46 protein-coding genes and 2 pseudogenes (2 of these 48 running past the window's edge) are annotated in these 57,198 nt (G+C 71.8%); 17 read left to right on the top strand and 31 right to left on the bottom strand.

Annotated elements, in window-relative coordinates; genetic code table 11:
• On the top strand, positions 1 to 1,912 hold the 3' portion of the coding sequence (locus ACWC9T_RS02995) for a peptidoglycan binding domain-containing protein (RefSeq protein ID WP_449819280.1). 473 nt of this gene lie to the left of the window's left edge; only the last 1,912 of its 2,385 coding nucleotides appear in the window; its start codon lies off the left edge, out of view; the stop codon is at positions 1,910 to 1,912.
• A gap of 136 nt (positions 1,913 to 2,048) precedes the next feature.
• Positions 2,049 to 3,767, top strand: a complete 1,719-nt coding sequence (locus tag ACWC9T_RS02990) for an ABC transporter family substrate-binding protein (protein ID WP_449819279.1) — start codon at positions 2,049 to 2,051, stop codon at positions 3,765 to 3,767.
• 31 nt (positions 3,768 to 3,798) lie between these two features.
• Here the strand turns inward: ACWC9T_RS02990 and ACWC9T_RS02985 are convergent, their stop codons facing one another.
• The 19 genes from ACWC9T_RS02985 to ACWC9T_RS02895 all read right to left on the bottom strand — a co-directional run bounded on the left by ACWC9T_RS02985 (position 3,799) and on the right by ACWC9T_RS02895 (position 30,344).
• Positions 3,799 to 4,848 (bottom strand): ABC transporter ATP-binding protein, encoded by a 1,050-nt coding sequence (locus ACWC9T_RS02985; protein ID WP_449819278.1) that lies wholly within the window; start codon positions 4,846 to 4,848, stop codon positions 3,799 to 3,801.
• A gap of 154 nt (positions 4,849 to 5,002) precedes the next feature.
• Entirely contained in the window at positions 5,003 to 6,205 is a 1,203-nt protein-coding gene (locus tag ACWC9T_RS02980; protein WP_449819277.1) for an ABC transporter ATP-binding protein, read from the bottom strand.
• Positions 6,195 to 7,247, bottom strand: a complete 1,053-nt coding sequence (locus ACWC9T_RS02975) for an ABC transporter ATP-binding protein (protein ID WP_449819276.1) — start codon at positions 7,245 to 7,247, stop codon at positions 6,195 to 6,197. Before ACWC9T_RS02975 ends, ACWC9T_RS02980 begins: the two co-directional genes overlap by 11 nt.
• A 16-nt stretch (positions 7,248 to 7,263) precedes the next feature.
• On the bottom strand, positions 7,264 to 8,178 hold the full coding sequence (locus tag ACWC9T_RS02970) for an ABC transporter permease (protein ID WP_449819348.1): 915 nt from the start codon (positions 8,176 to 8,178) through the stop codon (positions 7,264 to 7,266).
• A 76-nt stretch (positions 8,179 to 8,254) separates the two neighbouring features.
• Entirely contained in the window at positions 8,255 to 9,181 is a 927-nt protein-coding gene (locus ACWC9T_RS02965; protein ID WP_449819275.1) for an ABC transporter permease, read from the bottom strand.
• A 100-nt stretch (positions 9,182 to 9,281) separates the two neighbouring features.
• Positions 9,282 to 10,904, bottom strand: a complete 1,623-nt coding sequence (locus tag ACWC9T_RS02960) for a peptide ABC transporter substrate-binding protein (RefSeq protein WP_449819274.1) — start codon at positions 10,902 to 10,904, stop codon at positions 9,282 to 9,284.
• 202 nt (positions 10,905 to 11,106) lie between these two features.
• The gene (locus ACWC9T_RS02955) at positions 11,107 to 12,123 is read right to left on the bottom strand and encodes an ABC transporter ATP-binding protein (protein WP_449819273.1); all 1,017 of its coding nucleotides are present in this window, start codon (positions 12,121 to 12,123) and stop codon (positions 11,107 to 11,109) included.
• Positions 12,116 to 13,165 (bottom strand): ABC transporter ATP-binding protein, encoded by a 1,050-nt coding sequence (locus tag ACWC9T_RS02950; protein WP_449819272.1) that lies wholly within the window; start codon positions 13,163 to 13,165, stop codon positions 12,116 to 12,118. The genes ACWC9T_RS02955 and ACWC9T_RS02950 overlap by 8 nt, the downstream gene beginning before the upstream one ends.
• 19 nt (positions 13,166 to 13,184) lie before the next feature.
• Positions 13,185 to 14,129 (bottom strand): ABC transporter permease, encoded by a 945-nt coding sequence (locus ACWC9T_RS02945; protein WP_449819271.1) that lies wholly within the window; start codon positions 14,127 to 14,129, stop codon positions 13,185 to 13,187.
• Positions 14,122 to 15,048, bottom strand: coding sequence for an ABC transporter permease (locus ACWC9T_RS02940; RefSeq protein ID WP_449819270.1), 927 nt, complete (start codon positions 15,046 to 15,048; stop codon positions 14,122 to 14,124). The genes ACWC9T_RS02945 and ACWC9T_RS02940 overlap by 8 nt, the downstream gene beginning before the upstream one ends.
• A 141-nt stretch (positions 15,049 to 15,189) precedes the next feature.
• Complete coding sequence (locus tag ACWC9T_RS02935; RefSeq protein WP_449819269.1) at positions 15,190 to 16,833, bottom strand: peptide ABC transporter substrate-binding protein; 1,644 nt, start codon at positions 16,831 to 16,833, stop codon at positions 15,190 to 15,192.
• 431 nt (positions 16,834 to 17,264) lie between these two features.
• Positions 17,265 to 19,169 carry a translational GTPase TypA gene (gene typA, locus ACWC9T_RS02930; RefSeq protein WP_449819268.1) on the bottom strand — a complete coding sequence of 635 codons (1,905 nt, stop codon included), beginning with the start codon at positions 19,167 to 19,169 and terminating at the stop codon, positions 17,265 to 17,267.
• Positions 19,170 to 19,442: 273 nt separating this feature from the next.
• On the bottom strand, positions 19,443 to 21,278 hold the full coding sequence (locus ACWC9T_RS02925; RefSeq protein WP_449819267.1) for an ABC transporter family substrate-binding protein: 1,836 nt from the start codon (positions 21,276 to 21,278) through the stop codon (positions 19,443 to 19,445).
• A gap of 93 nt (positions 21,279 to 21,371) precedes the next feature.
• Positions 21,372 to 23,987, bottom strand: a complete 2,616-nt coding sequence (locus tag ACWC9T_RS02920; protein WP_449819266.1) for a SpoIIE family protein phosphatase — start codon at positions 23,985 to 23,987, stop codon at positions 21,372 to 21,374.
• Between the two features lie 270 nt (positions 23,988 to 24,257).
• A complete protein-coding gene (locus ACWC9T_RS02915; RefSeq protein WP_449819265.1) occupies positions 24,258 to 27,005 on the bottom strand; it encodes a SpoIIE family protein phosphatase in 2,748 nt (915 codons plus the stop codon).
• 139 nt (positions 27,006 to 27,144) lie between these two features.
• Positions 27,145 to 27,585, bottom strand: coding sequence for an NUDIX domain-containing protein (locus tag ACWC9T_RS02910; protein ID WP_449819264.1), 441 nt, complete (start codon positions 27,583 to 27,585; stop codon positions 27,145 to 27,147).
• A 9-nt stretch (positions 27,586 to 27,594) separates the two neighbouring features.
• Positions 27,595 to 27,759, bottom strand: a complete 165-nt coding sequence (locus ACWC9T_RS02905) for a hypothetical protein (protein ID WP_449819263.1) — start codon at positions 27,757 to 27,759, stop codon at positions 27,595 to 27,597.
• Positions 27,760 to 27,901: 142 nt separating this feature from the next.
• Positions 27,902 to 29,356 (bottom strand): DUF4190 domain-containing protein, encoded by a 1,455-nt coding sequence (locus ACWC9T_RS02900; protein ID WP_449819262.1) that lies wholly within the window; start codon positions 29,354 to 29,356, stop codon positions 27,902 to 27,904.
• A gap of 169 nt (positions 29,357 to 29,525) precedes the next feature.
• Positions 29,526 to 30,344: a methyltransferase domain-containing protein gene (locus ACWC9T_RS02895; RefSeq protein ID WP_449819261.1), complete on the bottom strand. Its 819-nt coding sequence runs from the start codon at positions 30,342 to 30,344 to the stop codon at positions 29,526 to 29,528.
• Between the two features lie 174 nt (positions 30,345 to 30,518).
• Between ACWC9T_RS02895 and ACWC9T_RS02890 the strand changes: the two are divergent.
• A pseudogene (locus ACWC9T_RS02890) lies at positions 30,519 to 31,666 on the top strand (dihydrofolate reductase family protein).
• A 75-nt stretch (positions 31,667 to 31,741) separates the two neighbouring features.
• A complete protein-coding gene (locus ACWC9T_RS02885) occupies positions 31,742 to 32,407 on the top strand; it encodes an HAD-IA family hydrolase (protein ID WP_449819260.1) in 666 nt (221 codons plus the stop codon).
• A 110-nt stretch (positions 32,408 to 32,517) separates the two neighbouring features.
• Here ACWC9T_RS02885 and ychF read toward each other — a convergent pair whose 3' ends face one another.
• On the bottom strand, positions 32,518 to 33,591 hold the full coding sequence (gene ychF, locus ACWC9T_RS02880; RefSeq protein ID WP_396246862.1) for a redox-regulated ATPase YchF: 1,074 nt from the start codon (positions 33,589 to 33,591) through the stop codon (positions 32,518 to 32,520).
• Positions 33,592 to 33,675: 84 nt separating this feature from the next.
• A pseudogene (locus tag ACWC9T_RS02875) lies at positions 33,676 to 34,080 on the bottom strand (glyoxalase).
• A 137-nt stretch (positions 34,081 to 34,217) separates the two neighbouring features.
• Between ACWC9T_RS02875 and ACWC9T_RS02870 the strand changes: the two are divergent.
• Complete coding sequence (locus ACWC9T_RS02870) at positions 34,218 to 34,844, top strand: DUF6542 domain-containing protein (RefSeq protein ID WP_449819259.1); 627 nt, start codon at positions 34,218 to 34,220, stop codon at positions 34,842 to 34,844.
• Positions 34,845 to 34,880: 36 nt separating this feature from the next.
• Here the strand turns inward: ACWC9T_RS02870 and ppgK are convergent, their stop codons facing one another.
• Both ppgK and ACWC9T_RS02860 read right to left on the bottom strand, forming a co-directional pair.
• Entirely contained in the window at positions 34,881 to 35,627 is a 747-nt protein-coding gene (gene ppgK, locus ACWC9T_RS02865) for a polyphosphate--glucose phosphotransferase (protein WP_449819258.1), read from the bottom strand.
• 133 nt (positions 35,628 to 35,760) lie between these two features.
• Positions 35,761 to 36,735, bottom strand: a complete 975-nt coding sequence (locus tag ACWC9T_RS02860) for a 4-hydroxy-3-methylbut-2-enyl diphosphate reductase (protein ID WP_449819257.1) — start codon at positions 36,733 to 36,735, stop codon at positions 35,761 to 35,763.
• A 160-nt stretch (positions 36,736 to 36,895) separates the two neighbouring features.
• Between ACWC9T_RS02860 and xseA the strand changes: the two genes are divergently transcribed.
• Entirely contained in the window at positions 36,896 to 38,158 is a 1,263-nt protein-coding gene (xseA, locus tag ACWC9T_RS02855; RefSeq protein WP_449819256.1) for an exodeoxyribonuclease VII large subunit, read from the top strand.
• Here the strand turns inward: xseA and ACWC9T_RS02850 are convergent.
• Positions 38,149 to 38,640 carry a GNAT family N-acetyltransferase gene (locus ACWC9T_RS02850; protein WP_449819255.1) on the bottom strand — a complete coding sequence of 164 codons (492 nt, stop codon included), beginning with the start codon at positions 38,638 to 38,640 and terminating at the stop codon, positions 38,149 to 38,151. The genes xseA and ACWC9T_RS02850 overlap by 10 nt on opposite strands.
• A 102-nt stretch (positions 38,641 to 38,742) precedes the next feature.
• On the opposite strand from ACWC9T_RS02850, the gene ACWC9T_RS02845 reads away from it, so the two are divergent.
• Complete coding sequence (locus ACWC9T_RS02845; RefSeq protein WP_449819254.1) at positions 38,743 to 39,000, top strand: exodeoxyribonuclease VII small subunit; 258 nt, start codon at positions 38,743 to 38,745, stop codon at positions 38,998 to 39,000.
• Positions 39,001 to 39,109: 109 nt separating this feature from the next.
• Entirely contained in the window at positions 39,110 to 39,712 is a 603-nt protein-coding gene (locus tag ACWC9T_RS02840; protein WP_449819253.1) for a malonic semialdehyde reductase, read from the top strand.
• Positions 39,713 to 39,787: 75 nt separating this feature from the next.
• Here the strand turns inward: ACWC9T_RS02840 and ACWC9T_RS02835 are convergent, their stop codons facing one another.
• Positions 39,788 to 40,324, bottom strand: a complete 537-nt coding sequence (locus tag ACWC9T_RS02835; protein WP_449819252.1) for a DUF4245 domain-containing protein — start codon at positions 40,322 to 40,324, stop codon at positions 39,788 to 39,790.
• A 215-nt stretch (positions 40,325 to 40,539) separates the two neighbouring features.
• Here ACWC9T_RS02835 and glpX point away from each other — a divergent pair, with 215 nt between their 5' ends.
• Entirely contained in the window at positions 40,540 to 41,580 is a 1,041-nt protein-coding gene (gene glpX / locus ACWC9T_RS02830; RefSeq protein ID WP_033347645.1) for a class II fructose-bisphosphatase, read from the top strand.
• 117 nt (positions 41,581 to 41,697) lie between these two features.
• On the opposite strand, the gene ACWC9T_RS02825 is transcribed toward glpX, so the two are convergent.
• Together ACWC9T_RS02825 and ACWC9T_RS02820 are read right to left on the bottom strand one after the other, a co-directional pair.
• Entirely contained in the window at positions 41,698 to 42,033 is a 336-nt protein-coding gene (locus tag ACWC9T_RS02825) for a WhiB family transcriptional regulator (protein ID WP_449819347.1), read from the bottom strand.
• Between the two features lie 371 nt (positions 42,034 to 42,404).
• Positions 42,405 to 43,172 (bottom strand): DUF1707 domain-containing protein, encoded by a 768-nt coding sequence (locus ACWC9T_RS02820; RefSeq protein ID WP_449819251.1) that lies wholly within the window; start codon positions 43,170 to 43,172, stop codon positions 42,405 to 42,407.
• Positions 43,173 to 43,318: 146 nt separating this feature from the next.
• Between ACWC9T_RS02820 and ACWC9T_RS02815 the strand changes: the two genes are divergently transcribed.
• The 3 genes from ACWC9T_RS02815 to ACWC9T_RS02805 all read left to right on the top strand — a co-directional run bounded on the left by ACWC9T_RS02815 (position 43,319) and on the right by ACWC9T_RS02805 (position 45,656).
• A complete protein-coding gene (locus ACWC9T_RS02815) occupies positions 43,319 to 44,986 on the top strand; it encodes a fumarate hydratase (RefSeq protein ID WP_449819250.1) in 1,668 nt (555 codons plus the stop codon).
• A gap of 140 nt (positions 44,987 to 45,126) precedes the next feature.
• Entirely contained in the window at positions 45,127 to 45,399 is a 273-nt protein-coding gene (locus ACWC9T_RS02810) for a type II toxin-antitoxin system Phd/YefM family antitoxin (protein WP_355671070.1), read from the top strand.
• The gene (locus ACWC9T_RS02805; protein ID WP_449819249.1) at positions 45,396 to 45,656 is read left to right on the top strand and encodes a Txe/YoeB family addiction module toxin; all 261 of its coding nucleotides are present in this window, start codon (positions 45,396 to 45,398) and stop codon (positions 45,654 to 45,656) included. Before ACWC9T_RS02810 ends, ACWC9T_RS02805 begins: the two co-directional genes overlap by 4 nt.
• 63 nt (positions 45,657 to 45,719) lie before the next feature.
• Here ACWC9T_RS02805 and ACWC9T_RS02800 read toward each other — a convergent pair whose 3' ends face one another.
• On the bottom strand, positions 45,720 to 46,478 hold the full coding sequence (locus ACWC9T_RS02800) for a GntR family transcriptional regulator (RefSeq protein WP_449819248.1): 759 nt from the start codon (positions 46,476 to 46,478) through the stop codon (positions 45,720 to 45,722).
• Between the two features lie 137 nt (positions 46,479 to 46,615).
• Between ACWC9T_RS02800 and ACWC9T_RS02795 the strand changes: the two genes are divergently transcribed.
• The gene (locus ACWC9T_RS02795; RefSeq protein WP_449819247.1) at positions 46,616 to 46,819 is read left to right on the top strand and encodes a hypothetical protein; all 204 of its coding nucleotides are present in this window, start codon (positions 46,616 to 46,618) and stop codon (positions 46,817 to 46,819) included.
• 254 nt (positions 46,820 to 47,073) lie between these two features.
• On the opposite strand, the gene ACWC9T_RS02790 is transcribed toward ACWC9T_RS02795, so the two are convergent.
• Complete coding sequence (locus ACWC9T_RS02790) at positions 47,074 to 47,358, bottom strand: hypothetical protein (RefSeq protein WP_449819246.1); 285 nt, start codon at positions 47,356 to 47,358, stop codon at positions 47,074 to 47,076.
• A gap of 214 nt (positions 47,359 to 47,572) precedes the next feature.
• Here ACWC9T_RS02790 and ACWC9T_RS02785 point away from each other — a divergent pair, with 214 nt between their 5' ends.
• The 3 genes from ACWC9T_RS02785 to ACWC9T_RS02775 all read left to right on the top strand — a co-directional run bounded on the left by ACWC9T_RS02785 (position 47,573) and on the right by ACWC9T_RS02775 (position 53,706).
• Positions 47,573 to 50,548 (top strand): BTAD domain-containing putative transcriptional regulator, encoded by a 2,976-nt coding sequence (locus ACWC9T_RS02785; RefSeq protein WP_449819245.1) that lies wholly within the window; start codon positions 47,573 to 47,575, stop codon positions 50,546 to 50,548.
• Positions 50,549 to 51,029: 481 nt separating this feature from the next.
• Positions 51,030 to 51,794 carry a class I SAM-dependent methyltransferase gene (locus ACWC9T_RS02780; RefSeq protein WP_449819244.1) on the top strand — a complete coding sequence of 255 codons (765 nt, stop codon included), beginning with the start codon at positions 51,030 to 51,032 and terminating at the stop codon, positions 51,792 to 51,794.
• Between the two features lie 70 nt (positions 51,795 to 51,864).
• Positions 51,865 to 53,706 carry an ATP-binding SpoIIE family protein phosphatase gene (locus tag ACWC9T_RS02775; protein ID WP_449819243.1) on the top strand — a complete coding sequence of 614 codons (1,842 nt, stop codon included), beginning with the start codon at positions 51,865 to 51,867 and terminating at the stop codon, positions 53,704 to 53,706.
• Positions 53,707 to 53,803: 97 nt separating this feature from the next.
• On the opposite strand, the gene ACWC9T_RS02770 is transcribed toward ACWC9T_RS02775, so the two are convergent.
• Positions 53,804 to 55,990, bottom strand: coding sequence for an MMPL family transporter (locus ACWC9T_RS02770; protein WP_449819242.1), 2,187 nt, complete (start codon positions 55,988 to 55,990; stop codon positions 53,804 to 53,806).
• Between the two features lie 152 nt (positions 55,991 to 56,142).
• On the opposite strand from ACWC9T_RS02770, the gene ACWC9T_RS02765 reads away from it, so the two are divergent.
• Entirely contained in the window at positions 56,143 to 56,778 is a 636-nt protein-coding gene (locus tag ACWC9T_RS02765; RefSeq protein WP_449819241.1) for a TetR/AcrR family transcriptional regulator, read from the top strand.
• A gap of 22 nt (positions 56,779 to 56,800) precedes the next feature.
• On the opposite strand, the gene ACWC9T_RS02760 is transcribed toward ACWC9T_RS02765, so the two are convergent.
• Positions 56,801 to 57,198: the 3' portion of a LysR substrate-binding domain-containing protein gene (locus tag ACWC9T_RS02760; protein ID WP_449819346.1), read on the bottom strand. Its footprint extends 523 nt past the window's final position; 398 of the gene's 921 nt are visible here — the last part of the coding sequence; its start codon lies beyond the right edge, outside the window; its stop codon occupies positions 56,801 to 56,803.

The following is a 57,198-nucleotide window of genomic DNA, read 5'->3' as shown; positions in this document are numbered from 1 at the left end:
GAAGGCCGCCGAGCCCGCCCCGGCCACCGTACCGGCCGGCGCCCCGAGCGCGCCGGAGGCCGCGGTCGCGCCCGGCTCCGTCGCCGAGGCCCGCCCGCAGGGCGCCCCGAACGGCGCCCGGCCGGCCGCGGCCGGCGCCGAGGCCCGTCCGAACGGCCGCCCGGTGCCCGTCCCGGGCAAGTCGCCGAACCAGGCCGCTCCCGCGCCCGCTTCGCCGTACGGCGTCGAGGGTCCGGCCGAGGAGCCCGGCGTGTACGAGGCCGCCGCCCCGTTCGCACCGGCCGCCGACCCGTTCGCCCCGACCGGCCCCGACGCCGGTGCGCGCGGCCCGCGCGGCGGCCGCCGCCAGCAGCAGGCCCCGCGGCCGAACGCCGCCCAGCAGGGCGCGCCCCAGTCGAACCAGCCGAACCAGCCGAACGGCCCCCGGCCGAACCGGCGGCAGCAGAACGGCCCGCAGGGCACGCCGGGGCTGAACGGCCACCCGCAGGGCCCGGCCGCCGAGCCCGGCCCGGAGGACACCTCCGTGGACGGCTTCGCGCCGATCCGGGAGAACACCCCGCCGTCGGCCGCCATACCCGGCCTGCCCCGGAACGGCGCCCCGCGCGGTGCCGACGCCCGTCCGCAGCCGGGCCTGTTCGCCTCGGCCCCGACCGGCGCCGACCCGTTCGCCACCCAGCGTCCGGCCACCCCCGGCCAGGACCCCTTCGGCGCCCCGGCGGCCCCCGGCGGGCTCTTCCCGGGCGCGCCGCAGCCCGCCGGGGGCGGTCCCCGGCAGGCCGGCCTCGGCGCGGAGGCCACCGAGGTCACCCCGCTGCCGACCCCGGGCCCCGAGGCGGCCCGGCCCGCTCCGGGCGGTCCCGCCGGTCCCGTCCCGCCCGGTCCCGCCGCGCAGTCCGCCCCCGCGCCCGCCCCGGCCAAGACCGAGCCGGCCGCCCCCGCCAAGGGCAAGGCCAAGGGCGGCGGCGCCAAGAAGCTGGTCAAGCTCGGCGTCTACGCGATCGGCGGTGTGCTCTTCCTCGGCGCCGCCGCGTACGGCACCGGCCTGATGCTCAACCAGTCGGACGTCCCCAAGGGCACCGTGGTACTCGGCACCGACATCGGCGGCAACAGCCGCGACCAGGCGATCCACGCGCTGGACGACTCGGTCGGCAAGGCCGGGCAGCAGCCGCTCAAGCTGAAGATCGGCGACCAGGCCGTCGACCTCGACCCGACGGTCGCCGGACTGAGCTTCGACACCACGGCCACCGTGGACGGCCTCGCCGCGCACAGCTACAACCCGGTCGACGTCATCAAGTCGCTCCAGGGCGGCAGCAAGGCGGTCGCACCCGAGGTCCGGGTCGACCGGGCCAAGCTCAAGGCCGCGCTGGACTCGCTGGCGGCCGGCTCGGGCCAGGGTCTGCAGGAGGGCTACGTCAAGTTCGCCGACAACGGCGACCCGGTCGTGGTCCCCGGCAAGGCCGGCCAGGCGGTGGACTCCAACGCCGCCCTGGACGTGGTCGAGCAGGCCTACCGCGACCGCGCCGCCGGCAAGCCCGACCAGCCGATCGCACTCGCCGTCACGGCCGCCCAGCCCAAGGTGTCCACCCAGGCCCTGCAGGCCGCCGCGGACAGCCTCGGCAAGCAGGTCACCAACGGCAAGATCCACATCGTGGCCGGCACCAAGCCCTGGGACTTCGGCGGCAAGACCGCCGCCAAGGCGCTCACGCTGGTCCCGGACGCCTCCGGCAAGATCGTGCCCAAGTGGGACCTCGACGCGCTGAACTCCCAGCTGAACGGCGTGTTCGACAAGGTGAAGGTCAAGAAGAACGGCCAGTCCGGCACGGTCACCCCGCAGGACGTCGCGGACGCCGTCACCTCGCTGTTCGACAAGACCGGCGACAAGGACCGCACCTTCAAGTTCCCCGCCGCCTGACGGACCGGACACGAACGAGGGGCGGGCCCGCTGCCGCGATGACGGCAGGCGGTCCCCGCCCCTCGACAACTCCCCCTCCCGGTCAGCAAGATGTGACGCCACACCTTCCGTCACAGCAACCCCGGGAGCCACGCCGATGGGCCGCCGCCTCCAGCACCACCGGACGGCGCTGCTCGCCGGTCTCACCGCCCTGACCCTCTCGCTCGCGCTCTGCTCCTGCTCGTCCGGGCAGGACGGCGCCGCCGCGGACGCGATGCCGAGCGCCGCCGGCGTGCCCAAGCTCACCTCGATCGACATCAACCAGCACGACCGCTCCCAGCTGCGCCAGGGCGGCACCCTGAACCTGGCGATCACCCAGTTCTCCCACCAGTGGTCGCCGATCCACACCGACGGCAGCGAGTCCTCGACCATCGCCGTCACCAAGCCGCTGCTGCCGACCTTCTTCCGCTCGGACGCGGCCGGAACCCAGACAGTCAACCCGGCCTACCTGCAGGACGCGCACGCCGACATCAAGGACGGCCGGCAGGTGGTCACCTGGACCCTCAACCCGAAGGCCCACTGGTCCGACGGCACCCCGATCACCTGGCGCGACATCGAGGCGAACTGGCGCGCGCTGAACGGCAAGGACCCGGCCTACCGGCCGTCCAGCAGCACCGGCTTCGAGCTGGTCTCCTCGGTCGAGCGGGGCAAGGACGACTTCCAGGCCGTGATGACCTTCGACCGACCGTTCTCCGAGTGGCAGTCGATGTTCAACGGCGCTGCCAACGCCCCGCTGCTGCCGGCCGCCAAGGTCGCCACCCCGGAACTGTTCAACTCGGCCTACCTGGACGCGATCCCGCTCACCGCCGGCCCGTTCAAGGTCGAGACGCTGGACCGTGCCGCGCAGACCGTCACCCTGGTCGCCGACCCCACCTGGTGGGGCGACAAGCCGATGCTGGACCGAATCGTCTTCCACGCCATGATGCCGGACGCGATGGGCGCCGCCTTCGCCAAGGGCGAGATCGACCTCTTCAACAACGGCCCCGACCTGGCCGGTTACCAGGTCATCAAGAACACCAAGGGCGCGGCCGTCCGCCGGGCCGGCGGGCCGGACTTCCGGCAGATCACCCTGAACGCCCGCACCCCGGCGCTCAGCGACCCGTCCGTCCGCCAGGCCGTGTTCCAGGCGATCAACCGGGACGCGCTGATCCGCTCCGACCTCAACGGCCTGGACTGGCCCGGCGTCCCGCTCAACAACCACCTGCTGGCCGCCAACCAGAACGGCTACCGGGACAACTCCCTCGGCCTGTCCCGCTTCGACCCCGCCGAGGCCGCCCGCAAGCTGGACGCGGCCGGCTGGAAGCTGGACGGCGACGTCCGCAAGAAGGACGGCCATGAGCTGAACCTGCGGATGATCGTCCCGGCCGGGGTCGCGGTGGCCCAGAACGAGGCGACCGGCGTCGCCAAGATGCTCAAGGACGTCGGGATCAAGGTCACCACGGTGACCGCCGCCGCCAACGAGTTCTTCGACAAGTACATCAACCACAACGACTTCGACCTGGCCGCCTACGCCCTGCTCGGCACCCCGTTCCCGGCCAGCGGCAGCCGGGCCGGCTTCGCCCAGAACGGCGGCGCCAACCACGTCGGCGCCGGCAGCCCGGCCGCGGACGCCGCCCTCGACCGGGCCGCCGCCGCGCCCGACGCCGCGACCGCCTCCGAGGCGATCAACCAGGCCGACGGCGAGTTGTGGAAGGTGGCCGGCGTCCTGCCGCTCTACCAGCGCCCGCAGCTGTACGGCGCCCGCGCCGACCTGGCCAACATCGGCGCGCAGGGACTGTCCGACATCGTCTGGGAGAACGTCGGCTTCACCAAGTAGGACCGCCTGGCGCCGAGTCGGCCGGCAACAGTCAGCCGTGCAGCGTCTCCCGCCAGTAGTGGCAGGCGCTGCGCCGGCCCGACAGCTCGGCGCCCTCCTCGTCCACCACCGGTACCAGCGGCGGGAGTTCGGTCAGGCAGCGGTCCTGCACCCGGTCACAGCGCGGGTTGAAGGCGCAGCCCTGCGGGATCCGCAGCAGGCTGGGCGGCAGGCCCTTGATGGCGTGCAGGTTCTGGCCCTTCTGGTCCAGCCGCGGAATGGAGTCCAGCAGTCCCCTGGTGTACGGGTGGGCCGGGCGCGCGTACAACTCGCGGACCGGGGCGGTCTCGACGATCCGGCCCGCGTACATCACGGCGATCTTGTCGGCCACGTCGGCGACCACGCCGAGGTCGTGGGTGATCAGGATCAGGCCCATGTTGAACTCGGCCTGGAGGTCGGCCAGCAGGTCCATCACCTGGGCCTGCACGGTCACGTCCAGCGCGGTGGTCGGCTCGTCCGCGATGATCAGGTCCGGCTCCAGCGAGAGCGCCATCGCGATCATGATGCGCTGGCGCATGCCGCCGGAGAACTGGTGCGGGAAGTCGCCGACCCGCTGCCGGGCGGCGGGGATGCGCACCCGGTCCATCAGCTCGACGGCCTTCTCCCGGGCCTCCTTGCGGGAGAGCCCCTGGTGCACCCGGAACATCTCACCGAGCTGGTAGCCCACGCTGAGCACCGGGTTGAGGGCGGACAGCGCGTCCTGGAAGATCATCGCGATCCGCTGGCCCCGAACGGCCCGCCGGGCCTTGGGGTGCATGGTCAGCAGGTCCTCGCCGCGGAACAGGATCCGCCCCGAGGTGATCTTCCCTGGTGGCACGTCCAGGATGCCCATGATCGCCTGCGCGGTCACCGACTTGCCGGAGCCGGACTCGCCCAGCACCGCCAGCGTCTCCCCCGCCGACACCGAGTAGCTCACCCCGTTGACGGCCCTGGCCACACCGTCCTGGGTGTGGAACTCGACGTGCAGGTCCTCGACCTCCAGCAACGGGGTCCCGGGTGCCAGGCTCGCCCGACCGCCGCCGACCACCTCCACCGCGTCCATGTGAGCAGCCCTCCTCAGCGCAGCAGCGACCATCGACAGGCGCCTAGCAACTATCAATGACCGACGCGCACTTGGGGAGAGCGCTGCAGATCTCGGTTCCATCACGGCACAGGGCGCGCCCTCGTTCCGAGGACGCGCCCCGAGGACGACCGGGTCAGCTGCCGCCCGGCCCGTCCTCCCGCTCGGCGGCGCCCTGCCCGACCTCGCGCTCCGCCGCACTCTGCCCGATCTCGCGCTCCGCCGCACTCTGCCCGATCTCGCGCTCCGCCGCACTCTGCCCGATCTCGCGCTCCGCCGCGAAGTGACAAGCCGAGTCGTGGAACGCCGCGCCCTTCAGCCAGCTCGGCGCGGCGAGCAGCGGGATCTCCACCGCGCAGCGCTCCTGCGCCTTCCAGCACCGGGTGCGGAACCGGCACCCCGACGGCGGGTTGGCCGGCGAGGGCACGTCCCCGGTGAGCACGATCCGGTCCCGGGACTCGCGCGCCGTCGGGTCCGGCACCGGTACGGCGGACAGCAGCGCCTGGGTGTACGGGTGGGTCGCGTGGTCGTAGATCTCCGCGTCGCTGCCGATCTCGACCATCTTCCCCAGGTACATCACCCCCACCCGGTCCGAGATGTGCCGGACGATGGAGAGGTCGTGCGCGATGAACATGTACGACAGGTTGAACTCGCCCTGCAGCTGCTCCAGCAGGTTGATCACCTGCGCCTGCACCGACACGTCCAGCGCCGAGACCGGCTCGTCGCAGATGATGATCTCCGGCTTGAGCGCCAACCCCCGTGCGATGCCGATGCGCTGGCGCTGGCCACCGGAGAACTGGTGCGGATACCGGTTGATGTACTCCGGGTTGAGCCCGACCACGTCCAGCAGGTCCTGGACGGCCTTGCGGCGGTCGCCCTTCGGCGACACCTCCGGGTGGATCTCGAACGGCTCACCGATGATGTCGCCGACCGTCATCCGCGGGTTCAGCGAGGTGTACGGGTCCTGGAACACCATCTGGATGTTGCGCCGGACGGCCTTCAGCGCGGAGCCGGACAGCCGCGAGATCTCTTCCCCCTTGTACCGGACCGAGCCGCCGGTGGCCGGCTCCAGGTTCATCAGCACCTTGGCCAGCGTGGACTTCCCGCAGCCGGACTCGCCGACGATGCCGAGCGTCTCGCCCTGCATCAGGTCGAAGCTGACCCCGTCCACCGCTTTGACCGCGCCGACCTGCTTCTTGAACAGCACGCCCTTGGTGAGCGGGAAGTGCTTGACCAACTCCCGCACTTCGAGGATCGGCTCGCCGCGCGGTACCTCCTGGTTGAACGCGGCCTCCTCCGGCACCACCGCGCTCAGTGCGCTGGCCCCGTTACCGGTCATGGAGGGTCTCCTTCCAGAAGAAGCAGGCGCTGCCGCGCCCCTCCAGCGGCGTGCCGTCCTCCTCGGTGACCTGGAAGAGCTCCGGCACCTCGGCCCGGCAGATGTCCTGCGCCCGGGGGCAGCGCGGGTTGAACGCGCAGCCTGCGGGGATCCGCAGCAGGTTGGGCGGCAGGCCCTTGATGGCGTAGAGCTCCTGGCCCTTCTGGTCCAGCCGCGGGATGGAGTCCAGCAGTCCCCTGGTGTACGGGTGCGCGGGCCGGGCGTAGAGCTCGTGCACCGGGGCGGTCTCGACGATCCGGCCGGCGTACATCACGGCGATCTTGTCCGCGACGTCGGCGACCACGCCGAGGTCGTGGGTGATCAGGATGAGCCCCATGTGGAACTCGGCCTGGAGGTCGGCCAGCAGGTCCATCACCTGGGCCTGCACGGTCACGTCCAGCGCGGTGGTCGGCTCGTCCGCGATGATCAGGTCCGGCTCCAGGGCCAGCGCCATCGCGATCATGATGCGCTGACGCATGCCGCCGGAGAACTGGTGCGGGTAGTCGTTCACCCGTTGCTTGGCCGCCGGGATGCGCACCCGGTCCATCAGCGCGACGGCCTTCGCCTTGGCGTCCGCGCGGGAGACGCCCCTGTGGGCCCGGAACATCTCGCCGAGCTGGAAACCCACGCTGAGCACCGGGTTGAGGGCGGACAGCGCGTCCTGGAAGATCATCGCGATCTTCCGGCCGCGGATCCTCCGCCGCTCGTCCGTGCCCATCTTCAGCATGTCCTGGCCGCGGAAGCGGATCTCGCCGCGCGGGATCCGGGCCGGCGGCATGTCCAGGATGCCCATGACCGCCTGCGCCGTCACCGACTTGCCGGAGCCGGATTCGCCCAGCACCGCCAGTGTCTCCCCCGCCCGGACGCTGTAGTTGACCCCGTTGACGGCCCGGGCCACGCCGTCCCGGGTGACGAACTCGACGTGCAGGTCCCGTACGTCGAGCAGCGGCCCCTCGTACGGCGCCTCCCGCTCGCGCTTGGCGGTGTCCACAGCTGGAGTCACGATGCGCTCCCCTCGCTCAGCGAAGCTTCGGGTCGAGGGCGTCGCGCACCGCGTCGCCCATCATGATGAAGGCCAGCACGGTGACGGAGAGCGCCGCGGCCGGGAAGAACAGCACGTACGGGGCCGTCCGGATCACCTTCTGGGCGGAGGAGATGTCGATGCCCCAGGAGATGGTCGGGTCCTGCAGGCCGATGCCGAGGAAGCTCAGCGTCGCCTCGGTGGCGATGTAGCCGCCGAGGGCGATGGTCGCCACGACGATCACCGGGGCGATCGCGTTCGGCAGGATGTGCCGGAACATCAGCCGGCCGGTCCCGGCGCCGAGCGCCCGGCCGGCCACCACGTAGTCGGACTGCTTGACGGTCAGCACCGCGCCGCGCATGACGCGGGCGATCTGGGTCCAGCCGAGCACGCCCAGCGCGATGACCACGCTCCACACCGTGCGGGTGGAGAAGGCGTTCAGCAGCACCAGGGCGCCGAGCAGCAGCGGGATGCCGAAGAAGATGTCGATGATCCGGGAGATCACCGCGTCCACGCCGCCGCCGAAGTACCCGGCAACCATGCCTGTCAGCCCGCCGAGCACGGTGACTGCGGCGGTCACGAAGATGCCGACGGTGATCGAGGCGCGGGCTCCGTAGATGACCCGGGCGAAGATGGACCGGCCCTGGGCGTCGTAGCCGAACCAGCCGGCCCCGAACACGTCGCCCCAGTCCGGCCGACGCAGGTAGTCGTGCACCAGGTCGGCCTTGCGCGGGTCGGCGTCGGTGAAGGCGTACGGGAAGATCGCCATCACCACCAGCAGCAGGATCAGCACCGCCGAGACCAGGAAGATCGGCCGTCGGCGTAGGTCCCGCCAGGCGTCGCCCCAGAGGCTGCGGGCCTCCTCCCGCTTCCGCACGTCGCGTTCGACTAAGGTCTCCTGCTCGACCGCCATGCCCTGTTCGCCGGCGTAGTCGAGGCGCGCGACGCCGGGCTTGGGGTGCGGTTCGTACGAGTCCTCGTCGTGGATGTCAGGCATAGCGGATCCTCGGGTCCAGGACCGCGTAGAGCAGGTCGACGAGGAGGCTGGCGACCAGGTAGACGATCACCAGGACGGTCACGATGCCGACCACGGTGGGGCCTTCCTTCGTGTTGATCGCCCGGTACAGGACGTTGCCGATGCCCTGCACATTGAAGATGCCCTCGGTGACGATCGCGCCGCCCATCAGCGCGCCCAGGTCGGTGCCGAGGAAGGTGACCACCGGGATCAGCGAGTTGCGCAGCAGGTGCCGGAAGACGATGGTGCGCCGGGGCAGGCCCTTGGCAACCGCCGTGCGCATGTAGTCGGCCCGCAGGTTCTCACCGATCGAGGTCCGGGTGAGCCGGGCCACGTACGCGAGCGAGAGCGACCCCAGCACGACGGCCGGCAGGACGAGTTGGGATAGGTCGTAGCTGTTCTGCACGGTCGGTGTGACCCAGCCGAGGTTGGTGGCGAAGATCGTCTGCGCGATGTACGCGAGCACGAAGACCGGGATCGAGATCACCACCAGGGTGAGGACCAGCACCAGGGTGTCCTGGATGCTGCCGCGCCGCAGCCCGGAGACCAGGCCGAGGGCGAGGCCGAGGATCATCTCGAAGACGAAGGCCAGCAGCGCGAGCCGGATGGTGACCGGGAAGGCGCCGACCATGATGTCGGAGACCGGGCGGCCGGTGAAGCTGGTGCCGAAGTCGCCCTGGAACAGGTTCCCCATGTAGTGCAGGTACTGCTTCCAGAGCGGCTGGTCCAGGAAGTACTTGTGCTTGATGCTGGCCACCACGGCCGGGTCGGCCGCCTTCTCGCCGAACAGCGCGACCACCGGGTCGCCCGGCAGCGTGTAGACCATCACGAAGATCAGCAGCGTGGTGCCGAAGAACACCGGGATCATCTGCAGCACCCGCCGCAGCACGTAACTGCCCATCCGAGCCTCCTTCCAGGGCGTGGCCGACCGGAGCCGGTCGGCCAAGAGGACCAGGCCCCGCCCTCCGTGCGGGGAGGGCGGGGCCGGCGCGTGGGACTGGTCAGCCCTTGACCTCGACCTGGGTCCAGGCCGGGTTGCCGAAGGAGTCGAACTTCACGTTCTGCACCTTGTTCGAGTAGCCCGAGTTGGTGCGGTAGTACCAGAGCGGGATGGCAGGCATGCCGCTCGGCAGCACGGCCTCGGCCTTCTGGTAGCCGGTCACCGTGTCGGCGACGCTTGCGGCCTCGTCGGCCTTGGTCGCCGCGTCGTCGAACTGCGGGTTGCTGTAGCCGAAGTCGTTGGAGGCCGCACCGGTGCGGTAAACGTCGGACAGGAAGTTGGCGTTCAGCGGGTAGTCCTGCACCCAGCCGGTGCGGAAGGCGCCGTCGAGCTGGTGTGCGGTGATCGCCGCGCGCGCGGTCTTGAAGTCGGGCTTCGGGTCGCCCAGGCAGTCCACGCCGGTGCTCTGCCGGATCGAGTTGCAGACCGCGTCGACCCACTCCTTGTGGCCGCCGTCCGCGTTGTAGGTGATCAGCAGCTTGTTGCCGGGGACGCCGCCGCCCTCCTGGATCAGCGCCTTGGCCTTGGCCGGGTCGAACTTGCAGAAGTCGCCGCAGGCGCCGTCCTTGTAGCCCTCGACGCCCTCGGCGACCCAGGCGGTGGCGGGCTTGCGGGAGCCCTGCAGCACGGTCTTGGTGATGACGTCGCGGTCGATCGCCATCGACAGGCCCTGGCGCACCTTGGCCTTGTCCGGCGAGGACCAGTCGGCCTGGTAGAGCGTGAAGCCGATGTTCTGGATCGCGCCCTGCGGGGCGTCGATCGCCCGGTCGCCGAGGTCGTTCTTGTACGTCGCCAGCGCGGACGGCGGCACCTGGTCCATCACGTCCAGGTTGCCGGACTGCAGGTCCGCGTAGGCGGCCTCGGACGTGGTGTACATCTTGAAGACGATGCCGCCGTTCTTCGGCTTGTCCACGCCCTGGTAGCCCGGGAAGGACTTGGTGACCACCTCGGTGTTGTGCGTCCAACTGACGAACTGGTACGGGCCGTTGCCCACCGGCTTCTGCCCGTACCCGGCCGGGTCCTTGAAGAAGCCGTCCGGCAGCGGCGAGAAGGCGATGTAGCCGAGCTTGTACTCGAAGTACGAGACCTTGTTCTTCAGCTTCACGGTGAAGTGCAGGTCGTCCGTGACGGTCAGGCCGGACATCTTGTCCGCGGTCGGCTTCCCGGTCTTGGGGTGGACGTCCTGGTAGCCCTCGATGTCGGAGAACCAGGAGCTGTTGATCTGGGCGTTGGCCGGGTTGGCGGACCAGTTCCAGGAGTCCACGAAGTTCTTGGCGTGCACCGGGGTGCCGTCGTGGAACTTCCAGCCGTCCTTCAACGTGATGGTGTACGTCTGCGAGTCGCTGGTGTCGATCTTGTCCGCGACCTGCATCCGGATCTTGGCGGTGCTGGGGTCGTAGTCCACCAGCCCCTTGAAGAGGTTCTCGATGATGCGACCACCGCCGACCTCGTTCGCGTTGGCGGGCTGCAGCGGGTTCTGCGGCTCACTGCTCTGGTAGCTGAAGGTCTTGGTGGCGTTCGACGAACTGCCACCACCTCCGCCGCCGCCGCTGCACCCGGTGGCCACCAGGACCACGGACGTCGCAGCGGCGAGGACCAGGCGAGCACGGGCGGCTACGGGCATGGCGGTCCCTCCTCATGGGTGTGTGTCGCATCACACCCCATGAGAAGCGCGCCCCGGCGACGGCGCGAGCCGGGTGCACCCGGACGAGTGCCGTAACCCCTGCGGAGTTGACGCAGGCCGGATTGACGCAGCGCCGGATTGACCGAACGCCGGAAGGGCCCGCGGCCGAAGCCGCGGGCCCTTCCTGGGACGCCGGGGGAGGTCAGGCCTCGGCCGACTCCCGGACCTCGGCGAAGTGGCAGGCCGACTCGTGCGCGGCCGGGCCCTCCAGCGTGGTCGGGATCGCCAGCAGCGGGACCTCCTCCGCGCAGCGGTCCTCCGCCTTCCAGCAGCGGGTGCGGAAGCGGCAGCCGGACGGCGGGTTGGCCGGCGAGGGGATGTCGCCGCTGAGGATGATCCGGTCCCGCGACTCGCGCGCCGCCGGGTCCGGCACCGGCACCGCGGACAGCAGCGCCTGGGTGTACGGGTGGGTGGCGTTGTCGTAGATCTGCTCGTCGGTGCCGATCTCGACCATCTTGCCCAGGTACATCACGCCGACGCGGTCGGAGATGTGCCGGACGATGGAGAGGTCGTGCGCGATGAACATGTACGACAGGCCGAACTCGCCCTGCAGCTGCTCCAGCAGGTTGATCACCTGCGCCTGGACGGACACGTCCAGGGCGGAGACCGGCTCGTCACAGATGATGATCTCGGGCTTGAGCGCGAGGCCGCGGGCGATGCCGATGCGCTGGCGCTGACCGCCGGAGAACTGGTGCGGGTACCGGTTGATGTACTCCGGGTTCAGACCCACGACGTCCAGCAGGTCCTGAACGGCCTTGCGGCGGTCGCCCTTCGGCGCCACCTCCGGGTGGATCTCGAAGGGCTCCCCGATGATGTCGCCGACCGTCATGCGCGGGTTCAGCGAGGTGTACGGGTCCTGGAACACCATCTGGATGTTCCGACGGACGGCCTTGAGGGCCGAGCCGGTCAGCTTGGAGATGTCCTCGCCCTTGAACAGCACCTGGCCGGAGGTGGCCCGCTCCAGGTTCATCAGCACCTTGGCCAGCGTGGACTTGCCACAGCCGGACTCGCCGACGATGCCGAGCGTCTCACCCTTCTTCAGCTCGAAGGAGATGCCGTCGACCGCCTTGACCGCGCCGACCTGCTTCTTGAAGAGGACGCCCTGGGTCAGCGGGTAGTGCTTGACCAGGTCCTTGACCTCCAGGATGTTCTCAGCCATGGAGGGTCTCCTTCCAAAGGTGGCACGCGCTGCGGCGGCCGGTGAGCTCCTCGCCGTCCTTGCCGGTCACCTGGTGCAGCGCCGGGATCTCCGTGCGGCACAGGTCGGTGGCGACGTCGCAGCGGGGGTTGAACGCGCAGCCGGCCGGAACCTTCAGCAGGTTCGGGGGCAGGCCCTTGATCGCGTACAGCTCCTGGCCCTTCTGGTCCAGGCGCGGGATCGAGCGGAGCAGGCCCCTGGTGTACGGGTGCGCCGGCTTGGAGTACAGGTCGTGCACCGGGGCGGTCTCGACGATCCGGCCCGCGTACATCACGGCGATCTTGTCCGCGACGTCGGCGACCACGCCGAGGTCGTGGGTGATCAGGATCAGACCCATGTTGTACTCGGCCTGCAGCTCCGCCAGCAGGTCCATCACCTGGGCCTGGACGGTCACGTCCAGGGCGGTGGTGGGCTCGTCGGCGATGATCAGGTCGGGCTGCAGCGACAGCGCCATGGCGATCATGATGCGCTGGCGCATACCGCCGGAGAACTGGTGCGGGTAGTCGTTCACGCGCTGCTTGGCAGCGGGAATGCGCACCCGGTCCATCAGCTCGATGGCCTTGGCCTTCGCCTCGGCCTTGGATGCGCCCTGGTGCACCCGGAACATCTCGCCGAGCTGGTAGCCGACGCTGAGCACCGGGTTGAGGGCGGACAGCGCGTCCTGGAAGATCATCGCGATCTTCCGGCCGCGGATCTTCCGCCGCTCCTCGTTGCTCATCTTGAGCATGTCCTGGCCGCGGTACAGGATCTCGCCCTGGGTCACCTTGCCCGGGGGCATGTCCAGGATGCCCATGATGGTCTGCGCCGTCACGGACTTGCCGGAGCCGGACTCGCCGAGCACGGCGAGGGTCTCGCCGGCCGCGACGGAGTAGTTGACGCCGTTCACGGCCTTGGCGATCCCGTCCCGGGTGTGGAACTCCACGTGGAGGTCCTTGACCTCCAGGAGCGGGGTTCCGACTTCGAGACGGTCGCTCTGCGGGTTGTTCTCGATCACGGTGGTCATCGGGTCGTCACCTCTTCTCTCAGCGGAGCTTCGGGTCGAGGGCGTCGCGCACCGCGTCGCCGAGCATGATGAAGGCCAGCACGGTCAGGCTCAGCATGCCTGCAGGGAAGAACAGGGCGAACGGCGCCGTACGGATCACCTTCTGGGCCGAGTTGATGTCGATGCCCCAGGAGATGGTCGGGTCCTGCAGACCGATGCCGAGGAAGCTCAGCGTCGCCTCGAGGGCGATGTAACCACCGAGGGCGATGGTCGCGACCACGATCACCGGGGCGACCGCGTTCGGCAGGATGTGCTTGAACAGGATCCGACTGGTGCCGGCGCCGAGCGCCTTGGCCGCGGTCACGAAGTCGGACTGCTTGATCGTGATCACGGAGCCGCGCATGACACGGGTCATCTGCGTCCAGCCGAGGGCGATCAGCGCGAAGACCACGCTCCAGATGGTGCGCGAGGTGAAGGCGTTCAGGATCACCAGCGCGCCGAGCAGCAGCGGGATGCCGAAGAAGATGTCGGTGACACGGGAGATGATCGTGTCGACCCAGCCGCCGAAGTAGCCGGCCAGCATGCCGGTGATGCCGCCCACGATGGTCACGCCGACAGTGACGCAGATGCCGACCACGACCGAGGCGCGGGCGCCGTAGATGACGCGGGCGTAGATGCTGCGGCCCTGGAGGTCGTAACCGAACCAGTCCGCCTCGAAGAAGTGGCTGTAGTTCGGCTTCGTCAGGTAGTGCAGGCGCAGGTCGCCGGCGCGCGGGTCCACCGAGGTGAACAGGCCCGGGGCGACCGCGATGACGATCAGCAGCAGGATCAACAGCGCGGAGATCACGAAGATCGGCTTCCGGCGCAGGTCGTGCCAGGCGTCGGAACCGAGGCTGCGGGCCTTCTCCGGCTTGGCCGCCGGGGTGTCAGCGGTGCGCTGGGCCGGAATCTCCTCGGCCGTCTTCTTCTCGGTCAGGTCAGGCATAACGGATCCTCGGGTCCAGGACCGCGTAAAGCAGGTCGACGATCAGGCCGGCGGCCAGGTACACGAGCACCAGGAAGGCCACGAAGCCGGAGACGGTCGGGCCCTCCTTCAGGTTGATCGCGTGGAAGAGCGCGTTACCGACACCCTTGACGTTGAAGATGCCCTCGGTGACGATCGCGCCGCCCATCAGGGCGCCGAGGTCGGTGCCGAGGAAGGTGACCACCGGGATCATCGAGTTGCGGAGCAGATGGGTGCCGATCACCTTGCGCCGGGGCAGGCCCTTGGCCACCGCGGTGCGGACGTAGTCGGCCTTGATGTTCTCGGCGATGGAGGTACGGGTGAGACGCGCCACGTACGCCAGCGAGAGCGAGCCGAGCACGACGGCCGGCAGCACCAGCTGGGTGATGTCGTTGCTGTCCTGGACCGTCGGCTTGACCCACCCCAGGTTGATCCCGAAGACCGTCTGGAAGATGAAACCCAGCACCGGGACCGGGATCGAGATCAGCAGCAGGGTCACCACCAGGGCGCCCTTGTCGAACAGCTTGCCGCGGCGCAGACCAGCGAACAGGCCGATGCTGACGCCGAGGACGATCTCGATGGCGAAGGCCAGCAGCGCCAGCCGGACCGTGACCGGCAGCGCCTCGGTGATGATGTCGAGCACCGGACGGCCGGACAGCGTGGTGCCGAAGTCGCCGGTCAGCAGGTTCCCCATGTAGTCGAAGTACTGCTGGATCAGCGACTTGTCGAAACCCATCCGGTGCCTCAGCGCGGCAAGCTGGACCGGGTCCGGCGCCTTGTCGCCCCACATCGCGGCCACCGGGTCACCCGGCAGCGCGTGCACCATGTAAAAGATGAGGAAGGTCGTTCCGAGGAAGACCGGGATCATCTGGAGCAGTCGCCTCGCGACAAAGCGCCCCATCGTGCCTCCATGTATGACTCTGCCGGGCCCGTCAACCCGGCAAGAGAGTAGGTCGGCGTGCCAACGGCCGGTGCCAGTCCTCGCCCTTGTGGGGATGGACGGGCACCGGCCGTTGTCACCGGGTCAGGCGGTGCCGACCGATTACTTCTTCTTGACCTCGACGTCGGTGTAGACCGGGTCGCCGAAGGAGTTGAACTTCACGTTCTGGACGTTGTTGGAGTAGCCCGAGTTGGTCTTGTAGTACCAGAGCGGGATCTGCGGCATGTCCTTGGCCAGCACGGCCTCGGCCTGCTGGTACAGGTCGGCGGTCTTCTCGACCGAGGTGGCGGCGTCGGCCTGGTGCGACAGGTCGTCGAACTCCTTGCTGGAGTAGCCGCCGTCGTTCGCGGCCGCACCGGTGCCGTAGACGTCACGCAGGAAGTTGGCGTTCAGCGGGTAGTCCTGCACCCAGCCGGTACGCATCATGCTCGGGACCGTCTTCTTGCGAATGATGTCGCGCGAGGTCTTGAAGTCCGGCTTCGGGTCACCGAGGCACTCGACGCCCGTGGCCTGCTTGATCGAGTTGCAGACCGCGTCCACCCACTCCTTGTGACCGCCGTCGGCGTTGTAGAGGATGGTGATCTTGTTGCCGGGGACGCCGCCGCCCTCCTGGATCAGCTGCTTGGCCTTCTCCGGGTTGTACTTGCAGGCGTCACCGCAGGTGCCGGCCTTGTAGCCCATGACGCCCGGCGCCACGAACGAGTCGGCGGGCTGACGGCTGTTGTTCAGCACGGTCTTGGTGATGGTGTCGCGGTCGATCGCCATCGACAGGCCCTGGCGGACCTTGGCCTTGTCCTGGCCGGCCCACTCCGCGTTGTACAGCGCGAAGGAGATGTTCTGGATGGCGCCCTGCGCCTGGTCGACGGCGCGCTTGCCCAGGTCGTCCTTGTACTTCGGCAGGTCGGTCGAGTCGACCTGGTCCAGCACGTCCAGCGTGTCGGACATCAGGTCCTTGTACGCGGCCTCGGACGAGGTGTAGTTGCGGAAGACGATGCCGCCGTTCTTCGCCTTGTTGCTGCCCGCGTACTTGTCGTAGGCGGCCAGGGTGATGGCCTTGTTGTGCTCCCACGACACGAACTTGTAGGGGCCGTTGCCGACCGGCTTCTCGCCGTAGCCCTTGGGGTCGGCGAAGAACCCGGTGGGCAGCGGGAAGAAGGCCGAGTAGCCGAGCTTGTACGTGAAGTACGAGACGGGCTGGGTCAGTTCGATGGTGAAGTGGGTGTCGTCGACGACCTTGAGGCCGGTCATCTCCTTGGCGGTCGGGTCGCCCTTGTCCGGGTGGACGGCGTCGTAGCCGACGATGTCGGAGAACCAGTCGGAGTTGATCTGGTTGTTGGCCGGGTTGGCGGACCAGTTCCAGGAGTCGACGAAGGACTTGGAGGTGACCGGGGTGCCGTCGTGGAAGGTCCAGCCGGACTTCAGCGTGACGGTGTAGTTCTTGGCGTCGGTGGTCTCGATCTTGTCGGCCACCTGGTTGCGCAGGGCACCGGTCGCGGGGTCGTAGTCGACGAGGCCCGTGAAGAGCTGCTTGACGATACGGCCGCCCTGGTTCTCCATGGCGTTGGCCGGCTGGAGCGGGTTCTGCGGCTCAGCGCTCTGATAGCTGAAGACGCCCGCGGGGTTGACCGCGGCGCCGTCCGAGCTCCCGCCGGAGGAGTCGCTGCTGCCACTGCTGCTACAAGCAGTCGCGGCAAGAGCGACAGCAACAGCTGCGACAACCCACTTGGCCTGGCTCACACCACGCATCGGTGTGCCTCCTGAATTCGACGTTGCAACGAGGAGGGCACCGCGGAACGGTTGTCACCGGGCCCGCAATGCCGTCCGCGCTCGTGGTTTCGGCGCGCACCCCTGCGCGTTCACCCTTGACCCGAGCCTGACTGGCTCCACTATCCGTCACGCACGGACACGAAAGTGACCAGTGACGATCTCAATTAGGTCACATGAACAGTCGGTAAGTTTCGAAAACCGGACATTTGAGACATAGCCAGACAGGTATCAAACGGACAGTCGTCATGCATGACGAACCGTCGCGTCCGCTCAGCGGACACCCGGGTGTGATGAGCGTTATTCCGTTAATACCGGCCCCGAAAACTTGGCGTAGTTGAAAAAGTTCGCCCCCCTCTCCAATCGGAAAGGGGGGCGAAACAATCCGGCCAATGGCCGTCAGGGCGTCCGGATCACGCCTTCTTGGCGCGCGAGGCAGTACGACCGCGGTCCTTCTGGTCAAGGACGACCTTACGGATGCGAACCGTCTCCGGGGTCACCTCGATGCACTCGTCCTCGCGGCAGAACTCCAGCGACTGCTCCAGCGAGAGCTTGCGCGGCGGGACGATCGACTCGGCCACGTCGGCGGTCGAGGACCGCATGTTGGTGAGCTTCTTCTCCTTGGTGATGTTCACGTCCATGTCGTCGGAGCGCGAGTTCTCGCCGACGATCATGCCCTCGTACACCTCGGTGCCCGGCTCGCAGAAGAGCACGCCGCGCTCCTGGAGGTTGGTCATCGCGAAGGCGGTGACCACACCCGCGCGGTCGGCGACCAGCGAGCCGTTGTTACGGGTGGTCAGCTGGCCGAACCACGGCTCGTGGCCCTCGTGGATCGAGTGCGCGATGCCGGTGCCGCGGGTGTTGGTGAGGAACTCGGTGCGGAAGCCGATCAGGCCGCGGGACGGCACGACGAACTCCATCCGGACCCAGCCCGAGCCGTGGTTGGACATGTTGTCCATCCGGCCCTTGCGGACGCCCATGAGCTGGGTGACGGCACCCATGTGCTCCTCGGGGACGTCCACGGTGAGGCGCTCGACCGGCTCGTGGGTCTTGCCGTTGACCTCCTTGGTGACCACCTGCGGCTTGCCGACGGTCAGCTCGAAGCCCTCCCGGCGCATGGTCTCGATCAGGATGGCCAGCGCCAGCTCACCGCGGCCCTGCACCTCCCAGGCGTCCGGACGCTCGGTGTCCAGCACGCGCAGCGAGACGTTACCGATCAGCTCGCGGTCCAGGCGGTCCTTCACCTGGCGGGCGGTGACCTTGCGGTCCACCTTGGCGCCGGACTTGGCGTCCGCCCCCTTGCCGCTGCCGCCACGGCCGACCAGCGGCGAGGTGTTGGTGCCGATGGTCATCGAGATGGCCGGCTCGTCCACCGTGATCAGCGGCAGCGCGACCGGGTTCTCCGGGTCGGCGAGGGTCTCGCCGATCATGATGTCGGAGATGCCGGCGACGGCGCAGATGTCACCGGGGCCCGCGACCTCGGCCGGCCTGCGGGTGAGCGCCTCGGTCATCAGCAGTTCGGAGATGCGGACGTTCTGGATCGAGCCGTCGCGCTTGATCCAGGCCACGGTCTGGCCCTTGCGCAGCTCGCCCTGCTCGACGCGCAGCAGCGCGATACGGCCGAGGAAGTTGTCGGCGTCCAGGTTGGTGACGTGCGCCTGCAGCGGGGCGTCCTCGTCGTAGCTGGGGGCCGGGACGTGCTCCAGCAGGGTGGAGAAGAACGGCTCCAGGCTGGTGCTGTCGGCGGGAACGGTGCCGTTCTCCGGCTTGGTCAGCGAGGCGACGCCGTCACGGGCGCAGGCGTAGACGATCGGGAACTCGATCTGGTCCTCGTCCGCGTCCAGGTCCAGGAACAGGTCGTAGGTCTCGTTGATGACCTCGTCGATCCGGGAGTCCGGACGGTCGGTCTTGTTGATGCAGAGGATGACGGGCAGGCGGGCGGCGAGCGCCTTGCGCAGCACGAAGCGGGTCTGCGGCAGCGGGCCCTCGGAGGCGTCGACCAGCAGGACGACCGCGTCCACCATCGACAGCCCGCGCTCGACCTCGCCACCGAAGTCGGCGTGGCCCGGGGTGTCGATGATGTTGATGGTGATCGGCGCGCCACCGTCCTTCGGGTGGTACTTGACCGCGGTGTTCTTCGCGAGAATGGTGATGCCCTTCTCGCGCTCCAGGTCGTTCGAGTCCATCATGCGGTCGTCGAGCTGCTGGTGGGCGGCGAAGGCGCCGGCCTGCTTCAGCATGGCGTCGACCAGCGTGGTCTTGCCGTGGTCGACGTGGGCGACGATGGCGACGTTACGGATGTCGTTGCGCGTGGGCATGCCTAGCGGATTCTCCCGGAATCGTGGGTTACGGCGCCCGGCCGCGAGACGCGCACTTGCGGCCCCTGTCGGCCGCCGCCACCCGTTCGCCTGCTACTACCGGTCCACCCGCCGGGCATATGGACATGCCTCGGCTTCCTCCTATCGTACGGGGAAGCGCCCAGGTGGGCAGAAACGAGCAGGTCGGGCGGGATCAAGATCACAGGTGGGTCACGCGGTCCTCACCCGGCGGTCGGGTTCCGACACTCCTCCGTTCGCCCGCGGGCCCGGCCGCTAACCGCTCCAGCCGATGTCCTGGAAGCGAGGCCACCCGAAGCCCCAGGCCCCGGCCCCGGCCACCTCGGACCGCACGCCCACCAGTTCCGGCCGCTGGTACAGCGGCACCGAGTGCCCGAGCTGCCAGATCCGGACGTCCGCCTCCTGCAGCAGGTCCAGCCGGGCCGCCGGGTCCAGCTCGGCGGCCGCCCGGTCGAAGAGGCGGTCGATCTCCTCGGTGCCGCTGCGGGCGTAGTTGGTGCCGGACTTGACGGCGCCGTCGGCGTCCGGCCGGGGCTTGGCGTACACCGCGCGCTGCTGGCTCGCCGGGCTGGGGCCGACCGGCCAGGAGAAGAGGGCGAGGTCGAAGTCCCCTGCCGCGAGGTGGTCCTTGACGAAGGTGTCGGCGGGCGCGGTCACCGGCTTCACCGCGATGCCGGACTCGGCGAGGTTCGCGGTGAGCGCGTCCGCGGTGCGCTTGGCGGTCACCGAGCCGGCCGGGACGAGCAACGAGAGCGACAGCTCCTTGCCGTCCTTGACCCGGGTGCCGCCGTTCGGCCGCTTCCAGCCCGCCCCGTCCAGCAGCTGCGCGACGTCCGCCGGCCCGGCCGCGGCGCTGTTGTCGCGGTAGCCCTCCTGGTCCCCGGCGAGCAGGTGGCTGCCGAGCGGGGCGCCGGGCAGGCCCAGCGGGGCGAGCGCGGCCTCGGCGATCCGCCGCCGGTCGACGGCCCGGCCGAGCGCGAGCCGCAGCGCCGGGTCGGTGAGCGGGCCCCGCGCGGCGTTCACCGTGAGCTGGGTGAGCGAGGGCGCGGCGGCCCGGTGCACGGTGACGTCCGGCAGCGACTCCGCCCGCTTCAGGGCGCGCGCCGCCGCCTCGGGCGCGGCGGCGGGCGGTGCCGCTGCCGCGGAGGGGCTGCCGGACGACGCGGCGGCGGGCGGTGCCGCTGCCGCCGAGGGGCTACCGGACGACGCGGCCGGCACCGCCCGGTCCACCGCCGCCGTGAGCGGGGCGATGTCCAGCCGTTCCTGGTCGAGGTCGTCGAGCCGCCGCTCTGGCGGCGTCGCGAGGAAGTCGATCCGGTCGATCTTCGGCCGGTCACCCCACCAGCGCGGGTTGCGCCCGACCGTCACCCGCCCGTCCTCGGTGTTGTACTGGGACACCGTGTACGGCCCGGCGGTCAGGTGCGCCCCGCCGGCCAGCGCCCGGTTGAACGAGGCGGCCGTGGCGGTCTCCGCGGCCGGGTAGAGCGGCCCGAACAGGGACTGCCACTCGGCGTACGGCCGCCGGAAGGTGACCCTGATCTCGCGCGGGTCGGCGCCCTCGGCGATCGCGTCGATGGCGTCGTACCCGGCCAGCTGCCCGCCCCCGTAGGCCGGGTCGAGGCCGGCGAGGGCGGCCCGCTGGGCGGTGAAGTCGGCGACGGAGAGCGGGGTGCCGTCGCTCCAGACGGCGTGCGGGTTGAGCCGGTACGTGACGACCTGGGGCTGCTGCCCGGGTGGGGTGGACTCGGCACTGGCCAGGTAGTCCGGGTCGGGGACGGGCCGCCCGTGCTCGTCGGGACGGAACAGCGACGGGTAGAGGGCGTGCGCGAGCAGCGCCGAGTCGGCGGTCGCGGCGGGCTGGTAGACGTTGAGCGTCGCGGGCACCTGGTCGACGGCCCACCGCAGCACCCCGCCGTCCGCGACGTCGATGCGCTTGGCGGGCCGGACGTCCCCGGTGGAGGCGGTGGCCTCGGGAACGGGAGCGGGCTCGGGGGCGGGGGTACGGGCCGGGGCCGGGCTGTCGGAGCAGCCGCCGAGGCCGGCGGCGAGCAGCAGCGCGGCGGCTGCGGCGGTGATCTGGCGGACACGCATGGCGGCCATCGAACGCCGCCCGGACGGCCCGGCCCGCGCCGACACGGCGGGCCGCCGGGCGACAGCACCCGGACGGCCCATCGCCCGAACCGGCTACAGCGCCAGTTCGAACCAGACGATCTTGCCCTTGGGCGTGCGCCGACTGCCCCAGCGTTCGGCCAGCAGGCTGACCAGCTGCAGTCCTCGCCCGCCCTCGTCGGTCTCCTGGGCGCGTCGCTGCCGGGGCTGGGCGTAGCCGTCGTCCCAGACCTCGCAGACCATGCTGCGCTCGCGCAGCAGCCGCAGCCGGATCTCGCCCCTTCCGTGCTTGAGCGCGTTCGTGACCAGCTCGCTGACCAGCAGCTCGGTGGTGTCGACCAGCTCCTCCAGGCCCCGGGAGAGCAGCCAGCTGCAGGCCAGCTCACGGGCCTTTGCCACTGAGGTGGGCTCGGGCGGCAGGAACCAGTTGCCGACGGCGTCCTCGGGGAAGGCGTGCACCTTGGCCATCAGCAGGGCGATGTCGTCCTCGCCGTGGTGCGGGTTGAGTTCGCCGAGGACGTGGTCGCAGAGGTCCTCCAGCCCCTTGCCCCGGTCGGAGAGCGCGGCCCGGAAGGCGCGCAGGCCCTCGTCCAGCTGGTGCTTGCGGCTCTCCACCAGGCCGTCGGTGTAGAGGCCGAGCACGGCGCCGTCCGGGAGGGTCAGCTCGACCTCCTCGAAGGGCTCGCCGCCGACGCCGAGCGGCAGGCCGGGCGGCACGTCGAGCATCCGGGCGCCATCGCCGGGGCTGAGCAGGACGGGCGGCAGGTGGCCGGCGTTGGCGATCCAGCAGCGCCGGGTGACGGCGTCGTAGACCGCGTAGACGCAGGTGGCCAGGTAGACCTCGCGGGCCTCCTCGTCGGCGGTCGAGGTGAGCCGGCCGTACGGGGTGGGCGGGCCGGCTGGCGCGGAGTCGTCGCCGAGGCCGCGGGCGATCTCGTCCAGGGCGGTGAGCACCTCACCCGGCTCCAGGTCGAGCATGGCGAGGGTCCGCACCGCGGTGCGCAGCTGGCCCATGGCGACGGCGGCGCGCAGGCCGCGGCCCATCACGTCGCCGATGACCAGGGCGGTGCGGTTGCCGGGCAGCGGGATGACGTCGAACCAGTCGCCGCCGACCTCGGTGTTGTTGTTGCTGGGCAGGTAGCGGCAGGCGATCTCCAGGCCGCTGGCGGCCGGGTTGCCCGGGGGCAGCAGGCTGCGCTGGAGGATCAGCGCGCGCTCGTGCTCGCGGCGGTAGAGCCGGGCGTTGTCGATGCAGACGGCGGCGCGGGCGACGAGTTCCTCGGCGATCGCCACGTCGCGGGCGTCGAAGGGCTCGCTGCCGATCGCCCGGGAGAGCTGGACCAGCCCGAGCACCTGGTCCCGGGCGACCAGCGGGACGATCAGGGTGGAACGCAGCAGCGGGTCGCGGCCGGGCTCGGGGACGACGCTGCGGCCGGTGCGCAGCGCCCGGGCGTGCGGGGAGCGGCGCGGGTAACAGAGGGTGCCGCCGGCCTCGGCGATCGGCAGGCCGGTGACCGGGCCGAGCACCGAGGAGGCGCCGCCGATCACGCTGGAGACGGCGACCCGGCGCAGTTCGCCGCTGCCGTCGGTGAGCACGGTGTCGCCGGGCCGGCCGGCGCTGGGGACGGTCTCGCCGGAGAGCAGCGCGGTGTAGAGGTCGACGGTGGCGAGGTCGCAGAACGGCGGGACGACGACGTCCAGGAGTTCCTTGGCGGTGGTCTCCAGGTCGAGGGTGGAGCCGATGTGTGCGCTGGCCTCGTTGAGCAGCGCGAGGTTGCGGCGCACGCCGTCGGCCTCGCGCTCGGCGACGTGCCGGCTGGTGACGTCGGAGACCTGCCCGGCCACGCCCATCGGCTGCCCGGCCGAGCCGTTGAGCCGGTACAGCGAGACGGCCCAGAGCCGGTTGCCCTCGCGGGTCGGGACGGCGCTGTGGAAGCGCAGGTCGAAGACGGGCTCGCCGGTGGCGAGGACCTTGCGCAGGGCGGCGGTGAGCCGGTCGGCCTCGGAGAGCGGGAAGAGGTCGTGCGGGGTGAGGCCCTCCAGGTCGGTGGGGACCAGGCCCATGCCGGAGGCGAAGGCGTCGTTGACCCGCTGCAGGCGCAGCCGGTCGTCGAAGAGCACGAAGCCGGTGGGTGTCTGACCGAAGACGGCCTCGGAGGCGGCCAGGTCGGTCTCGATCCGGCGCAGTCGGCCGAGGTCGACGGCCAGGCAGGTGGCACCCGCGGTGGGCAGCGCGCTGTCGGGCATCAGGTAGAGCTCGGCGAGGCCCTCGCCACCGGTGGCGTCCCGGTAGGGGGTGGTGCCGACCCACTCCTCGCCGGCCAGGGTGCGCTCCAGCCGGGCGCGGCCGCGCTGCCAGAGTTCGCGCGGGACGAAGGTGGAGACCGGGTCGGCGCCGACCGCCTCGGCGGCGGCGACGCCGAAGAACTCGGCGGCGCGCTCGCTCCACTGGCTGATCCGCCCGTCGGGGCCGATCGCGAAGGTCGCGACCCGGATGTAGTCGTAGATCGAACCGGGGTCGCCGGCGCCCCACGGGCGGTGCTCGGCGGTGGGGTGGGCGGCGCGGCCCGGGCCCCCGGTCCCGGTGGCCGGCGGGGCCGCCGGTACGGGCAGGTGCAGGGAGCCGGCCTGCCCGGGCACAGCGGCATGACCGCTGCTGCTCGGCGCGTTCCGCGCCGGAGTGCTGTTCAACGGACCGACCCCTCCAACCCGCGACCGTCCGGATGTCGAGAAGACCGAGTATTCATCATCGACGGGTGCGTTCACACGCCCTCAACATCACAACATCAGATCGGGCGGAGGTTTTTGTCCTACCGCCCGCGCAACCACAATGCCACGTCCGCGCCCCCTTCCAGGCTGCGCGCTCCCCCCGGGCCCCCGATGGCATATGCGGCACTGTTCTCCTGATGTTCTACTCGCGTCCCGCTCGGGCCCCGACGTTCTGCTCGCGTCCCGCTCGGATCATGACTCGCCCGGCTCATTACCCGGCAGCGCCAGCTCGAACCAGACCACTTTGCCGATCCCCTCGGCCCGGGCGCCCCAGAGCAGCGCCAGCCGGTGGACCAGCTCCAGGCCCCGGCCGCCCTCGTCGGCCTCGGCCGCGTGGCGCTCCCGGGGCGGGTCGGGCAGCGGGTCGGAGACCTCGGTCAGCAGCGTCTCACCCAGTGTCAGCCGCACCCCGATCGGGGCGCTGGCGTACCGGACGGCGTTCGTGACCAGCTCGCTGACCAGCAGCTCGGCGGTGTCGGTGAGGTCCTCGACGCCCCACTCGGTGAGCGTGGAGCGGACCAGTCGGCGGGCCCGGGAGACGGCGGTGGGCTCGGCGGGCAGGGTCCAGCCGGCCGTCGGGGTGCCGGCCTGGCCGTGCCCGAGCCGGGCCAGCAGCAGGGCGACGTCGTCCGGCTCGCGGCCCTGCTCCATGGTGTCGAGCACCGCCTCACAGGCGGCCTGGATGGAGGCGTACGGCTCCTGGAGCACGGTGATCAGCCGGCCGAGGCCGACGTCCAGGTCCTTGTCCCGGGACTCGACCAGGCCGTCGGTGCACAGCGCGAGCAGGCTGCCCTCGGGGATCTTCAGTTCGACGGATTCGAACGGAACGCCGCCCACACCGAGCGGGGCGCCGGAGGGCAGGTCGAGGATCCAGCCGGCGCCGCCGGGCAGCGGGCTGCCGGTGCGGGTCGGCCCCTCGGCCTCCTCGCCCGGCACCACCAGCACCGGCGGGATGTGCCCGGCCTTGGCCACGGTCAGCATCGCCGTGCCCGGGTCGAAGACCGCGTAGACGCAGGTGGCCAGCAGCGCCTCGTCCGGGCCCTGGGCCAGGTCGTCCGCCAGCTCGTGGACGTGCCGCAGCAGCACGTCCGGCGGCAGGTCGAGGGCGGCCAGCACCCGGACGGCGGTGCGCAGCCGGCCCATGGTGGCGGCGGCCCGCAGGCCGTGGCCCATCACGTCGCCGACCACCAGCGCGGTGCGGTCGCCGGGCAGCGGGATGACGTCGAACCAGTCGCCGCCGACCTCGGTGCCGCTGCTGCCGGGCACGTACCGGTAGGCGACCTCGACGCCGGTGGGCTGCGGGACCTGCTGCGGGAGCAGGGTGCGCTGGAGGGTGAGCGCGGCGGTGCGCTCGCGGGCGTAGAGGCGGGCGTTGTCCAGCGAGCTGCCGGCCCGGTCGGCCAGTTCGACGGTGAAGGCGAGGTCGTCCCGGTCGAAGCCCTCGCGGTAGCCAGCCCGGCTGACCAGCAGCAGGCCGATCACGATGCCGCGGGCGCGCAGCGGGACGACCAGCATCGAGTGCACGCCCAGGTCGTGGGCGGCCTGCATCTTGGGGTCGCCGGGATAGGTGACGTCGTCCAGCTGGTCGGCGCCGGAGAGCAGCTCCGGTACCCCGGTGCGCAGCACCCGGCCGCAGGCGGAGTCCTCGGCGAAGGTGATCCGGGCGCCGAGCCGGAGCATCACCTCGACCTCGGGGCCGTCCTGGACGGAGGCGGTGCCGAGCTGGAGCAGCGAGGTGCGCCGGTCGTGGCCGTGCCGGGGCAGGTCGTCGCCGTGCGCGACGGCCTGCAGCAGGATCACGGCGGAGTGGTCGGTGAGCCGGGGGACGACGGAGCTGGCGAGTTCCTGGGCGATCCGGGAGGCGTCCAGCAGGTCGCCGACCCGGGAGCCGAACTCGTTGAGCAGCGAGAGCCGGCGCCGGGCGTGCTCGACCTTGGCGACCGCCCGGTAGCGCTCGGTCACGTCCATCACGGTGCCGGAGATGCCCAGCACCCGGCCGGAGCGGTCGGTCATCCGGCTGTAGGAGATCGAGCGGTAGCCGGCCCGGGTGGTGACCGGGGAGGCGAGGGTGACGTCGATAACCGGTTCGCCGGTGGCCAGCACCTGGCGCTGGATCGCGGTGATCTCGTCGGCGGCCCGCTCGGGCAGGGTCTCGCCGGTGGTGCGGCCGACGTGGTCCTCCAGTGCGACGCCGTTCATCTGGGCGAGGGTCTGGTTGACCGCGGTGTAGCGCAGGTCGGTGTCCAGGACGGCGATGCCCAGCGGGGACTGCTCGAACAGCGCGTCGCGCACCGCGAGGTCCCGCTCGACGGCCCGGACGACGGCCGCCTCGGCGAGGTTGACCTGCAGGAACGGGGTGCCGTCGCCGTCCATCAGGAGGGAGATCCGGGCGTCCACGGCGACCGGCAGGCCGTCCCGGTCGCGCAGTTCGGCGTTGCCGACCCAGCGGCCGTGGCGCAGGGTGCCCTGGATCGCGGCCCGGATCCGGGCGACCTGGTCCTGGTCGGGGATCAGCTCGTCGATCCGGCGGCCGACCAGCAGCTCGCTCGGCCAGCCGAGCAGTTCCTCGGCGGCCGGGCTCCAGAGCACCACCCGGCCCGCGGTGTCCAGGATCGCGTTGGCGACCTCGAGCATGTCCAGCAGACTGCCCTCGGGCGGCGCGCCGAGGCCGCGTACGGCGTCGGCGGGCCCGCCGGGGAACGGCCGCCCGGGGCGGCTGCGCAGGCCGGGCAGGGCGCCCGACTCGGGGACGGCCAGGGTCGGCGCCGGCTGGACGGGCTGCGCGGCCTCGGAGGCGGCGAGGGCGCCACCGCGGCGGCGGCCGGCCGGCGGCTGCGGGGCGGCCGGGCGGACGGCGCGGCGCAGTCGGGCGCGGGCGGCGGCGCTCCCCGCGGTGCCTGCCCGCCGCGCTCCCCCGCCGCCCTTCCCGGTAGTCGACACCGACGGGGCCTCCGGCTCTGGGTCGGGATCGGCGTCGCCGGCTGGGGCGGCTCACCGATGGTGACGAATAGTGCCGAAAAGTGACATACCCAGCAGAACCCAGGCTATCCCGGCTGCTGGGTCGTCTTGTCCGATTGACCTATCTGGCGGCTTGCGCGTCGCCCATGGCCACCAGCAGCTCGGCGACGTGCGGCAGCACCTCGCGGTCGTGCTCGATCCAGTCCACCGAGTCCAGCTCCGCCGGGCCCAGCCAGCGCAACTCGTCGTGGTCCTCCAGTGGCCGCGGCTCGCCGTCCAGCAGCTCGGTCGCCCAGAACCGCAGTTCCAGGCCCGGCCGGACGGTCCACGCGCCGGGCAGCCGCCGCAGCGCCCGCGCCCGTACGCCCAGCTCCTCCAGCAGCTCCCGCTCCAGCGCCTGCGCCTCGGTCTCACCGGGTTCGGCCTTGCCGCCGGGGAACTCCCACCGTCCGGCCACCGACGCGGGCGCGCTGCGCCGGGCGGCGAGCACCCGACCACGGTGTATCAGCGCACCGCCGACGACGATCCGCGGCTCGCCGGGGGTCCCACCGGTCTGGTCCATGTCCCGACCCTACGGGGCGGCGTCCGCGTCCTCGGACTCGACCCAGTACATCTGCTTGTGGCCGCGCGCCTCGAACTCGGCTGCCAACCGCTGCGCCTCGGCCCGGCCCAGACCCTTGGCGACCAGGAAGCGGTTGCCGTTGTCGTCCTGCCGCATCACCCGAAAGGTGCCCATGGCGCGAGCGTACCGGCGTCACGGACGGCTGTCCCCGGTCCGGCGTGGGGGTCGGGCCGGGGACATGTCAGCGAAGGTACGGGCAGTGCGCTACCGGGAGGTACGGACCGGGTTAACGGCGGGTAACCCGGTGCCCGGGCGGTCAGACCCGGAGGTCGGGCACCTGCTCGCCGGTGGACAGGCCGAGGGCACGGCGGATCTCCACGCTGATCGGCACGGTCTTGGCCACCAGCGCCCGGGCCCGGCGCAGGTCGCCCGCCAGGTCGGCGCCGGAGGCGGCGGCGTCCCAGGCGGTGGCCGCCTGGGTCTGGGCCTCGGCCAGCTTCTCGACCTTCGGCTGGACGTCCGACGGCCAGACCGCGGCCGGCTTGCGCAGCGCGGCGGCCTCGGCCCGGGAGGCGGCGGCCATCCGCCGGGCCCAGGACTGGTACTCGGCCTCCGAGACGGAGAGGTCCTTCTTCGGCGCGTCCGTGTAGGTGTCGTTGAAGCCCCGGACGGCCTCCAGGTAGGCCAGCTGAGCGGAGGTCAGGCCGCCCCGGTCGGTGCGGACCGTCCCCAGGTGCTGGTCGTCGCGGTCCTCGTAGGCACAGGTGACGTAGCGTTCGCCGGCCGCCCAGTTGCCGGAGGTCGGATAGAGGTAGACGTCGTCCATGCCGTCCGGGACGGCCCACTGGTCCAGGGCGTAGTCGTCGAGCACGGTGCGGCACAGCGCGGCGGCCCGCTCGCGCATCACCGTCTCGCCGGGGTAGGGGCCCTTGTCATCGAGGACCTTGGCGGTGCCGGCCACCTCGCCGTGGTGCGGGTCCGAGCAGGGCACCCGACGCACCCAGTACACCGTCTCGTCGCCGCTGCCGTCGGTCGCGGCGCTCCCGGCCGGGGAGTTGTAGCAGTCCCCGGCCTTCAGGGCGGACCAGCGGACCGAGCCGGCCGGGGGCTTCTGGGCGTACCGGTTGTCCCGCGCGGAGCCGAAGTCCCCCGCGCCCATCAGGAGCGCCAGCAGCACCGTGCCGACCACCCCGAGCACCAGGCCGGTCACCGCCATGCCGCGGCCGCGCTCCTTGCGGCGGTTGATCTGGGTCAGCGCGATGATCCCGAACACCAGGGCCACCGGCGAGAGCAGGCTCAGGCCGGTCGCCAGCGAGCCGACCGCGAAGCCGTTGGTGCGCCGCTCCGGCTGCGGGTCGTACGGGGACGGGGAGCCGTACGGGTACGGGTACGGGTACGGCGGGCCCGGCCGGAGGCCGGACTGCGCGGAGGGCGCCGCCGTGGCCCAGCCGCCGGCCGGCAGCGGCGGGGGCGGCGGCTGGGGTGGGGCCTGCGAGGACGGCGGGGCGGCCTGCGGGGGCTGGTCGGACGGCGGGGCCCAGGGGTCGACGGGCTCCGGGGCCGGCTCCGGCTCGGCAACGGGCTCCGGGGTCGCGGTCGGGGTCGCCGTCGGCTCGGCACCGGACTCCACCGCGGCGGGCTCGGCCTCCACGGGCCCGGCTCCGGTCGGCCGGTCGGGGGCCTCGGCGTCGGTACGGCCGGAGTCCTTGCGGAAGTCCACCCGGGGGTCCGCCGCCGGGGCGGCGGGCAGCTCGGACTCAGGCTTGGACACGTGGACTCCCCCAACCCGCCGGGGCGGGTGTCGGCTCGGTGGTGCGGCGTTCGACACCGTCCGGCTCGGCCCCGAACGGGCCAGATGCGAACGGTCGCGCGACTTTACCCGATCTTTCCGAACGCCCACCCGCCCGTTCCCGCCCGGGCCCGCCCGCCCGGCCCCGTGCTCAGCCGCGGGCCAGGACCTCACCGTGGATCATCGAGAACCAGCCGTCCTCGGCGGCGCTCCACTCCCGCCAGCCGTCCGCGATCCGCTCCAGCTCGGCCCGGTCCGCGAAGCCCCGCTCCACCGCCGTCCGGCCGAAGGTCGTGCCGGTCACCCGGTCCGCCCACAACCCGCCCCACCAGTCGCGCCGCTCGGGCGTCGCGTAGGTCCAGGTGCTGGTGCTCGCGGTCACCTCGGTGAAGCCGGCCGCGCGGGCCCAGGACAGCAGCCGCCGCCCGGCGTCCGGCTCACCGCCGTTGGCGCGGGCGGTGCGGCGGTACAGCTCCAGCCAGCGGTCCAGCGCGGGTGCCTCCGGGAACCAGGTCATCGAGGCGTAGTCGGCGTCCCGGACCGCGACCACCCCGCCGGGCACCGTCACCCGGCGCATCTCGCGCAGCGCGGACACCGGATCGCCTAGGTGCTGAAGCACCTGGTGGGCGTGCACGACGTCGAACTCGCCGTCCCGGCAGGGCAGTCGGTGCACGTCCGCGAGCTCGAACACCACATTGGCCAGGCCGCGCTCGGCGACGTACCCGGCGGCCTGCTCCAGCACCTCGGCGGAGGTGTCCACGGCCACCACCCGCCCGGTGGGGCCGACCAGCTCGGCCAGGTCGGCGGTGATCGTGCCGGGCCCGCAGCCGACGTCCAACAGGACCTGCCCGGGCCGCAGTTCGGGCAGCAGGTAGGCGGCCGAGTCGGCGGCGGTCCGGGAGCGGTGCGAGCGCAGCACGGCCTCCTGGTGGCCATGGGTGTAGACGGTGGCGGGCTGCGGTCCGGACATGAGGGCCCCCCTGGGCGTGGTCGGTCTTCCGGCAGGTCTTCCGTTCGCGCGACGGCTCCGACGCTACGCCGCATCCCGCATGACGAGAAGAACCGTCTCACATTTCAATCACCGCAGGTCTGTGCCGCACCCCGCCGCCGTACCGTGGAGGCCCCCGACAGAACGGTCCCGCCCATGCCCGGCCCCGGCCAGCGCCCCTTCGTCCTGCTGAGCGCCGCCGTGTCGCTCGACGGCCACCTCGACGACGCCTCCCCCGAGCGCCTGCTGCTCTCCAACGCCGCCGACTTCGACCGGGTGGACGGGGAGCGCGCGACCGCCGACGCGATCCTGGTCGGCGGCAACACCCTGCGCGCCGACAACCCTCGCCTGCTGGTCAACGACCCCGGGCGCCGGGCCGCCCGGGTGGCCGCCGGACGGCCGGAGCACCCACTGAAGGTGACGCTCAGCGCGAGCGGCGCCCTCGACGCCGACCTGCGGTTCTGGCACACCGGCGGCGCCAAGCTCGCGTACACCACGGACGCCGGCGCGACGGCGCTGCGGCCCCGGCTCGACGGGCTGGCCGAGGTGGTCGCACTCGGCGGAGCGGTGGACCTCGGCACGGTGCTGGACGACCTCGGCGCGCGCGGGGTGCGCCGGCTGATGGTCGAGGGTGGCAGCGGCGTACACACCCAGTTCCTCACCCAGGGCCTGGCGGACGAACTCCAACTGGCCGTCGCCCCGCTGTTGGTCGGCCAGGCCGGGGCGCCGCGGTTCGTCGGCCCGGCCGCCTTCCCGGGCGGTCCGGCCCGGCGGATGCGGCTGCTGGAGGCACGTACCGTGGGCGACGTCGTCCTGTTGAGGTACGCCCCGAAGGAGCCCGCGCCGTGAACCAGCCCACGACCACCGACCTCGACCACCTGCGCCGGGCCGTCGAACTCTCCCGCCGCTGCCCGCCCTCCGAGACGGCCTTCTCGGTCGGCGCGGTGATCGTCGGCGCCGACGGCGAGGTGCTGGCGGAGGGCTTCAGCCGGGAGGGGGACGCGCACGACCACGCCGAGGAGGCTGCCCTCGGCAAGCTCCCGGCGGGCGACGCCCGGCTGCGCGGGGCGACCGTCTACAGCAGCCTGGAGCCCTGCGGGCAGCGCGCCTCGCGGCCGGTGCCGTGCGCCCGGCTGCTCATCGCGGCGGGCGTGCCGCGGGTGGTGGTCGCCTGGCGCGAGCCAGACCTGTTCGTCACCGACTGCCAGGGCACGGCCCTGTTGGAGGCGGCCGGGGTCGAGGTGGTGGAGCTGCCGGAGCTGGCCCAGGAGGCCCGGGCGGTCAACGCCCATCTGCTCCGCTGATCTTTTGTATCATCTAGAAACAAAGAGCTCGCTTTCCCGGCTCTCCCACCGCCGTTCTCCACGAGGAGCCGCCCCATGCCCGCCGCCCCCATCCGGCTGACCGCCCGCGCCCTCCTCCTCGACATGGACGGCACCCTGGTCAACTCCGACGCCGTGGTCGAGCGCTGCTGGGGCAGCTGGGCCGAGCGGCACGGCCTCGACCCCGTCGAGGTGATGTCCGTCGTCCACGACCGCCAGGGCCACGCCACCATGGCCGTGCTGCTGCCGGACCGCCCGGTCGAGGTCAACCTCGCCGAGAACGAGCAGATGCTCGCCGAGGAGCGCGCCGACGTCGAGGGCGTCGTCCCGGTCCCCGGCGCCCCCGCCTTCCTCGCCGCCCTGACCGACCTGCCGCACGCCCTGGTCACCTCCGCCGACGAACCGCTCGCCCGGGTCCGGATGGCGGCCGCCGACCTACAACTGCCGCCCGTCCTGGTCACCGCCGAGTCGGTCGGCGCCAGCAAGCCCGACCCCGAGGGCTTCCTCAAGGGCGCCGCCGCCCTCGGCCACACCCCCGCCGACTGCCTCGCCTTCGAGGACTCCGGCGCCGGCATCGCCGCCGCCCGCGCGGCCGGCATGCGCGTCGTCGGCATCGGCCCCCGCGCCGCCGCCCACCACCCGGACGCGCTGGCCGCCACCCTTGAGGCGGTCACCGTCACGACGGACACGGACGGGGTGCTGACGGTCACCGTCCAGGGGTAGCTCCCCAGCGGGCCCACAACCCCCGAACAGGCCGGAGGGGCCGACTCCACTCGCGGGAGTCGGCCCCTCCGGGGGTCTCGGCTGTCGCCGGGTCAGACGCGTCAGACCTGTCAGACGTTGAAGCGGAACTCCACCACGTCGCCGTCCTGCATGACGTACTCCTTGCCCTCGATGCGGGCCTTGCCCTTGGCCCGGGCCTCGGCGGTGGAGCCGGTCTCGACCAGGTCGGCGAAGGCGATCACCTCGGCCTTGATGAAGCCCTTCTGGAAGTCGGTGTGGATGACTCCGGCGGCCTCGGGGGCGGTGGCGCCCTTCTTGATCGTCCAGGCGCGGGCTTCCTTGGGACCGGCCGTGAGGTAGGTCTGCAGGCCGAGGGTGTCGAAGCCGACGCGGGCGAGGGTGGCGAGGCCGGGCTCCTCCTGGCCCATGGACTGGAGGAGTTCGAGGGCCTCGGCGTCGTCCAGCTCGATCAGCTCGGACTCGATCTTGGCGTTGAGGAAGATCGCCTCGGCCGGGGCGACCAGCTCGCGCTGGGCGTTCTTGAAGTCCTCGTCGGCCAGCTCGGCCTCGTCCACGTTGAAGACGTAGAGGAAGGGCTTCGAGGTCAGCAGGTGCAGGTCGCGGATCGGGGCGGTGTCGAAGCCGGCCTCGAAGAGGGTCTTGCCGGTCTCCAGGATCGCCTGCGCGGCCTCGGCGGCGGCCAGCACGGGGGCGGTGTCCTTCTTGAGGCGCGCCTCCTTCTGCAGGCGCGGCAGGACCTTCTCGATGGTCTGGAGGTCGGCCAGGATCAGCTCGGTGTGAATGGTCTCGATGTCGTCCTTGGGCGACACCTTGCCGTCCACGTGCACCACGTCCGGGTCGGTGAAGGCCCGCACGACCTGGCAGATCGCGTCCGACTCGCGGATGTTGGCGAGGAACTTGTTGCCCAGGCCCTCACCCTCGCTGGCGCCGCGCACGATGCCGGCGATGTCGACGAAGTCGACGGTGGCCGGGAGGATGCGCTGGGAGCCGAAGATCTCGGCGAGCTTGGTCAGCCGCTCGTCCGGGACGCCGACGACGCCGACGTTCGGCTCGATGGTGGCGAACGGGTAGTTGGCCGCCAGCACGTCGTTCTTGGTCAGGGCGTTGAACAGGGTCGACTTGCCGACGTTCGGCAGGCCGACGATTCCGATCGTGAGCGACATGAAGCGCAGTCCCGTGGGCTTGGAGGAGTTGGGTCGGCACCGTACGGGCCGACCCCCAAGTCTACGGGCAGCGTCTCCGCTGCCCTACGCCTCGGTCGTCGCGGGCCGCGGCTCCAGGAACTCCAGCCGGTTGCCCAGCTTGTCGGCCGCGTAGAAGCGGCGGTGGCCGGGCAGGTTGTCGTCCCAGACCACCTCGTGGCCGTGCGCGGTGAGCCGCTCGGCCAGGGCGTCCAGCGAGCTCACCAGGATGCCCGGGTGCCCCTTGACGGACGGAAGTCCGGGGTGACGCCGAGGTGCACCTCGACCCCGCCACTGCGCCCCGCCGAATCAGGACTGGCAGCAGCAGCCGCGGGCCGCCAGCACCGGCGGCTTCTCCAGCTCCACCATGCCGAGCACGCCGGACCAGAAGGCGCGGCACTCGTCCTCGGCGCCGGCCGGGACGTCGAGCTGGAAGTGGTCGAGGCGTTCGAAGGTGAAGTCCGCGGTCATGTCGTCCCCCGTGCGGTGATCCGATGGTCTTGGTGTCGACTCGTCCGAGCACGTCAGATGCCCTGAATGACGATCACAGGACTACCCCACCCGGGGACACGGGACAAGACCTGAACGGTCCATTACACAGTGTGGCGATGATCGGACCGTACGTTGGACGGGTGGAGCAGAGCACCCGTACCCAGCCGCCAGGGCCCAGACGCCGTCCGCCGAACGGCGCGGCCAGGGCCGCCGTCCCCGGTCCCGGCCGGGCTCCCGAGAGCGCCGGAGCCCCCGCCGACCCCGCGATTCCCCCTTCCCGGGTGCGCCCGGCGGCCAGTCGGCCCGCCGCGGCGCGCCAGTCGCCCGGGCGGCGGCTGCGGGTGTACGGGCGGCGCCGGACCGGTCGGCCGACCCGGCTGACCGCCGTCGGCACCGGCGTGGTCGCCGTGCTGGCGACACTCGCGGTGGCGGGCCTGGACCGGCTGCTCTTCGACGACCTCGGCTGGCTGTTCGGCCTCGGCTACCTGCTGGTCTGCTTCCAGCTGGCCGTCCGGGTCCGCTACGCCGACCTGCTGGCCGCGCCGATCAGCGGGCCGATCGCCTTCGCCCTGGCGCTGCTGCTGCTCGCGCCGGTCAGCTCCCCGGGCGTCACCGCCCAGGTGGTGGCGCTGGCGACCGGGCTGGCGCTGCGGGCCGGCTGGCTGTTCTCCGGCACCGGCCTGGCCGCGCTGATCGTGCTCGCCCGCTTCGTCGCCCAGTGCCGGATCCACCGCTCCCGCTGACCTCCACCGTTCAGGACGCCCGGCACAGGCAGGCCCTCAGCCCGCCGCCCGGGCCGCCGCCATCGCCGCCCCGACGATGCCCGCGTCGTTGCGCAGCTCCGCCGGCACCACCCGCGCCTCGCGGTCCTTCAGCAGCGGCAGGAACTTCTCGTGCTTGCGGCTCACCCCGCCGCCGATCACGATCAGCTGCGGCGAGAACAGCACCTCCACCAGGTCCAGGTACTCGTCGACCCACCCGGCCCACTGCTCCCAGTTCAGCCCGTGCCGCTCCTTGGCGGCCGAGGAGGCCCGGCGCTCGGCGTCCTTGCCGCGCAGTTCCAGGTGGCCCAGCTCGGTGTTGGGCACCAACGCGCCGTCCACGAAGAGCGCGCTGCCGATGCCGGTGCCGAAGGTGAGCACCAGGACCACGCCGGACTCGCCCCGCCCGGCGCCGTGGGTGATCTCCGCCAGGCCGGCCGCGTCGGCGTCGTTGAGGACGGTCGCGGGCAGGTCCAGCGCCTCGCGGAACAGGCCCTCGGCGTCCAGGCCGATCCAGCCCTTGTCCACATTGGCCGCGGTTCTGGTGCGGCCGCCGACCACCACGCCGGGGAAGGTCAGCCCGACCGGCCCCTGGTGGTCGAAGTGCCGGACCACCTCGCACACGGCGGCGACCACGGCCTCGGGCTCGGACGGCTGCGGGGTGAGCACCTTGTGCCGTTCCTGGGTGAGCGTTCCCCGGGCGAGGTCGACCGGGGCGCCCTTGATGCCCGAACCGCCGATGTCCACGCCGAATACCGCCGTCATCACTCCGCCCTTCGAAGTCCGGCCGCGCACCTTCCCGTCCACAGCCTGTGCACAAAACTACGAGAGGGCGTACGGCCGCGCACAGCGGAGAACCCGGCACCCCGCCGGGGGGTGCCGGGTTCTCCGGGACGGATCAGAGCTTGCCCGCCGCCTCGGCGCGCAGGTCGCGGCGCAGCTCCTTGGGCAGCGAGAAGGTCAGGTGCTCCTCGGCGGTCTTGACCGTCTCGACCGTGTCGTAACCGCGCGCGGCCAGGAACTCCAGCACGCCGTCGACCAGGATCTCCGGCACCGAGGCGCCGCTGGTCAGGCCGACCGTGGTGACGCCCTCCAGCCAGGACTCCTGGATCTCCTCGGCGAAGTCCACCAGGTGGGCGGCCTTGGCGCCGTACTCCAGGCCGACCTCGACCAGGCGGACCGAGTTGGAGGAGTTCTTGGAGCCGACCACGATCAGCAGGTCGGTCTCCGGGGCCAGCTGCTTGACCGCGACCTGGCGGTTCTGGGTCGCGTAGCAGATGTCGTCGCTGGGCGGGCTGACCAGCGCCGGGAAGCGCTTCTTCAGCTCGCCGACGGTGGCCATGGTCTCGTCCACCGACAGGGTGGTCTGGGACAGCCAGACCACCTTGGACTCGTCCCGGACCTGCACGTTGGCGACGTCCTCGGCACCGTCCACCAGGTGGATCCGGTCCGGGGCCTCGCCCATGGTGCCGATGACCTCCTCGTGGCCCTCGTGGCCCACCAGCAGGATGTCGAAGTCCTCGTCGGCGAAGCGCACGGCCTCCTTGTGCACCTTGGTGACCAGGGGGCAGGTGGCGTCGACGGTGGCCAGCTTGCCGGCCCGCGCCTCGTCGTGGACGGACGGGGCGACACCGTGCGCGGAGAACACCACGATCGAGCCCTCGGGCACCTCCTCCGTCTCGTCGACGAAGATCGCGCCCTTCTTCTCCAGGGTCTGCACCACGTACTTGTTGTGGACGATCTGCTTGCGGACGTAGATGGGCGCCCCGTACTGCTCCAGGGCCTTCTCCACGGCGATCACGGCGCGGTCGACACCCGCGCAGTAGCCCCGGGGGGCGGCGAGCAGGACACGGCGCTGCGCGGTGTTGGACATGGCTCCATCGTACGGGCGCCCGCGAGCCGCACCGTCCCCGGCGGGCAGCCGCGCCGACGGCGGGCACTTTCCGGTTCGGCGTGCAGGGCGGTACCGCTTCGGGCGTCGACGGGCGCCGATAGCGCCCGAGGTGTCGGCGGGCGCCGCTAGCCTCGTACGCATGGCCAACACCAGCTCCCCCGAAGCCCCGCTCCCGGTCGGCAAGGTCTCCGCGCTGATCGGCGGCTGGATCGACCGGCTCGGCGCGGTGTGGGTAGAGGGTCAGATCACCCAGCTCAGCCGCCGGCCCGGGGCGGGCGTGGTGTTCCTGACCCTGCGCGACCCGCAGGCCGACGTCTCGCTCACGGTGACCTGCTTCCGCTCGGTGTTCGACCAGGTCTCGGACGTGGTGCAGGAGGGCGCGCGGGTCGTCGTGCACGCCAAGCCGGAGTGGTACGCGGCGCGCGGGCAGCTGTCGATGCGGACCTCGGAGATCCGGCCGGTGGGCCTGGGCGAGTTGCTGGCCCGGCTGGAGCAGCTGAAGCGGCGGCTGGCCGGGGAGGGCCTGTTCGCGGCCGAGCGCAAGCAGCGGCTGCCGTTCCTGCCGCAGTGCGTCGGCCTGGTCACCGGGCGCGGCTCGGCGGCAGAGCGGGACGTGCTGGAGAACGCCCGGCGGCGCTGGCCCGCCGTGCGCTTCGAGGTGCGCAACGTCCCGGTGCAGGGGGTCAGCGCGGTGGAGCGGGTCAGCGCGGCCGTGCGGGAGCTGGACGAGCACCCCGAGGTGGACGTGATCATCGTGGCCCGGGGCGGCGGCAGCGTGGAGGACCTGCTGCCGTTCTCGGACGAGGGGCTGGTGCGGCTGGTCGCGGCCGCCCGCACGCCGGTGGTCAGCGCGATCGGGCACGAGCCGGACCAGCCGCTGCTGGACTTCGTCGCCGACCTGCGCGCCTCCACCCCGACCGATGCCGCCAAACGGGTGGTCCCGGACGTCGGCGAGGAGCTGACCAAGGTCCGCCAGCTGCGCGACCGGGCCCGTCGGCACGTACTGGCCCGGGTCGAGCGCGAGCAGCACGGCCTGGACGGGCTGCGCAGCCGCCCGTCGCTGGCCGCACCCCACCGGATGCTGGACGGGCGCGGCCAGGAGGTGGACGGCCTGCTGGAGCGGACCCGGCGCACCCTGCGGACCCGGCTGGACCACGCGCAGAGCGACCTCGGGCACACCTTGGCCCGGGTGATCGCGCTGTCCCCGGCGGCCACCCTGGAGCGCGGCTACGCGGTGCTGCAGCGGGCGGACGGCACGGTGGTGACGGACCCGGCGCAGGTCGCGGCCGGCGAGGGGCTGCACGCCCGGGTGGCCGGCGGCGGCTTCGGCGTCACGGTGGCCGGGGCTCACTTGGCTCAGGCCGCTCACTCGGCTCAGGCCGCTCAGGCCGCTCAGGAGTAGGAGCGCTGCCGGGACAGCGCGGTGGAGTGCTCGCCGAAGCCGAGGCTGCGGTAGAGCGCCTCGCCGCCGCTGCTGGCGTGCAGGTCGATCCGACCGGCCCGGCGGCCGTCGAACCAGTCCAGCAGCGCCTCGGTGCAGGCCCGTGCGTAGCCGCGCAGCCGGTGGTCGGGGTCGGTGCAGATGTTGAAGACGAAGCCGAACAGGCCCTCCGGGTTTCCGGGCGCGGGCAGCCGCCGCTCCAGGGTGCCGACGGCGCAGGCGGCGAGCCGGCCTGGCCGGTCCGGGTCGTCGATCACGAAGGAGGGCATGGTCAGCTCCGCGGCCGGGACAGCGAGGCGCTCGCGCAGCACCCGCTCCGCGGTGGTCTGCCAGGGCCCCGGCCCGGCCAGGGCGGCCGTGCTGGGCATCGCCTCGAACATCAGGTTGCGCAGCCGGACGAGTTCGGGCGCGTCGGCCGGGACGGCGGGTCGTACCTCGGTCATGCGGCGGAGGCTAGCGCCGCGGGCCGACCGGGCGCACCCGGGTTTCGGCCACGACAGGCCTGAAGGGCGTCCCTGTCGGCGCCAGCCCCTACGCTGGCACGCATGGCAGAGCAGCAGGAGCAGCAGGACGCGGCGGCGCCGGCCCCGGACGAGGCGCTGGGCTACGAGCACGCCCGGGACGCGCTGCTGGACGTGGTCCGGCAGCTGGAGAACGGCGGCACCTCCCTGGAGCAGTCGCTGGCGCTGTGGGAGCGCGGCGAGCAGCTGGCGAAGGTCTGCCAGCGCTGGCTGGACGGCGCCCGGGCCCGGCTGGATGCCGCGCTGGCCGCCGAGGAGGGCGGAGCGCCCGACGAGGAGTGACGCGGGTCACAATCGCTTGGGGAATCGTTGAATCTTCACCTATGTTGGAGGAAGTGATCGGCCGCGCCGGTCACTCCGACGAACCCCCTCCCGCATGAGGTGCAGAAGCATGACCACCGACGCCCTGGTACTCGACGCCGCCGCTCAGGACCTGCTGTTCCGCGAGGCCCGCACCGCGAACACCTTCACCGACGAGCCGGTCACCGAGGAGCAGGTCCAGGCCATCTACGACCTGGTCAAGTACGGTCCGACCGCCTTCAACCAGCAGCCGCTGCGCGTCGTCCTGGTCCGCTCCGCCGAGGGCCGCGAGCGCCTCGTCCAGCACATGGCGGACGGCAACAAGGCCAAGACCTCGACCGCGCCGCTGGTCGCCGTCCTGGCCGCGGACAACGAGTTCCACGAGGAACTGCCGACCCAGTTCCCGCATTTCCCGCAGGCCAAGGACGTGTTCTTCTCGGAGCGCGCCGTCCGCGAGCGGTCCGCCGCACTGAACGGCGCTCTGCAGGCCGCCTACTTCATCATCGGCGTGCGCGCCGCCGGCCTGGCCGCCGGCCCGATGACCGGCTACGACGCCGAGGGCATCAACAAGGAGTTCTTCGGCGACGGCGAGCACTCGGTGCTGGCCGTGGTCAACATCGGCAAGCCGGGCGACGACGCCTGGTTCCCGCGCTCCCCGCGCCTGGAGTACGACCAGGTCGTCACCACCGTCTGACCCGCGACGGCAGAACGACGGAGGGCCCGCACCGGTTCGTCCGGTGCGGGCCCTCCGCGTTGCGCGGGGCCCGCTCTACTTCAGCGCCCGGGCCAGCTCGGCCAGCTCCTCGTAGGAGGCGGTGCCGGTGATCACGGTGGTCGCCGAGCCGGTCTGCGCGATCAGCGCGCGGTCCTTCTCGCCCTGGACCCGGTCCCAGGTGCGCCCGGCGGCGTCCGAGGTGCCGTCCGGCTGCCCGCCGGCGACCTTGTCGGCCACCAGCTTCTCGCGCGGCACGTCCGCCTGCTCGACCGCCGCGTACTGGCCGGAGGGCGTCACGAAGCCCAGGTGCCAGGCATTACCCTTGCCGGGGTTCAGATCGGCCGGGGTGTAACTGACCGAGGTGGCCCGCCACTTGTCGGACAGCCCCTCCGGGGCGAGCAGCGGATAGGGTGCGGCACGCTTCGCCGTGGCCGCCGCCACCTTGTACTCGACCACGTGCACCGGGTCACCGTTGGCGTCGTGCGGGAGGAACAGGTACCCGATCCAGACGACGAAACCGACCGCCAGCATCGACAGGACCATGTCCCGTACGGTCTGCCGACCCCTCATGCCCTTGCTCTCTGCAGCCACCCCCACATGGTGACTCATCCACATCCCGGCGGGGCCACCCGGGGTGTCCACGTACGGGTGAAGCCGGACGAACCGGTGCTTTTCGCCACAGGGCGGCGACCCGCGCCACAGACAGTCATCTCGTGGGCAGATACGATCGCATAACCCTCACCACGGCGTTCGACCAGGCAGTAGTCGGGCGCTCACTGGCCGTCGCGTACAGAGAGGTAACGACGATGACCACGCAGTACCCGCACCACCTCCCCAGTGCCCTGGAAGTCGCGCCCGAGGCTCCGGACCGGAACCTCGCGCTCGAACTCGTCCGGGTCACCGAGGCAGCCGCCATGGCCGCCGGCCGATGGGTCGGCCGCGGCGACAAGAACGGCGCGGACGGTGCCGCCGTGAAGGCGATGCGCACCCTCGTCTCGACCGTCTCGATGAACGGCGTGGTCGTCATCGGCGAGGGCGAGAAGGACGAAGCCCCGATGCTCTACAACGGCGAGCGGGTCGGCGACGGCACCGGCGCCGAGTGCGACGTCGCGGTGGACCCGGTGGACGGCACCACGCTGACCGCCAAGGGCATGAACAACGCGGTGGCCGTGCTGGCCGTCGCCGACCGCGGCACCATGTTCGACCCCAGCGCCGTGTTCTACATGGACAAGCTGGTGGCCGGCCCCGAGGCCGCCGAGTTCGTCGACATCACCGCCCCGGCGGCCGTCAACATCCGCCGGGTCGCCAAGGCCAAGGGCAGCGCCGTCGAGGACGTCACCGTGGTCGTGCTCGACCGCCCGCGCCACGACGGCCTGGTCCGGGAGATCCGCGAGGCGGGCGCCCGGATCAAGTTCATCTCCGACGGCGACGTGGCCGGCGCCATCATGGCCGCCCGCGAGGGCACCGGCGTCGACCTGCTGATGGGCGTCGGCGGCACCCCGGAGGGCATCATCGCGGCCTGCGCGATGAAGTGCATGGGCGGCGTGATCCAGGGCCGGCTGTGGCCCAAGGACGACGCCGAGCGGCAGAAGGCCCTCGACGCCGGGCACGACCTGGACCGGGTGCTCACCACCAACGACCTGGTCAGCGGCGAGAACGTGTTCTTCGTCGCCACCGGCATCACCGACGGCGAGCTGCTGCGTGGCGTGCACTACCGCTCGGAGACCGCCACCACCAGCTCGCTGGTGATGCGGTCCAAGAGCGGCACGATCCGCGAGATCAACTCCGTCCACAAGCTGTCCAAGCTGCGGGCCTACAGCGCGATCGACTTCGACCGCGCCAACTGACCCACGCGGAACGGCTTCGGGCCGCGCGCGGCCTCGGCGGAATCCCCCTCCGCCGAGGCCGCGCCCCGTTTCCGACCGCCCTGGAGGGAGCCCCCCGGTCCCGTCTTCGGCCCGCCGTCACCCGGCTATCCGGCTCCGGGCGGTGGTGACCCGGGCCGCCTCGCGCAGCTCCGCGTCCCGCCGACGGCGCCGGGCCAGCACCACCCGCCGCTCGGCGGCCGTCAGTCCGCCCCAGACCCCGTACGGCTCCGGCTGCACCAGCGCGTGCTCGCGGCACTCCAGCAGCACCGGGCACCGGGCGCACACCTGCTTGGCCTGCTCCTCGCGCGACAGCCGGGCCGCCGTCGGCTCCTTGGAGGGCGCGAAGAACAGCCCCGCCTCGTCCCGCCGACAGGCCGCACCGGTGTGCCAGGGATTGTCCTCGCCCGCAGCGGCGCCCACTGCGGTGCCCACGGTGCCACTCGGGGGCTGCGACTGCGGGCGGACGGCCGGACGACGCTCCAACAACTGGGCGGCGGCGACTGGCGAGGCGGGGCGGGACTCGATCGGATGCAGCACGGCCGTACTCCTGACGAGGCTCTCGGACACGGGGAACCTCGCTCCCCTGCCCGGCTGCGAGCCCCCGCTGGTCCAACCCTCCGGACCGGCCGCTTGGGCCGCCTCCGGTGCGCAGCCGTACAAGAAGCGATGTGCGGGATGACCTACCCCACCCGGTCGGGATTCATGCACACTGCACGCAATCGACTACGGAGTGCACTGATCGCAACGCCGAGCGCCCGCCCGGGAGTTGCTCCCCGGCCAGGCACTCGGCAGGTCAACCCCGGCTATTCGGTGCCGAGTTGCTTGCGCACCCACTCCTTGAGCTTCTTGCCCCGGCGCGGCTCGGCGTTGCAACCCCCGAACAGGGCAACGCCCTTGACCCGCACGACCGGAGCGTACGGGTCCGCCGCGGTCTGCTCGCGGACGTCGAACCCGCCGAAGATGCCGACCCCGGAGCCGTGCAGGCTGACGTTCTCCGGCACCCGGACCTCGACCCCGCCGAAGATCGCCGTGACGGTGATCTCCACCTCGGGGGACTCGAACACCGCGTCGGTCAGGTCGATCTCCACCCCGCCGAACATGGTGAACGCGGTCAGGTGCGAGCCGACCCGCCAGCGGCCCTTGCGGGCGGCGCCACCGAAGATCGCCACCACCGACGGCGCCTCCTGGCGCGCGGGCGGCAGCGAGGGCGACGCGGGGGCCGGCGCCGTGGCGTCCAGCGGCGGCTTCTCGAAGGACAGCGGGCGGTGGGTGGGCAGGTCCCGGGTCAGCGGCACCAGGTCACCGAAGGTCTTGGCGGCGTACGCGGCCCCGATCCGCTCGGCGTGCTCGTCCGCGTCCAGCCGACCCTCGGCGTAGGCGTCCCGCAGCAGCTCCGCGACCCGCTCGCGGTCGGCGTCCGAGACCCGCATCTCCGCCTCTGCGACCGGGGCGTGCGATGGCTGCGGCTTGGTCTCGGGCTTGAGCTGGGGCTTGAGTTCGGGCTTGGTCATCGGTACGGGAGCCGGCACGGGCGGCTGCCCCGGATCGTCCTGCGACGGCAAGTTGTCCACGGCCCAAGCCTAGTCGCTCGCACTGCTGCCCGAGTGAGCCCCGTCACGCAAGGCTCACCTGTCCGCATGCGCGCGATCGGCGGGTCCTACCCTGGATGGTGCTTCGCCGACGCAGCCGGATCACTGGACACCTAAGGACCGCCCCGATGGCTCCCACGCCAGACTTCGAGTACAGCGACCTGCTCCCCCTGGGCGCTGACCCGACCCCGTACCGCAAGCTGACCTCCGAGGGTGTCTCCACCTTCGAGACCGGCGGTCGCACCTTCCTCCAGGTCGAGCCCGAGGCGCTGCGGCTGCTCACGGCCGAGGCGATGCACGACATCTCGCACTACCTGCGCCCCGCCCACCTCGCCCAGCTGCGCCGCATCCTGGACGACCCGGAGGCCAGCCCGAACGACCGCTTCGTGGCGCTCGACCTGCTGAAGAACGTCAACATCTCGGCCGGCGGCATCCTGCCGATGTGTCAGGACACCGGCACCGCCATTGTCATGGGCAAGCGCGGCCAGAACGTTCTGACCCAGGGCGGCGACGAGTCCGCGATCGCGCGCGGCGTGTACGACGCGTACACCAAGCTCAACCTGCGCTACTCCCAGATGGCCCCGGTGACCATGTGGGACGAGAAGAACACCGGCAACAACCTGCCGGCCCAGATCGAGCTGTACGCCACCGACGGCGACGCGTACAAGTTCCTGTTCATGGCCAAGGGCGGCGGCTCCGCCAACAAGTCGTACCTGTACCAGGAGACCAAGGCCATCCTGAACGAGGCGAGCATGCTCTCGTTCCTGGAGCAGAAGATCCGCTCGCTCGGCACCGCCGCCTGCCCGCCGTACCACCTGGCCATCGTGATCGGCGGCACCAGCGCCGAGTTCGCGCTCAAGACCGCCAAGTACGCCTCGGCGCACTACCTGGACAACCTGCCGACCTCGGGCAACGCCAAGACCGGCCACGGCTTCCGGGACCTGGAGCTGGAGGCCAAGGTCACCGAGCTGACCCAGAAGATCGGCATCGGCGCCCAGTTCGGCGGCAAGTACTTCTGCCACGACGTGCGCGTGGTCCGACTGCCGCGCCACGGCGCCTCGCTGCCGGTCGCGATGGCCGTCTCCTGCTCCGCCGACCGCCAGGCGCTCGGCAAGATCACCGCCGAGGGCGTGTTCCTGGAGCAGCTGGAGACCGACCCGGCCAAGTACCTGCCGGACACCACCGACGAGCACCTTGACGACGACGTGGTGCGCGTCGACCTCAACCAGCCGATGTCCGCGATCCGTGCCGAGCTCTCCAAGTACCCGGTGAAGACCCGGCTCTCGCTCACCGGCACCCTGGTGGTCGCCCGCGACATCGCCCACGCCAAGATCAAGGAGCGCCTGGACGCCGGCGAGGGCATGCCCAAGTACCTCCAGGACCACCCGGTCTACTACGCCGGCCCGGCCAAGACCCCCGAGGGCTACGCCTCCGGCTCCTTCGGCCCGACCACGGCCGGCCGGATGGACTCCTACGTCGACCAGTTCCAGGCCGCCGGCGGCTCGATGGTCATGCTCGCCAAGGGCAACCGCAGCAAGCAGGTCACCGACGCCTGCGCCACGCACGGCGGCTTCTACCTCGGCTCCATCGGCGGCCCGGCCGCCCGCCTCGCCCAGGACTGCATCAAGAAGGTCGAGGTGCTGGAGTACGCCGAACTCGGCATGGAGGCCGTCTGGCGCATCGAGGTCGAGGACTTCCCGGCCTTCATCGTCGTCGACGACAAGGGCAACGACTTCTTCCGCGAGACCACCGAGGGCCCGCTGATCACCAACCTGCGGATCCGCTCCAGGGAGTAGCCGCTACCCGACCCTTGGCCGCCCCGGTCGCGCATGCCGCGACCGGGGCGTCTTACATAGCCGCAATACCGTGGCAGGCGGTACGTAAAACTCGTACCATCGTGGTACCGAAACCAGGGACGAGCATGGAGGGCATGGCGATGGCGATCAGCGCGAGCGAGGCACGCACCCAACTCTTCCCGTTGATCAAGAAGGTCAACGACGACCACGCCCCGATAAGAATCACCTCAAAGAGCGGGGACGCGGTCCTCATGTCCGCCGAGGACTACGACTCGTGGCAGGAGACGATCTATCTCCTGCGCTCTCCCGCCAACGCCCAGCGACTCATGGCAGCTGTCGCCCGCGACAAGGCCGGCCACCCCGGCCTCACCAGGACCCTGGAGGAACTGGAAGCTCTGGCAGGTGAGGTGTGAGGAGTGTCCGCTTCGACCCGGACGCTTGGGAGGACTTCCTCTTCTGGCTCGGGTCGAACCGGAAGATGGCTCAGCGGATCACCCGCCTGATCGGTGAGACTCAGCGCGACCCGTTCGGCGGGATCGGTAAGCCCGAACCCCTGAAGGGCGACCTGGCCGGCTACTGGTCGCGCCGGATAGACGACGAACACCGCCTGGTGTACCGGGCCGACGAGAAGGAAGTGATGATCCTCAAGGCTCGTTACCACTACCAGTAGCATCCGCAAGCCCTTCAACCGCCCCGGTCGCACACCCAGACTGGGGCGGTTTCGCTGCCCGTTTCACGCGTCGAAGTCGTACTCCAGGACGTAGGAGGCGGCGTCGAGGATCATCTCGTTGAGCTCGACGACCTGCCCCTCGTCTGCGAAAGCGGTGCGGCAGATCAGGATGACCGGGGTACCCGCGGAGAGTTCGAGGCGGGCGGCCTCCTCGGCGCCGGGCATGCGGGAGCGGACCTCCTCGCGGAAGTGGACGGGCTTGGCGCCGATCTCGGCCAGCCGGGCGTAGGTGCCGCCGGGGCCGGTGTCCTCGCGGGTTATGGCGGTGCCCGCGACCAGTACGGCGGGCAGGTAGGAAGTGGAGAGCAGCACCGGCTTGCCGTCCAGGACGAACCGGCGGTGCCGTACGCACATCGGCGCACCCGGATCCACTCCCAGCACCCGGGCCACGTGCTCGGGCGCGCCCTGCTCGGTGACGGACACCTGGTCGACCACCAGGCTGCGATTGTCGATGTCCGCCGACCATATCGACCGGCCGGAGCCCCACTGCCCCTGCGCCAGCCGCTGGATGCCGCGCCGGCGCAGCGGCCGGAAGTCCCGGACGAACACCCCCGCGCCCCGGCGGGCCTCCGCGATGCCCTCGCTCTGCAGCACCCCGAGCGCCTGGCGGGCGGTCATCCGGGCCACGCCGTACTCGTCCATGAGGTCGTTCTCACCGGGCAGCCGGTCGCCCGCGCGGTAGCGGCCGTCGTCGATGGCCGCCCTCAGGGAGTCCGCGATCCGCTGGTACTTGGGCTGTTTGTCGCCACCGCTGCTGGTCATCGCCGCTCCCTCTCCCTCGGACAAATCCTAGGCGCGCCCGCGGCCGCCGGTAAGGAGATACGACCGTTGACATCTCTAGAGATATTAGCTTCTCTAGAGATGCTGGCCAGTCGCGCACGAGAGCGAGGAGCAGCACGGTGAGCACCCGACAGCGCAACGCCCCGGCCTACCGGCCGCAGGCGGGTGAACTCGTCCTCGACCGGAGGACCGGACGCACCGGCATCTACATGGACACCATCGGCGGCGAGCACTACCTGCGCCCCGAGGGCGGCGGCCGCGAATGGACCGCCGAACCGCATCACGTCTCGCCCGCGCCGAGGCCCCGCGATTCAGCTGAATGAGATCAGCACCGGGAATTGCGGAAAAATCCACGCAAACCATGTCATTCGGGTCCGGGGCAATCCCCCCGGTGAATCCGGAATTCCGGAACGCCGTGCACCCGCCGCCGGGCACGTTACGGATGACGCCGGTCACCATGCGTGCACCACGGACGGGAATCGGCCACCGGGATGGACCCGCACACGAATTGGCGCGCACATAACCAACAGTGCCCCCGCGCCCGGACGGGGGCACGGGGGCACTCGGTCGGCACGGCTTACGGGTGGCCGCCGACGACGCTCTCCGGCTTGCGCGGGCTACCCGGCTCGCCGGCGGCCGGCTGGGCGGGCTCCTCGATGTACTGGCCCTCGTCACCGAACGGGCCGTTCTCGAACGCGTTCTTCTCCGCGTCGGTCGGCGCGGCGTACTCGGTCGGGTTCGAGGACGCGGCCACCGCGCCCTCGACAGCCTTGCCCGCCTCCACAGCGGCGGCCGGGGCCTCGGTCTTCGTCCCGTTCTCGGGCGTCGACGCCACCGGGGTCTCGCTCTGGTCGTTGGCCATTGGGCGGCCGCCTTTCGGTCATCAATTGTGTCCAGCCCGGCCTCTGTGGCGCGGGCGCGGGGACAGTATCGTAAGGTTGATTAAATGTCCGATAAACATCGTGCGGCTTGCGGCGCCGTCCGGCAGAGTCGGGCGCCCGCCTAAGCTGAACCACCGCGGCGGACCGCCGAGCGCCCTTTCACGGAATCGACACCACAGGCCATCGGGGGACCTCATGGAGTTTCGGGAGACGCCGCAGAGCTCTGCGCTGCGCTTCCAAGTCCTCGGTCCGGTCCAGGCCTGGCTCGACGGCAGACCCCTCTCCCTCGGCTCCCCCCAGCAGCAGGCTGTTCTGACCGCCCTCCTGCTGCACTCCGGCCGCCCGGTCACCACCCAGGACCTGGTCGACGCCCTGTGGGGCGACCGCCCGCCGACCCAGGCCGTCGCCGCGCTGCGCACCTACGTCTCCCGTCTACGCTCCGTCATCGAGCCCCGGCGTGAGGTTCGTCGACCCGCCGAACTGCTGGTATCGGTCGCCGACGGCTACGCCCTGCGCATCCCGGGTGAGGCCCTCGACCTGGCGGTCTTCGAGCGGCTCTCCGCCGAGGCCGCAGCGGCCCGCACCTCGGGCGACAAACGCGAAGCACACCGGCTGCTCGTTCAGGCTCTGGACCTGTTCAGCGGCCGTCCGCTCACCGGCATCCCCGGCCCCTACGCCGACGCCCAGCGGCTGCGGCTCGCCGAACGCCAGGTGGCCGCCGCCGAGGAGTTGTGCGCCGCCGCCCTCGAGATCGGTCTGCACGCCGAGATCGTCGGCGAACTCAACAACCTGACGGCCGAACACCCGCTGCGCGAGCGCCTGCGCGAACTGCTGATGCTGGCGCTGTACCGCTGCGGGCGCCAGGCCGAGGCGCTCGGCGTCTACACCGACACCCGCAAGCTGCTCATCGAGGAACTCGGAGTCGAACCCGGCACCGGCCTGTCCAGGATGCACACCCGCATCCTCGCCGCCGACCCTGAGCTCGTCCTCCCCGCCGTACCCGCCCCCGCCGCCCGCGAGGACGGTCCGGTCGCACGTCCGGCCCCGGCCCAACTCCCCGCCGACGTCTCCGACTTCAGCGGCCGATCGGAGCTGGTGGGCGACCTCTCCGCAGTCCTGATGAACGCCACCGGCCAAGCCGTGGTGGTCACCTCGCTGGCCGGCATCGGCGGGGTCGGCAAGACCACCCTCGCAGTCCATGTCGCCCACCGTGTCCGCGCCGAATTCCCGGACGGGCAGCTGTACGTCGACCTGCGCGGAGCCGGCGTCTCGCCGGCCGACCCGGTGGTCGTCCTGGGCGACTTCCTGCACGCGCTCGGCGTCACCGAGAGCCCCGACTCGCTGGAACAGCGTGCCGCCCTCTACCGGTCCCTGCTCGCCAACCGCCGGATGCTGATCCTGCTCGACAACGCACGCGACGCCGAGCAAATCCAGTCGCTCATCCCCGGCGTCTCCGGCTGCGCCGTGCTCGCCACCAGCCGCTCCCGGTTGGCCGGCATCCCCGGCGCCCAGCTGTTCGACGTCGAGGAGCTGACCCCCAACGAGGCGCTGGCGCTGTTCTCGGCCATCGTCGGCGAGCAGCGGGTCGCCGCCGAGCCGGAGGCGGCCATGAAAGTGGTCACCGCCTGCGGCTTCCTCCCGCTGGCCGTCCGGATCGCCGCCGCCCGGCTGGCCAGCCGCCCGCGCTGGAGCGTCTCCGACCTGGCCAGTCGGTTAGCCGACCAACGACGGCGACTGGACGAACTCCAGCTCGGCAACCTCGCCGTGGAGACGACCATCGGGCTCGGCTACGGACAGCTGTCCGCGGCCGAGGCCCGCGCCTTTCGGATGCTCGCCCTGATCGACTCCCCCGACATCCCGCTGGCGGCAGCGGCCGCGCTGCTCGGCGTGGACGAGTACATCGCCGAGGACCTCGCCGAGGCCCTGGTCGAGGCGAACATGCTGGAGTGCTTCACCCCTGGCCGTTACCGCTACCACGACCTGCTCCGCCTCTACGCCCAGCGGCAGAACGAGCGGATCGGCGACACCGAGGAGCAAGAGCGGGCAGTCATGCGGCTGCTCGACCTACTCATCCCGACCGTCCGCAACGCGGCACAGGTCATCGAGCCGGACGACCTGCTGCCGGAACTGTTGACCGCGCTCACCTCTCCGGGCCTCGACCTACCGACGAGCCAGGCCGCACAGGACTGGCTCCGGACCGAGGGTGCCCTGCTGCTCAGCGCCTCCGAGGCCGCCGCGACCGGCCCCGGCACGCTACAGCGCGCGGCCGTCGACCTGCTGACCTACCTGTTCAGCATCGACCCGGATCCGACCCGCGGTCCGCGTGTGGTCCCGCTCCTGGAGGCTATCGGCGAGGACGCCCAGCGCCGTGACGATTCGCCCGGGATCGCCCGGGTGTACTTCGCGCTCGGCACCCTGCAGTCCGTCACCAGCGACTTCCAGGGCTCCGAGCAGTCCCTCCGCCGAAGCTTGGACCACCAGGCGTCGGACGAGCCGACCGTCCTACTGCTGGCCACGGCCAACATGCTGGGCGTGATCCTGAACGTGGGCAACCGTCCTGCCGAGGCCCTGGGATTCCTCGAACAGGCCCGCGCCACCAGCCAGGCCGTCGGCGCACCGATCCTTGAGGCGCGGGTCGTCAGCAACATGGCCCGGGTGCAGCACCGGCTCGGCATGGCCGAAACTGCGGTCCAGTCCGCCAGCGAAGGTGTCGCCGCAGCGCGGGAGTCCAAGAACGGCCCGCTACTCGCCCAGACGCTCTACCAGCTCGGTGTGGTGCTCTCCTCCACCCACGACCCCGGGGCCGCCGTCGAGTCCCTGCGCGAGGCCCACCAGCTCTACCAGTCCCAGCGAAACCCCCTCTGGGAGGGTTACGCCCTGGCCCGCCTGGCCTCCGCCCTGCTGACCGCCGAGCAGCACACCGAGGCCGCCGAGGCCGCCGGCGCGTCGCTGGCGATCGCCCAGGAGATGGACTTCGCCTACTGCCAAGGCCTGGCCAACGCCGCCCTCGGCGAGGCGCTGCTCGCCCTGGCCCAGCCGGCCCGCGGGCTCGCCTGTCTCCAGGAGGCGCACGCGATCTTCACGCGGCTCGGTGTGCCAGAGGCCTCCCCCGTGGCGGACCTCATCTCCCGACAGCACACCGAGCCCTTCTCTTCTCCCCCCGCGCCGTAAGGCCTCCGCCCCCCAGCGGAGCACCTCCCCCGATCCGCGCGTCGGCGCTCCCGCAGCCCCCCGGCTGCGGGAGCGCCCTCAACGCTTCCCCGGCGCTGGACTCAACTCTGCACCCAACCGATTGACGTTCGATAAACGTCTGATTGTCAGCCTGCGGACCGGCGAAACCGCAGGTCAGCGCCGCCACCCCGGCGCGTCGTCCGGCGCGCGGGCCCGGCGCACCACCCTCGCCCGCACCGCAGTGCTTCCGAGAAGCTAGCCCACATCGGCCCAAGCATGACGAGTTGGCTGGAAAGGGACCCCATGACGCAGTGATCACGCATATTCTCAGATGCCAGTGCGCACACGAGTGTCCGCCGGCAACGTGTCGGGGTGCAGTGCGTCTGTGTGATGCGGGGAGCGTGACGTACCGCCACCGGCAGCGGCCGCGAGGCTGCGGAGGAGCCGACCGGAGGCCACGGGTGGAAGGGTGCCTCTCAACGTGACGACCGGACAGATATCGGACTCGTTCCCCGTCGGCGAGGACGCCGGCGACGACGAACCCGACGTGCGGCGGCGCCGTGCGACGCGGGCCCTGCAGGCGGTCGCCTTCGACACCATCGGCGCCGGGTACGGCGAGGCCTTCCCGGCCAAGGACGGGCAGCTGGAGTGCGGGAAGCGGCTGCTCGCCGCACTCGAACCCGGGGCCCGGGTGCTGGACGTGGGCTGCGGCACCGGCGAGCCGACCGTCCGCCAGCTGACCGCCGGCGGGCTGCGGGTGACCGGGGTGGACCTCTCGGACGTGATGCTCGCGCTGGCCCGCCGGGCGAACCACCCCGGCCCGTGCCCGCCCGATTTCCATCGGATCGACCTGTACGATCTGGCCACCGAGCGCGCCGACCGGGTCTGGGGCGCCCCCGGCCTCGGTCCGGAGGGCCACGGCGGCTTCGCCGCCGTCACCGCGTTCTTCTCGCTGATCCTGCTGCCGCAGGACGAGATCCCGACCGCGCTCGGTCGGCTGCGCGAACTCCTGCGGCCGGGCGGACTGCTGGCACTCGGTATGGTCGAGGCCGACCTGGATCACGTTCCGCTTCCGTTCCTTGGCAGAGAGCTGCGGATCAGTGGGTATCTGAGGGAGGATCTGGAACGGGTTCTGGTCGCGGCCGGTTTCGCCGTCGAGGAGTGCTCGGGGCATCCGTACGCGCCGGCCAGCACCACGCTGCCGCCGGAGGAACAGCTGTTCCTGTGCTGTCGACGCGTCGGCTGATCAACCGATCGACGAGCACGCCCACCGACCAGCACACCCACCGACCACACCGAATCCAGGACAGGCAGCCGTGCGCGACCAGCTCAAGACCGAGGCGGAGCAGCCGCCCGCCGTCCCGGGCCAGCGCCGCCAGGTCCCGGCCCGGGTGCAGGCCCCGGCGAAGCCGCCGACGGCAGGGCCGGACCGCGCCGAGGTGGCGGACCGGCTCGCCTACCTCGACGCGGCGACCCGGCGGATCAACAGCGCCCTCGACCTGTCCGCGACCCTGCGCAACATCGGCCGGGTGCTGGTCCCGACCCTCGCCGACGCGGCCGTCGTCCACCTGCGCGACCCGCTGCCCAACGTCGAGCGCGAGCCCGGCTTCCCGGAGGAGCTGCGGATCCACCACAGCACCGGCACCCGGATCGGTCGCCGCGGCCGCAAGGGCGGCGTGGACGACCGGCACCGCTCCCGGTACGGCTCCCGCTCCACCGCCGACCCGGGCCCGGCCGTCCCGGTCACCCGCGGCGGCGCGCTCGCGCACGTCCTGCTGAGCCGCCGTCCGGCCGAGTCGGCCCTCCTGGGCACGCCCGCCGCCGAGCGCACCGAGACGCTGCTGCGCGAGCTGTACGGCACCCGCGGGCTGGCCCGGCTGGCCGCCGGCACCTCGGTCCTCGCCCTGCCGCTGCGCGGCCGCAAGGCCGTCCTGGGGCTGCTGGTGCTGATCCGCCGTCCCCCTGAACGCACCGGCCGCCCGGCCTTCGACGCGGCCGACACCGCGACCGCCGCGCACCTGGCCACCCAGGCCGGGCTGGCGGTGGACACCGCGCTGCGGTACGCCCGCGAATGGGAGATAGCCAACGAACTCCAGCGCAGCATGCTGCCGTTGCGGCTGCCGCAGCCGCACGGCGTCCGGCTCGCCCAGCGCTACCTGCCCGGCGAGCGCGGCGCGCAGGTCGGCGGCGACTGGTACGACGCGGTGCCGCTGCCCGGCAACCGGGTCGCGCTGATCGTCGGCGACGTGATGGGCCACTCGCTCACCTCGGCCGCCATCATGGGCCAACTACGCACCAGCGCCCAGACCTTGGCCGCCCTGGACCTGCCGCCGCACGAGGTGCTCTACCACCTGGACGAGCAGGCCCAGCGGCTCGGCCGCGAACAGCACCTGGCCACCTGCGTCTACGCGGTCTACGACCCGATCGCCAACCGGGTGGTGCTGGCCAACGCCGGGCACGTCCCGCCGGTGCTGGTCCGCCCGGACGGTACCGCCGAGTTGGTGGAGCTGGACTCCGGGGCGCCGATCGGGGTCGGCGGGGTGGACTTCAACTCCGTCGAACTGCCCGCACCGCCCGGATCGGCCCTGCTGCTGTTCACCGACGGCCTGGTGGAGACCCGCAGCCGGGCGATCAGCGACGGCCTGGAGGTGCTCCGGGCCAGGATCGCCGCCGCGCGCTGGCAGTCCCCCGAGCAGCTGTGCCAGGAGGCGCTGCGGATCCTGCCGCCCGGGGACCGGGGCGACGACATCGCCCTGCTCGGCGCCTGCTTCGACGGCATCCCGGCCGGGGACGTCGCCCACTGGTACCTGCAGCCGCGCAACGAGACGCCCGGCCGGGCGCGCCGGCTGGCCGCGCACACGCTGCGCCGCTGGGGGCTGGACGAGCTGAGCGAGGCCACCGAGCTGATGGTCAGCGAGCTGGTGACCAACGCCGTCCAGCACGCGACCCGACCGGTCACCCTGAGCCTGGTGCGCACCACCCGGCTGCGCTGCGAGGTCGGCGACGACAGCCCGCTGCTGCCGCGGCCGCGCCGTGCCGGTCCGGAGGACGAACGCGGGCGCGGGCTGCAGATAGTGGCCCGGTGTGCGGACCGCTGGGGCGCCACCCGGCTGGGCACCGGCAAGGTGGTCTGGTTCGAGCAGCGGCTGCCCCAGTAGCCGTTCGCCATGACGACCGTGGAACAGCCTTGAAATAGCCCCGGAACAGCCGGGCGCCCGGCGGGAGCGGGTCCCCCCGGGCGCGTCGAAGGGGTCGTCACACCCCGGCGGGCTCCTTCGCCGGCCGCCGCTCCTCCAGCCGGGCGACGAGCTGCTCGCCCTCCATGTCGACCTTCGGCACGACCTTCTCCAGCCGCTTCGGGAACCACCAGGCCGCCTTGCCGAACAGCGCCATCGCGGCCGGCACCAACGCCATCCGCACCACGAAGGCGTCCACCAGCACGCCCACCGCGAGGGCGAAGCCGATCGGCTGGACGATCGGGTCGTGGCCGAAGACGAAGGCGCCGAACACCGAGATCATGATCAGCGCGGCCGCGGTCACCACCCGGGCGCCGCCCTTCACCCCGCCGACGACCGCCTCGCGCGGCTCCTTGCCGTGGACGTACTGCTCCTTCATCCCGGAGACCAGGAACAGCTCGTAGTCCATCGCCAGCCCGAACAGCACGCCGATCAGCAGGATCGGCACGAAGCTGACCACCGGGCCGACCTTGGGCACGTCGATCAGGCCGTCCAGCCAGCCCCACTGGTAGACCGCGACCACCGCACCGAGCGAGGCCACGATGCTGAGCAGGAAGCCGAACACCGCCTTGAGCGGCACCAGCACGGAGCGGAAGGCCAGCGCCAGCAGCACCAGGGCGATGCCGACGATCACCGCGACGAACGGCGGCAGGGCCTGGCCGAGCTTGGTGGAGACGTCGATGTTGGCGGCGGTGGTGCCGGTGACGGCGATGCTCGCGCCGGTCGCGGACCTGAGCTCGGCGCGCTGGTCGCGGATCTCGTTGACCAGCGCCTTGGTGTCCGCGTGGTCCGGGCCGGTCTGCGGGATGACCGGCACCAGGGCGGTCCGGCTGGCCTGGTCGACGGTCGGCGGCAGCAGCGTCTTGACGCCCTTCAGGGTCTGCAGCTTCCCGGCCACGCCCTGTACCGCCTGCTCGGGCCGGGGCGAGTCATGGGCGTCCACGACGACCACCAGCGGTGCGTTGAAGCCCGGGCCGAAGCTCTCGCTGACCAGGTCGTACGCCTTGCGGGCGTCCGTCCCGGCGGCCTGCGAACCGCCGCCCGGCAGGCCGAGGTCGAGGCTCGCGGCGGGCACCGCGAGGGCGCCCAGCGCGGCCAGGCCGACCAGCAGCACGGGCAGCGGGCGGCGGACCACGAAGCGGGCCCAGCGCTCGCCCGTGGTGGTCCTGCCGTGCATGGTCAGCGCCCGCTTCCAGACCGGCAGCCGGTCGATCGCGCGGCCGGCGAAGCCGAGCACCGCGGGCAGCAGGGTGATCGCGACCAGGACGGCGACCACCACGGCCCCGGAGGCGGCCAACCCCATCACGGTGAGGAACGGGACGCCGGCCACGGCGAGCCCGGCGAGCGCCACGACGACGGTCAGGCCGGCGAAGACCACGGCGCTGCCGGCGGTCGCGGTGGCCCGGGCGGCGGCCTCCTCCTCCTCCAGGCCCTCGTCCAGGTTGCGACGGTGCCGGAAGAGGATGAACAGCGCGTAGTCGATGCCGACCGCGAGGCCGACCATCAGGGCCAGCACCGGCGCGGTGGTGATGATCTCGAACGAGCCGGTGAGCGCCAGCAGCCCGCCCATGGCCACGCCGACGCCGACCAGCGCGGTCAGCAGCGGCAGTCCGGCGGCGACCAGCGTGCCCAGAGTGATCACCAGCACCGACCCGGCCACCACCAGGCCGATCGACTCGGAGCCGCCCTCGATCTGGGCCAGCTTGTTGTAGACGTCACCGCCGAAGGCCACGTCCAGCCCGGCCGCGCGGACCGGTTCGGCGGCCGCCTTCACGGCGTCGCGCTGCTGGTCGGTGACCTCGGCGAGCTTGTGGTCGAAGGAGACCAGGGCGATCGCGACCTTCCCGTCCGGGGAGACGGCGCCGGTGGCGTACGGGTCGGGCACCGCGGCCACGCCCGGGACGTGGGCGATCCGGCCGACGGCCTCGCCGACCGCCTTGCCCGCCCCGGGCGTCGCGATGCCGCCGGCGTCCTTGGCGACGAAGACGACCTGCGCGGAGCCGTGACCCTGCGCCGGGAAGGTGCCCTTGATCTTGTCCAGGGTGCTCTGGGCCTCGGTGCCGGGGACCTTGAACTCGTCGCTGGTCCGGCCCGCGAAGGCCCCCGCGGCCCCGCCGATCGCGATCAGCAGGGCGATCCAGACGGCCAGCACGGCTCGCCGTCTCCGGAAGCAGTAGCGGCCCAGCCGATACAGGTACGTGGCCATGGGTTCCCTCGGTCGGATCGTCGGACAGGCGGCTGCCTGAGCGGACCCCTCCCACGGTAGACCCAAGTTTGTCGAGTGACAAAGTTGGACGACAAAATCGTTCGACGCAGTTCACCGACACAGTTGCCCGACCATGGCGCTACCCTGGCTGAATGGCTCATGTCCCCGCCTCCGAACGCCGACCACAGCTGGTCCGGGCCGCAATCGACCTGATGACCCGGGAAGGGGTCGCCGCCGGCAGCACCCGCGCGATCGCAGCCGAACTGGGCGTGGCACAGGCGACGGTGCACTACACCTTCGGCACCAAGAAGGACCTCTACCGGGCCGTCGTCGAGGAGGTGGCGGCCCAGTTCATCGGCCAGGTGCGCGCCGCGTCCCCGGGCGACGGCCCGTTCGGCGAGCAGGTGCGCACCCTGGTGCACGCGCTCTGGGAAGCCGCCACCGGCGAGGACGGGCGCTGCGTGCTGCTCAGCGAGTTCTCGGCACTGGCGATGCGCGACCCGGACGTGCAGGAGATCATGCTCGGGCTGGACCACGCGATCGAGGGCACCGCCACCGAGATGCTCGCCGCCCTCGCGACCGACCACGGACTGACCCTGGCCATGCCCGCCCACGAGATCGCCGTCCACTTCCTCAGCGGCTTCGACGGCCTGACGGCCCGCCACCTCACCCGGCACGCCTCCGGCGAGCCCGCCGACCCGGACACCCTGCGGGCGCTGGACCTGCTGGTGGCCACGACGGTCGGACTCTGCCTGGGCGCCCCGGCCACGGTCGGCCGCGGCACCTGACGCCGTTCACCGTAGGCAGGCCCTAGGCGACGATCCGGACCGGCAGTTCGACCAGCACCTCGCGCAGCGCGGCCGCGAAGCGCTCGTACTCCGCGCTGCGGGCCGAGCCCGGGCGGGTGGCCAGCCCGATCCGGCGGCCCGGCGCCGGATCGGCGAAGCGGACGGCGGCCAGCCGGTCGGTGCGGCCGGCCTCGACCTCCAGCGCGGTCGCGGGCAACAGGGTCACCCCGAGGCCCCCGGCGACCAGTTGGACCAGGGTGGACAGCCCGGCCGCGCGGGTGGTGGAGCCGACCGGGTCGGCGCCGACCTCACGGCAGATGTCCAGCGCCTGGTCGCGCAGGCAGTGACCCTCCTCCAGCAGCAGCACGTCCAGGTCGAGCAGCACGTCACGCGGGACGTCGATCCGCCCGGCGAGCGGGT

Source organism: Kitasatospora sp. NPDC001159 (assembly GCF_053598235.1).
Note: the sequence above shows the minus strand (reverse complement) of the source record. Positions and strands in the feature narration are given on the sequence as shown.

What these genes read in the sequence shown, in the direction of transcription:
- ACWC9T_RS02990 (WP_449819279.1), top strand. Translation starts at nt 2,049, where the DNA reads ATGGGCCGCCGCCTCCAGCACCACCGGACGGCGCTGCTCGCCGGTCTC.
- ACWC9T_RS02985 (WP_449819278.1), bottom strand. Translation starts at nt 4,848, where the DNA reads ATGGACGCGGTGGAGGTGGTCGGCGGCGGTCGGGCGAGCCTGGCACCC.
- ACWC9T_RS02980 (WP_449819277.1), bottom strand. Translation starts at nt 6,205, where the DNA reads ATGACCGGTAACGGGGCCAGCGCACTGAGCGCGGTGGTGCCGGAGGAG.
- ACWC9T_RS02970 (WP_449819348.1), bottom strand. Translation starts at nt 8,178, where the DNA reads ATGGCGGTCGAGCAGGAGACCTTAGTCGAACGCGACGTGCGGAAGCGG.
- ACWC9T_RS02965 (WP_449819275.1), bottom strand. Translation starts at nt 9,181, where the DNA reads ATGGGCAGTTACGTGCTGCGGCGGGTGCTGCAGATGATCCCGGTGTTC.
- ACWC9T_RS02960 (WP_449819274.1), bottom strand. Translation starts at nt 10,904, where the DNA reads ATGCCCGTAGCCGCCCGTGCTCGCCTGGTCCTCGCCGCTGCGACGTCC.
- ACWC9T_RS02955 (WP_449819273.1), bottom strand. Translation starts at nt 12,123, where the DNA reads ATGGCTGAGAACATCCTGGAGGTCAAGGACCTGGTCAAGCACTACCCG.
- ACWC9T_RS02950 (WP_449819272.1), bottom strand. Translation starts at nt 13,165, where the DNA reads ATGACCACCGTGATCGAGAACAACCCGCAGAGCGACCGTCTCGAAGTC.
- ACWC9T_RS02945 (WP_449819271.1), bottom strand. Translation starts at nt 14,129, where the DNA reads ATGCCTGACCTGACCGAGAAGAAGACGGCCGAGGAGATTCCGGCCCAG.
- ACWC9T_RS02940 (WP_449819270.1), bottom strand. Translation starts at nt 15,048, where the DNA reads ATGGGGCGCTTTGTCGCGAGGCGACTGCTCCAGATGATCCCGGTCTTC.
- ACWC9T_RS02935 (WP_449819269.1), bottom strand. Translation starts at nt 16,833, where the DNA reads ATGCGTGGTGTGAGCCAGGCCAAGTGGGTTGTCGCAGCTGTTGCTGTC.
- typA (WP_449819268.1), bottom strand. Translation starts at nt 19,169, where the DNA reads ATGCCCACGCGCAACGACATCCGTAACGTCGCCATCGTCGCCCACGTC.
- ACWC9T_RS02925 (WP_449819267.1), bottom strand. Translation starts at nt 21,278, where the DNA reads ATGCGTGTCCGCCAGATCACCGCCGCAGCCGCCGCGCTGCTGCTCGCC.
- ACWC9T_RS02910 (WP_449819264.1), bottom strand. Translation starts at nt 27,585, where the DNA reads ATGGACCAGACCGGTGGGACCCCCGGCGAGCCGCGGATCGTCGTCGGC.
- ACWC9T_RS02905 (WP_449819263.1), bottom strand. Translation starts at nt 27,759, where the DNA reads ATGGGCACCTTTCGGGTGATGCGGCAGGACGACAACGGCAACCGCTTC.
- ACWC9T_RS02895 (WP_449819261.1), bottom strand. Translation starts at nt 30,344, where the DNA reads ATGTCCGGACCGCAGCCCGCCACCGTCTACACCCATGGCCACCAGGAG.
- ACWC9T_RS02885 (WP_449819260.1), top strand. Translation starts at nt 31,742, where the DNA reads ATGCCCGCCGCCCCCATCCGGCTGACCGCCCGCGCCCTCCTCCTCGAC.
- ychF (WP_396246862.1), bottom strand. Translation starts at nt 33,591, where the DNA reads ATGTCGCTCACGATCGGAATCGTCGGCCTGCCGAACGTCGGCAAGTCG.
- ACWC9T_RS02870 (WP_449819259.1), top strand. Translation starts at nt 34,218, where the DNA reads ATGATCGGACCGTACGTTGGACGGGTGGAGCAGAGCACCCGTACCCAG.
- ppgK (WP_449819258.1), bottom strand. Translation starts at nt 35,627, where the DNA reads ATGACGGCGGTATTCGGCGTGGACATCGGCGGTTCGGGCATCAAGGGC.
- ACWC9T_RS02860 (WP_449819257.1), bottom strand. Translation starts at nt 36,735, where the DNA reads ATGTCCAACACCGCGCAGCGCCGTGTCCTGCTCGCCGCCCCCCGGGGC.
- xseA (WP_449819256.1), top strand. Translation starts at nt 36,896, where the DNA reads ATGGCCAACACCAGCTCCCCCGAAGCCCCGCTCCCGGTCGGCAAGGTC.
- ACWC9T_RS02850 (WP_449819255.1), bottom strand. Translation starts at nt 38,640, where the DNA reads ATGACCGAGGTACGACCCGCCGTCCCGGCCGACGCGCCCGAACTCGTC.
- ACWC9T_RS02845 (WP_449819254.1), top strand. Translation starts at nt 38,743, where the DNA reads ATGGCAGAGCAGCAGGAGCAGCAGGACGCGGCGGCGCCGGCCCCGGAC.
- ACWC9T_RS02840 (WP_449819253.1), top strand. Translation starts at nt 39,110, where the DNA reads ATGACCACCGACGCCCTGGTACTCGACGCCGCCGCTCAGGACCTGCTG.
- glpX (WP_033347645.1), top strand. Translation starts at nt 40,540, where the DNA reads ATGACCACGCAGTACCCGCACCACCTCCCCAGTGCCCTGGAAGTCGCG.
- ACWC9T_RS02815 (WP_449819250.1), top strand. Translation starts at nt 43,319, where the DNA reads ATGGCTCCCACGCCAGACTTCGAGTACAGCGACCTGCTCCCCCTGGGC.
- ACWC9T_RS02810 (WP_355671070.1), top strand. Translation starts at nt 45,127, where the DNA reads ATGGCGATCAGCGCGAGCGAGGCACGCACCCAACTCTTCCCGTTGATC.
- ACWC9T_RS02800 (WP_449819248.1), bottom strand. Translation starts at nt 46,478, where the DNA reads ATGACCAGCAGCGGTGGCGACAAACAGCCCAAGTACCAGCGGATCGCG.
- ACWC9T_RS02790 (WP_449819246.1), bottom strand. Translation starts at nt 47,358, where the DNA reads ATGGCCAACGACCAGAGCGAGACCCCGGTGGCGTCGACGCCCGAGAAC.
- ACWC9T_RS02785 (WP_449819245.1), top strand. Translation starts at nt 47,573, where the DNA reads ATGGAGTTTCGGGAGACGCCGCAGAGCTCTGCGCTGCGCTTCCAAGTC.
- ACWC9T_RS02770 (WP_449819242.1), bottom strand. Translation starts at nt 55,990, where the DNA reads ATGGCCACGTACCTGTATCGGCTGGGCCGCTACTGCTTCCGGAGACGG.
- ACWC9T_RS02765 (WP_449819241.1), top strand. Translation starts at nt 56,143, where the DNA reads ATGGCTCATGTCCCCGCCTCCGAACGCCGACCACAGCTGGTCCGGGCC.